At 49.9% G+C, this 53623-nt stretch carries 42 protein-coding genes, 1 tRNA gene and 1 pseudogene; 21 read left to right on the forward strand and 23 right to left on the reverse strand.

Features of this window, described 5'->3' with window-relative positions; all coding sequences use genetic code 11:
- Positions 1-86: 86 nt before the first annotated feature.
- The 6 genes from H6A34_RS04095 (at position 87) to H6A34_RS04120 (ending at position 6046) form a co-directional block, all read left to right on the forward strand.
- Positions 87-485, forward strand: a complete 399-nt coding sequence (locus tag H6A34_RS04095; RefSeq protein WP_205103640.1) for a hypothetical protein — start codon at positions 87-89, stop codon at positions 483-485.
- A 61-nt stretch (positions 486-546) separates the two neighbouring features.
- Entirely contained in the window at positions 547-1794 is a 1248-nt protein-coding gene (gene dacB, locus H6A34_RS04100; RefSeq protein WP_205103641.1) for a D-alanyl-D-alanine carboxypeptidase/D-alanyl-D-alanine endopeptidase, read from the forward strand.
- Positions 1795-2106: 312 nt separating this feature from the next.
- Positions 2107-2706 carry a DUF6621 family protein gene (locus tag H6A34_RS04105; RefSeq protein ID WP_205103642.1) on the forward strand — a complete coding sequence of 200 codons (600 nt, stop codon included), beginning with the start codon at positions 2107-2109 and terminating at the stop codon, positions 2704-2706.
- A 156-nt stretch (positions 2707-2862) separates the two neighbouring features.
- Positions 2863-4101: a saccharopine dehydrogenase family protein gene (locus tag H6A34_RS04110; protein ID WP_205103643.1), complete on the forward strand. Its 1239-nt coding sequence runs from the start codon at positions 2863-2865 to the stop codon at positions 4099-4101.
- Between the two features lie 150 nt (positions 4102-4251).
- Positions 4252-5286, forward strand: coding sequence for a recombinase RecA (gene recA / locus H6A34_RS04115; protein WP_021948777.1), 1035 nt, complete (start codon positions 4252-4254; stop codon positions 5284-5286).
- Between the two features lie 106 nt (positions 5287-5392).
- A complete protein-coding gene (locus H6A34_RS04120; RefSeq protein ID WP_205103644.1) occupies positions 5393-6046 on the forward strand; it encodes a SprT-like domain-containing protein in 654 nt (217 codons plus the stop codon).
- Between the two features lie 27 nt (positions 6047-6073).
- Here the strand turns inward: H6A34_RS04120 and H6A34_RS04125 are convergent, their stop codons facing one another.
- From H6A34_RS04125 to H6A34_RS04135, 3 genes are all read right to left on the reverse strand, one after another.
- Positions 6074-6325, reverse strand: coding sequence for a helix-turn-helix domain-containing protein (locus tag H6A34_RS04125; protein ID WP_239480751.1), 252 nt, complete (start codon positions 6323-6325; stop codon positions 6074-6076).
- 235 nt (positions 6326-6560) lie between these two features.
- A complete protein-coding gene (alaS, locus tag H6A34_RS04130; RefSeq protein WP_205103645.1) occupies positions 6561-9182 on the reverse strand; it encodes an alanine--tRNA ligase in 2622 nt (873 codons plus the stop codon).
- A gap of 305 nt (positions 9183-9487) precedes the next feature.
- A complete protein-coding gene (locus H6A34_RS04135) occupies positions 9488-10051 on the reverse strand; it encodes a Crp/Fnr family transcriptional regulator (RefSeq protein ID WP_205103647.1) in 564 nt (187 codons plus the stop codon).
- A gap of 211 nt (positions 10052-10262) precedes the next feature.
- Between H6A34_RS04135 and H6A34_RS04140 the strand changes: the two genes are divergently transcribed.
- From H6A34_RS04140 to H6A34_RS04155, 4 genes are all read left to right on the forward strand, one after another.
- Complete coding sequence (locus H6A34_RS04140; RefSeq protein WP_205103648.1) at positions 10263-10586, forward strand: DMT family transporter; 324 nt, start codon at positions 10263-10265, stop codon at positions 10584-10586.
- Between the two features lie 368 nt (positions 10587-10954).
- On the forward strand, positions 10955-11164 hold the full coding sequence (locus tag H6A34_RS04145) for a helix-turn-helix transcriptional regulator (RefSeq protein WP_021948783.1): 210 nt from the start codon (positions 10955-10957) through the stop codon (positions 11162-11164).
- A gap of 79 nt (positions 11165-11243) precedes the next feature.
- Complete coding sequence (locus H6A34_RS04150; RefSeq protein WP_205103649.1) at positions 11244-11570, forward strand: HipA N-terminal domain-containing protein; 327 nt, start codon at positions 11244-11246, stop codon at positions 11568-11570.
- 126 nt (positions 11571-11696) lie between these two features.
- Positions 11697-12635, forward strand: coding sequence for a HipA domain-containing protein (locus H6A34_RS04155; protein ID WP_205103650.1), 939 nt, complete (start codon positions 11697-11699; stop codon positions 12633-12635).
- 102 nt (positions 12636-12737) lie between these two features.
- Here H6A34_RS04155 and H6A34_RS04160 read toward each other — a convergent pair whose 3' ends face one another.
- From H6A34_RS04160 to H6A34_RS04215, 12 genes and pseudogenes are all read right to left on the reverse strand, one after another.
- A complete protein-coding gene (locus H6A34_RS04160) occupies positions 12738-13085 on the reverse strand; it encodes a MerR family transcriptional regulator (RefSeq protein ID WP_021947503.1) in 348 nt (115 codons plus the stop codon).
- A gap of 12 nt (positions 13086-13097) precedes the next feature.
- Entirely contained in the window at positions 13098-13439 is a 342-nt protein-coding gene (locus tag H6A34_RS04165) for a type II toxin-antitoxin system RelE/ParE family toxin (protein WP_205103651.1), read from the reverse strand.
- On the reverse strand, positions 13429-13662 hold the full coding sequence (locus H6A34_RS04170; RefSeq protein WP_205103652.1) for a surface protein: 234 nt from the start codon (positions 13660-13662) through the stop codon (positions 13429-13431). The genes H6A34_RS04165 and H6A34_RS04170 overlap by 11 nt, the downstream gene beginning before the upstream one ends.
- Positions 13663-14005: 343 nt before the next feature.
- A complete protein-coding gene (locus tag H6A34_RS04175) occupies positions 14006-15727 on the reverse strand; it encodes an ABC transporter ATP-binding protein (RefSeq protein WP_239480755.1) in 1722 nt (573 codons plus the stop codon).
- A 138-nt stretch (positions 15728-15865) separates the two neighbouring features.
- Positions 15866-17614: pseudogene (locus tag H6A34_RS04180) on the reverse strand (ABC transporter ATP-binding protein); the annotation flags it as partial.
- A gap of 299 nt (positions 17615-17913) precedes the next feature.
- Entirely contained in the window at positions 17914-18525 is a 612-nt protein-coding gene (locus H6A34_RS04185) for a TetR/AcrR family transcriptional regulator (protein WP_205103653.1), read from the reverse strand.
- 443 nt (positions 18526-18968) lie between these two features.
- The gene (locus H6A34_RS04190) at positions 18969-19922 is read right to left on the reverse strand and encodes a pectinesterase family protein (protein ID WP_239480756.1); all 954 of its coding nucleotides are present in this window, start codon (positions 19920-19922) and stop codon (positions 18969-18971) included.
- Positions 19923-19972: 50 nt separating this feature from the next.
- The gene (locus tag H6A34_RS04195; protein WP_205103656.1) at positions 19973-22243 is read right to left on the reverse strand and encodes a RelA/SpoT family protein; all 2271 of its coding nucleotides are present in this window, start codon (positions 22241-22243) and stop codon (positions 19973-19975) included.
- Between the two features lie 61 nt (positions 22244-22304).
- On the reverse strand, positions 22305-23621 hold the full coding sequence (locus H6A34_RS04200; RefSeq protein WP_239480752.1) for a lytic transglycosylase domain-containing protein: 1317 nt from the start codon (positions 23619-23621) through the stop codon (positions 22305-22307).
- 47 nt (positions 23622-23668) lie between these two features.
- Positions 23669-24376: a DUF5683 domain-containing protein gene (locus tag H6A34_RS04205; protein ID WP_205103687.1), complete on the reverse strand. Its 708-nt coding sequence runs from the start codon at positions 24374-24376 to the stop codon at positions 23669-23671.
- Positions 24377-24455: 79 nt separating this feature from the next.
- Positions 24456-25355: a ParB/RepB/Spo0J family partition protein gene (locus tag H6A34_RS04210; RefSeq protein ID WP_021947494.1), complete on the reverse strand. Its 900-nt coding sequence runs from the start codon at positions 25353-25355 to the stop codon at positions 24456-24458.
- 139 nt (positions 25356-25494) lie between these two features.
- Positions 25495-26259: a ParA family protein gene (locus tag H6A34_RS04215; RefSeq protein WP_021947493.1), complete on the reverse strand. Its 765-nt coding sequence runs from the start codon at positions 26257-26259 to the stop codon at positions 25495-25497.
- A gap of 129 nt (positions 26260-26388) precedes the next feature.
- Here H6A34_RS04215 and surE point away from each other — a divergent pair, with 129 nt between their 5' ends.
- The 3 genes from surE to H6A34_RS04230 all read left to right on the forward strand — a co-directional run bounded on the left by surE (position 26389) and on the right by H6A34_RS04230 (position 29000).
- Complete coding sequence (gene surE, locus H6A34_RS04220) at positions 26389-27153, forward strand: 5'/3'-nucleotidase SurE (protein ID WP_205103657.1); 765 nt, start codon at positions 26389-26391, stop codon at positions 27151-27153.
- Between the two features lie 102 nt (positions 27154-27255).
- Positions 27256-28425, forward strand: coding sequence for a lipid-A-disaccharide synthase (gene lpxB, locus H6A34_RS04225; protein WP_205103659.1), 1170 nt, complete (start codon positions 27256-27258; stop codon positions 28423-28425).
- The gene (locus H6A34_RS04230; protein WP_021947490.1) at positions 28422-29000 is read left to right on the forward strand and encodes a flavodoxin family protein; all 579 of its coding nucleotides are present in this window, start codon (positions 28422-28424) and stop codon (positions 28998-29000) included. The genes lpxB and H6A34_RS04230 overlap by 4 nt, the downstream gene beginning before the upstream one ends.
- A 665-nt stretch (positions 29001-29665) precedes the next feature.
- On the opposite strand, the gene H6A34_RS04235 is transcribed toward H6A34_RS04230, so the two are convergent.
- The 4 genes from H6A34_RS04235 to rsfS form a co-directional block, all read right to left on the reverse strand.
- Positions 29666-30193: a hypothetical protein gene (locus tag H6A34_RS04235; protein WP_205103661.1), complete on the reverse strand. Its 528-nt coding sequence runs from the start codon at positions 30191-30193 to the stop codon at positions 29666-29668.
- 35 nt (positions 30194-30228) lie between these two features.
- A complete protein-coding gene (locus H6A34_RS04240) occupies positions 30229-31080 on the reverse strand; it encodes a phosphatidate cytidylyltransferase (protein WP_021947488.1) in 852 nt (283 codons plus the stop codon).
- Between the two features lie 165 nt (positions 31081-31245).
- Positions 31246-33288, reverse strand: a complete 2043-nt coding sequence (gene ftsH / locus H6A34_RS04245) for an ATP-dependent zinc metalloprotease FtsH (protein ID WP_239480753.1) — start codon at positions 33286-33288, stop codon at positions 31246-31248.
- A 61-nt stretch (positions 33289-33349) separates the two neighbouring features.
- Positions 33350-33709, reverse strand: coding sequence for a ribosome silencing factor (rsfS, locus tag H6A34_RS04250; RefSeq protein WP_021947486.1), 360 nt, complete (start codon positions 33707-33709; stop codon positions 33350-33352).
- 246 nt (positions 33710-33955) lie between these two features.
- Here rsfS and H6A34_RS04255 point away from each other — a divergent pair.
- From H6A34_RS04255 to H6A34_RS04275, 5 genes are all read left to right on the forward strand, one after another.
- A tRNA-Gln gene (locus tag H6A34_RS04255) sits at positions 33956-34026 on the forward strand.
- Positions 34027-34638: 612 nt separating this feature from the next.
- Positions 34639-37896, forward strand: coding sequence for a SusC/RagA family TonB-linked outer membrane protein (locus H6A34_RS04260; RefSeq protein ID WP_420870807.1), 3258 nt, complete (start codon positions 34639-34641; stop codon positions 37894-37896).
- 25 nt (positions 37897-37921) lie between these two features.
- The gene (locus H6A34_RS04265; protein WP_205103664.1) at positions 37922-39964 is read left to right on the forward strand and encodes a RagB/SusD family nutrient uptake outer membrane protein; all 2043 of its coding nucleotides are present in this window, start codon (positions 37922-37924) and stop codon (positions 39962-39964) included.
- A 102-nt stretch (positions 39965-40066) separates the two neighbouring features.
- Complete coding sequence (locus tag H6A34_RS04270) at positions 40067-41566, forward strand: family 43 glycosylhydrolase (protein WP_205103666.1); 1500 nt, start codon at positions 40067-40069, stop codon at positions 41564-41566.
- A gap of 218 nt (positions 41567-41784) precedes the next feature.
- The gene (locus H6A34_RS04275; protein WP_205103667.1) at positions 41785-43389 is read left to right on the forward strand and encodes a DUF5060 domain-containing protein; all 1605 of its coding nucleotides are present in this window, start codon (positions 41785-41787) and stop codon (positions 43387-43389) included.
- Between the two features lie 148 nt (positions 43390-43537).
- Here the strand turns inward: H6A34_RS04275 and H6A34_RS04280 are convergent, their stop codons facing one another.
- The 4 genes from H6A34_RS04280 to H6A34_RS04295 all read right to left on the reverse strand — a co-directional run bounded on the left by H6A34_RS04280 (position 43538) and on the right by H6A34_RS04295 (position 48818).
- Positions 43538-44821 carry a nucleoside hydrolase-like domain-containing protein gene (locus H6A34_RS04280; RefSeq protein ID WP_205103669.1) on the reverse strand — a complete coding sequence of 428 codons (1284 nt, stop codon included), beginning with the start codon at positions 44819-44821 and terminating at the stop codon, positions 43538-43540.
- A gap of 121 nt (positions 44822-44942) precedes the next feature.
- Positions 44943-45620, reverse strand: coding sequence for a tetratricopeptide repeat protein (locus tag H6A34_RS04285; protein WP_205103672.1), 678 nt, complete (start codon positions 45618-45620; stop codon positions 44943-44945).
- A 104-nt stretch (positions 45621-45724) separates the two neighbouring features.
- Positions 45725-47617 carry a DUF349 domain-containing protein gene (locus H6A34_RS04290; RefSeq protein WP_205103692.1) on the reverse strand — a complete coding sequence of 631 codons (1893 nt, stop codon included), beginning with the start codon at positions 47615-47617 and terminating at the stop codon, positions 45725-45727.
- 274 nt (positions 47618-47891) lie between these two features.
- Positions 47892-48818 (reverse strand): magnesium transporter CorA family protein, encoded by a 927-nt coding sequence (locus H6A34_RS04295; RefSeq protein WP_021947882.1) that lies wholly within the window; start codon positions 48816-48818, stop codon positions 47892-47894.
- 486 nt (positions 48819-49304) lie between these two features.
- On the opposite strand from H6A34_RS04295, the gene H6A34_RS04300 reads away from it, so the two are divergent.
- The 3 genes from H6A34_RS04300 to H6A34_RS04310 all read left to right on the forward strand — a co-directional run bounded on the left by H6A34_RS04300 (position 49305) and on the right by H6A34_RS04310 (position 52579).
- The gene (locus H6A34_RS04300) at positions 49305-50720 is read left to right on the forward strand and encodes a site-specific integrase (protein ID WP_205103674.1); all 1416 of its coding nucleotides are present in this window, start codon (positions 49305-49307) and stop codon (positions 50718-50720) included.
- A gap of 315 nt (positions 50721-51035) precedes the next feature.
- Positions 51036-51341 carry a helix-turn-helix domain-containing protein gene (locus H6A34_RS04305; protein WP_205103676.1) on the forward strand — a complete coding sequence of 102 codons (306 nt, stop codon included), beginning with the start codon at positions 51036-51038 and terminating at the stop codon, positions 51339-51341.
- Entirely contained in the window at positions 51338-52579 is a 1242-nt protein-coding gene (locus H6A34_RS04310) for a ParB N-terminal domain-containing protein (protein ID WP_205103678.1), read from the forward strand. The genes H6A34_RS04305 and H6A34_RS04310 overlap by 4 nt, the downstream gene beginning before the upstream one ends.
- Positions 52580-53623 lie beyond the last annotated feature (1044 nt).

A 53623-nucleotide genomic window follows, 5' to 3' on the forward strand; every position in this document is an offset into this window, starting at 1 on the left:
GAGGTTTAAAGAAACCTTTTATACATCAAAAAAGGCCATAAGCGTGTTCTCTATCGGAAATTCTTTGTACTTTTGCACGCAAAATCATGGACAAAATATTCCGTCACCGTGCTTCTTGGTTGAATTATGCCGGTATCATCGTGGTAGCGGGTGGTGCCGTATGGGCGTTTTGCTGTTGGTCGGCGCTTGGCATTATGGCAGGTATCGTACTTGTGGCTGCGTGCGTGCTGATGGTTGACAGGACGGTAAATACGCGGTATGTCGTTACTGAAGACGGCTGGCTTGTTGTCTGCCGGGGGCGCTTCTCACGGCCGTTGAGGCTGCGCATTGGCGACATAACGGGCATTGAGAGGCTGCGTGCGGGATTGTTTCCCGTGGATTATGTATTGGTAAGATACGGTTTAGACCATGTGGTATCCGTGCAGCCGGCCGGTATCGCAGCGTTTATGGCCGAGTTGGAAAGCAGGTTGAAGGAATGCGTTTAGCCTTTAGATTGAAATGAGAAAATACTGGAATATTTGTTTGCAGGCCATTGCCCTTGTGTCAATGGCTGTTTTTTTGATGTCGTCGGCGGCCGTGCCAACGGGCTTGCATTATGTCTCCGGGACGGTAGCGGGCGTCACGGAGGATAGCGTCGCGACCGATTCGGCCGTGCAAGACACTGTGATCGCCGAGCCGAACCTGCTCTGGCCGATTGACGTGCAGTCGCGGCTTGACGTGCTGTTGCGCAGCGATATGCTGCGTACTTCTACCGTTGGACTGATGGTTTACGACCTTACGGCCGACTCGGTTATATTCAAATATAACGAGAAACAGCTCATGCGACCGGCCAGCACGCTGAAGATGATGGTGGCCGTGGCGGCTCTCGACCGTCTTGGCGACGGTTATGAGTACGAGACTGGGCTGTACATGACGGGCGAGGTGACGGATAGCGTGCTCGACGGCGACCTGTATTGCAAGGGCGGTTTCGACCCCGTGTTCGGTCAACGTGACCTTTCCGCCTTTGTCGACAGTGTGCGGAGCCTCGGCGTTGACACTATTCGCGGCAACCTGTATGCCGACCTCTCGATGAAAGACGCCGACCGCCTGGGCGAGGGCTGGTGCTGGGATGACGACAATCCCGTGCTTACTCCGTTGCTGATTAACGGCAAGGACGGTTTCGTGGAGGAGTTTAAGAGTCGTCTTCACCGTGCCGGAATAACGGTTGAAGGTGAGGTGAAGGAGGCCCGTACGCCGTCTGACGCCATACGGAAGTGCACCGTCAAGCGTGCCGTCAAGGACATTTTGCCGCGCATGATGAAGAAAAGCGACAACCTTTATTCGGAGTCATTGTTCTATCATCTGGCAGCGTCGAGGGTACATTCTGCCACGGTAACCGCCAAGGACGGCCGCCGGATGATGAACCGTTTGATAGAGAAGCTCGGTTATGATGCGTCGGATTATTACATTGCCGACGGCAGCGGGCTGTCGCTTTACAACTATGTGTCGCCCGAACTGGAGGTTGCTTTCCTTAAATACGCCTACCGCCACGACCGCATATACGTACCCCTGTACGCCTCAATGCCGATAGCTGGCATGGACGGAACGCTTGACGACCGCATGCGCCGCGGCTATGCGCGCGGCAACGTGCATGCCAAGACGGGTACAGTGACCGGCGTCAGCGGCCTGGCCGGATATTGTACGGCGGCCAACGGGCATGTACTCTGCTTCTCGATTATCAACATGGGCATACGCCATGCGTCGTCAGGACGCAGGTTTCAGGACAGCGTTTGCGAGGCGCTTTGCCGCCCGTAATGATACCCCTTGCGCCCGCCCGTTCTGCGGGTCGTGGCTGCATGTTTTGCGAAAGACGGCCTTTTGAAACGTAAAAGGCCGTCTTTCGTCTTCTAAAAGGCCATCTTCTGCACGCTAAAAGATGGCCTTTTATAATACGTTGATTATCATGATATTATGCAAGAGGTGGTAGCCGCCATGCCGAAGGGCCGTTTGGCATGGTGTGCGATAGGCTGCCGTAGGTAGGTTACGCACGCCTTTTAAACCTTAATTATTATTGTATTTTGTACTTTTTATTCGTTTATTCCGAAGAATTTGTGTAAGTTTGCATACATGAATAATGGTTTAACGGGCGCCGTGAAATGGTGCGACAATGTGATAATAGCCGACGGCGACTATATAGACAAGGTAGCTTTTGACCTTATCGTGAACTTCGAGCGCATGATTGAGCGGCGCATACCGCAGGCCGACATGGCGCGGTGGATTGACTGCGTGGCCCTTGACGGAGGATTACGCGAGGGCGACAACGTTACGCAAGTGATACTTATACACGACAGGAAGAACGGCCGACTGGAGAACTTCAAGCCGTCAATATACGCTGAAGAGCTTGACGGAAAGGCTTTCAGGGATAACCTCGGCGAGTTCGTTATCTCGGCATTGTCGCCCGAGGACATGGCCACAAAGGAGGATTTCTTTACCGAAACGGTCGAGATTGTGTGCAACCATAAGGACGTAAAGCGCGTCATGATAGTGCCCGATGCTGAGCGGATGTACGATGATGTGCGCCATGCCTTGCGCCGTGTGGACGAAGACAAGCGCGTGACCGTGTTCGCCATGCAGCCCATGCAGGGCGGCAACTTCCGCCAGGAGATACTTGGCTACTCGCTGATGAACGCTCTCGGAATACGGGCTGAAGAATTAGATAAAAAGTAAAGGAAAGGTGAAAGCGTGAAGAAGTGAAAAGGTGAAGAAGAGGCTTTGTGCCCAACGGTCTGTTGACAACCGTCCCAGCTGTCCCCGTTCCCCCAGTCCTCCCGGCCTTCCAAACCTCCAAAATAAAAGCAAACAACAAATAATAAAATAACTACAATGGGAAGAGTATTAATGATTGGCGCCGGTGGCGTCGCTACAGTGGCAGCGTTCAAAATCGCCAAGAACGCTGACGTTTTTACTGAGTTTATGATTGCAAGCAGGCGCAAGGAGAAGTGCGACCTCATCGTCGAGGCCATCCACAAGGCCGGAATCGACATGGACATCAAGACTGCGCAGGTTGATGCCGACGACGTGGAGCAGCTCAAGGCCCTCTTCAACGACTACAAGCCGGAGATGGTTATCAACCTTGCGTTGCCTTACCAAGACCTCACCATCATGGACGCATGCCTGGCTTGCGGATGCAACTATCTTGACACTGCCAACTATGAGCCCAAGGACGAGGCACATTTCGAGTACTCATGGCAGTGGGCTTACAAGGAGCGCTTCGAGCAGGCTGGCCTGACCGCCATCCTCGGTTGCGGCTTCGACCCCGGCGTGAGCGGCATATATACGGCATACGCGGCTAAACATCACTTCGACGAAATACAGTATCTCGACATCGTGGACTGCAACGCCGGCAACCACCACAAGGCTTTCGCCACCAATTTCAACCCCGAAATAAACATACGCGAGATAACGCAGAAGGGCCTTTACTACAAGGACGGACAATGGCTTGAGACCGAACCTCTCGAGGTTCACAAGGCCTTGACTTACCCGAACATCGGCCCGCGCGAGAGCTATCTTATGCACCACGAAGAGCTGGAGAGCCTCGTGAAGAACTATCCGACAATCAAGCAGGCACGCTTCTGGATGACTTTCGGCCAGCAATACCTGACATATCTTGACGTCATCCAGAACATCGGCATGTCAAGAATAGACGAAATAGAGTATGAGGCACAGCTGGCTGACGGTTCGGGCAAGACGGTAAAGGTCAAAATAGTGCCCCTCCAGTTCCTCAAGGCCGTGCTGCCCAACCCGCAGGACCTTGGCAGCAACTACGACGGCGAGACGAGCATAGGCTGCCGCATACGCGGACTGAAGGACGGAAAAGAGCGCACCTATTATATATATAACAACTGCAAGCACCAGGAAGCGTACAATGAGACCGGCATGCAGGGCGTAAGCTACACTACGGGAGTGCCCGCGATGATTGGCGCCATGATGTTCTTCAAGGGCCTGTGGCGCAAGCCCGGCGTGTGGAACGTCGAGGAGTTCGACCCGGATCCGTTCATGGAGCAGCTCAATAAGCAAGGTCTGCCTTGGCATGAGGTATTCGACGGTGACCTGGAATTGTAAGATTTAAATAGTAAGTAATAAAGGAGAACGGAGGAAAGTAGTAAGTAGACATGTTTTGTTGGTCGGTGCCCGGCTGTATGCAACGTAGCATAAGTGCATTTCTAATTACTCCTTTACTCCTTACTCCTTCTCTCCTAAAACAAAGAAACAATGGCAAAAGATAAAGACAACGCGGCCGACGCAATGGCGCAGGAAGGTAAACTGAAAGCCCTTCAGGCCGCAATGGCAAAGATAGAGAAGGATTTTGGCAAAGGCTCAATCATGAAATTGGGCGACGAGAACATTGAGAATGTTGAGGTAATACCCACTGGCAGTATCGGACTTAATGCCGCACTGGGCGTAGGCGGATATCCTCGTGGCAGGATAATAGAAATCTACGGCCCCGAAAGTAGCGGTAAGACAACGCTCGCGATACATGCCATCGCTGAGGCGCAAAAGGCCGGAGGCATTGCCGCCTTTATAGATGCGGAGCATGCTTTTGACCGTTTCTACGCAGCTAAGTTAGGTGTTGACATCGACAACCTGCTCATCTCGCAGCCCGATAACGGCGAACAGGCTCTTGAAATAGCCGACCAGCTTATCCGTTCGTCGGCTATCGACATCCTCGTTGTTGACTCTGTGGCCGCCCTTACGCCGAAGAAGGAGATAGAAGGCGACATGGGCGACAACAACGTCGGCCTGCAGGCACGCCTTATGAGCCAGGCTTTGCGCAAACTGACGTCAACCATCAGCAAGACCAACACTACTTGCATATTCATCAACCAGTTACGTGAGAAGATAGGAGTGATGTTCGGTAATCCTGAAACGACAACCGGAGGAAACGCCCTTAAGTTCTATGCCAGTGTGCGACTTGACATCCGCCGCATTACAAGTATAAAGGACGGCGACCAGGTTATAGGCAACCAAGTGCGTGTTAAGGTTGTAAAGAACAAGGTTGCGCCACCCTTCCGCAAGGCAGAGTTTGAAATAACGTTTGGCGAGGGAATATCCAAGGTCGGTGAACTTGTTGACCTCGGCGTTGAATATGACATCATACAGAAGAGCGGCTCGTGGTATTCTTACCAGGGAAGCCGCCTTGCGCAGGGACGTGATGCCACCAAGATATTGCTCAAGGATAATCCGGAGCTGTGTGAGGAGATAGAAGCTCAGATTATGCAGGCTATCTCTGACAATAACAATATTTAGGAATCATGTAACCAACGGCCTGAAACCGTGGGGATATAAGGCTATTCCCTCACTGTTTCAGGCCGTTGCGCTTGTTTTGGCGGTTCGTAAACAGGGCTTGTGGTAAATGCGTATAAGCGTAAAAGAACTTGAAGAATGGTTCTCCGAATTCAACGTTAAGTATTTCGGTGGCATACTGCCCATGCCGGCATTGTCGGTAGGCATGTCGAGAACTCGCCTCGGTTCGATGTCGTGGAAACGTACAAAAAAGATGTTCAGGACAAGAACCGAGTATACCATACGTATAAGTAACTATTACGACATGGACTCTAAAGCGTTCAAGAGCGTGCTCCTTCATGAGATGATACACCTGCTGATTGAGTACAAGCGTTTGAAAGACACCGCTCCGCACGGGGTTATTTTCCGTCAGAACATGGACCGTATCAACGCTGACGGATGGAATATTACAGTCTCGGCGCGTATGAACGGCACGCCACTCAACGCCGTCAGGACAAACAACAAGGCACGGATTATACTTGCGGCCGTGACTCTTGGGGGACGGCATATAGTCTCGGTGGTAAGTCCGAGATACGTTATTTCCATTGACAGGATACTGAAGAGGTCAACGGATATTAAGTCTTTTTCATGGCATATATCGACCGACAGTTACTTTGCCGGCTTTCCGGTTGTGCGTACTCCCCGTGGACGTGTAATTCCGCAAGATACATACGAACGTCTGGTTAGGGGTATGAAAAGCCTTGATTTGCCACAAGCGGAATGACGCCATGCGGTGAGTTACCCGTAGGTCTCATTCATTTCTACAGCTTAGTTTTTCGCTGTAGGCTTTGAAAAAATCAAAATCGAGAATCCTAGATATCTTGAACAGTTCTTCTGTGTCGATTGAGGGCTTGGCAAATATTTTGTAGACATTAGTCCTGCTGCAGCCTAATTGCTCAGCGAACCATACTACCGTATGTCTGCGTTCTTTCAGTTTGCTCCTTATTATGGTGCCGATAGTTACCGGACCAAGGTTGTTTTTCATCATTCTAAGTCCTCTCATACAATCGCTTACTTTACAATTTGGACATTCTTGAATTGCAAAGATAACTTTATTTGCTGACAGGAGCAAACCCTTAAATCCCCACTTTGGCATACTCTGCGCCTAGGAGTGTTTATTAGGTGAATATTTGTGCTTATTCGGTTGTTATTTTTCAACGAACGGGCAGACAAGGGATTTTGAGACCGTTAGGCCGTTTCTCCTTGTCTGCCCGTTCGTTAATGGTTTGCTTGTTTTATTAAAGTTGGGCGAGTTCGATAACCTTGTCCACAGCGGCCGACAGTCCGTCGGGATTCTTTCCGCCTGCAGTGGCGAAGTGTGGCTGGCCTCCGCCGCCGCCCTGGATTAGCTTCGCAGCCTCGCGTACCATCTGTCCGGCGTTAAGGCCGTGGTCGGCTATGAGGTCTTTGCTTATCATCACGCTGAGCGTCGGGCGTCCTTCATATACGCTGCCTACGACACAGAGCAGATGGCCCGGCTCTGCCGCAGCAACCTTGAATACCAAGTCTTTAGCCATGTCGGGTTTCATCGGGATTACGGCAGACACAACTTTTACGCCGTTTACCATTCTGGCTTGTGCCAGTAGCTTGTCTTTTGTCTGTTCTACGGCTTCTGCTTGGAAACTCTCGATACTCTTCTTCATCGAGTCGTGTTCCTCGATATATTTTTCAATGACGCCTTTCAGGTCTTTTGCGTTGTTGAACAACGCACGGATAGCCTTCAGAGCGTCCTCTATGTTGTACAGAAGTTCCTCGCATTCCTTGCCCGTTTTTGCCTCGATACGGCGTATTCCGGCGGCCACGCTGCTTTCGGATATAATCTTTATCATGCCGATGCGGCCGGTTGAACGTGCGTGGATACCGCCGCAGAACTCAACACTGGGGCCGAACTTAACCACGCGAACCTTGTCGCCGTACTTCTCTCCGAACAGCGCAATGGCTCCCATCTTCTTCGCTTCGTCAAGAGGCATGTCGCGGTGTTCGTCCAACGGGATGTCCTGACGTATCATATCGTTTACTATCCGCTCAACTTGGCGTATCTCTTCGTCGGTCACTTTCTGGAAGTGGGAGAAGTCGAAGCGCAGTGTGTCGGGCGAAACGTACGAGCCTTTCTGCTCTATATGGTCGCCCAGCACCTGCTTCAGGGCGTAGTCGAGCAGGTGGGTTGCCGTATGGTTGGCGGCGCTTGCCTCGCGCTTGTCAGTGTCGACACAGGCCATGAAGTCAGCTTCGGGCTGCTTGGGCAGCGCCTTTACTATGTGTATTGACTGTCCGTTCTCACGCTTTGTGTCGATTATCTCAACCGTTTCGTTCTCGCTTACCAGCACACCGCAGTCGCCTACCTGACCGCCCATTTCTCCGTAGAACGGCGTATTGTCGAGCACCAGCTCGTAGAAGGTGTTTTTCTTCTGCGTCACCTTGCGGTAGCGGAGAATGTGGCACTCGTATTCGGTATAGTCGTAGCCCACGAACTGCTGTTCGCCCTGGCGCAACTCGGTCCAGTCGCTGTTCTCAACGGCGGCTGCGTTGCGTGCGCGCTGCTTCTGCTTCTGCATTTCCTCGTCAAACTGTTTCTCGTCAACGGTCAGTCCGTTCTCACGGCAGATAAGTTCGGTAAGGTCGAGCGGGAAGCCGTAAGTGTCGAACAGGCGGAACGCCTTGGCGCCGTCAAGCTCGGTCTTGCCCTCTTTCTTAACCTCGTCCATTGCGTCGTTGAGCATGTTGATACCGTTAGACAGCGTGCGAAGGAACGAGTCTTCCTCCTCTTTTATCACCCTCATGATAAGCTCGCGCTGTGCCGTTAGCTCGGGATAAGCCTCGCCCATCTCGGCGATAAGCGTGGGCACGAGGCGGAAGAGGAATGTCTCTTTCTGTCCGAGGAAGGTGTAAGCGTACCTGACGGCACGGCGCAGGATACGGCGGATAACGTAACCAGCCTTGGCGTTGCCCGGCAGCTGGCCGTCGGCTATAGAGAAAGCAACGGCGCGCAGGTGGTCGGCAACGACGCGCATTGCCACGTCTGTTTTCTCATCTTTGCCGTATTCAAGGCCCGAGAGGCGTGATATTTCCTTTATGATGGGCTGGAATATGTCGGTGTCATAGTTAGAGTGCTTGCCTTGCAGGGCACGAACGAGGCGCTCAAAGCCCATTCCCGTGTCGATAACGTTCATCGACAGCTTCTCGAGAGAGCCGTCCGCCTTGCGGTTGAACTGCATGAACACGAGGTTCCAGATTTCAATCACCTGCGGGTCGTCCTTGTTCACCAGCTCGCGTCCGGGTACTTTGGCCTTCTCTTCGGGCGTACGTGAGTCGAGATGGATTTCCGAACAAGGGCCGCAGGGGCCCGTGTCGCCCATCTCCCAGAAGTTGTCGTGCTTGTTTCCGTTGATGATATGGTCGGTCGGCACGTGCTTTGCCCAGTACCGGGCAGCCTCGTCGTCACGCTCGAGGTTCTCCTCCGGCGAGCCCTCGAACACCGTAACGTACAGGTCTTTCGGATCAAGGTGGAGCACGTCTACGAGGTATTCCCACGCCATGTCAATCGCTCCTTCCTTAAAGTAGTCGCCAAAGCTCCAGTTGCCCAACATCTCGAACATCGTGTGGTGGTACGTGTCGTGGCCTACCTCCTCAAGGTCGTTGTGCTTTCCGCTCACTCGCAGGCACTTCTGCGAGTCTGCGCGGCGGCGCGGTTCAGGGTCGCGCGTACCTAAAATAATATCCTTCCACTGGTTCATACCTGCGTTGGTGAACATCAGTGTGGGGTCGTCTTTGATAACCATCGGTGCCGACGGCTCTATCTTGTGTCCTTTCGATTCAAAGAATTTCTTGAAAGATTCACGGATTTCGTTAGCTGTCATCATATTATATTTCATTTACTTTCGGACGGCAAAATTATAAAAAATCCGACAAAAAGCCAAATTATTTGCCGTTATGAATGATAAATTCATAATTCATTGATAATGAGCACGTTCGCAAGCCACGGCCAACGGCTTTGCAAAAGGCCGTCTTTTAGCGCCCAAGAGACGGCCTTTTACACGCTGAAAGGTGGCCTTTCGCAAAGCAAAAGGCGGTCTTTTGGAAAAAGGCCGTTATGCTGTAGCAATGTTATACACTATAAATGTGGCAGAAGAAGGCGGCTGCAGCTTATGCGCACCGAGGCTGTCGGTCACTTGATTTTCGCCCTGATGCGGCTTAGGCTCACCTGCGTTATGCCGAGGTAAGAGGCTATGCTGCCCAGCGGCAGGCGCTGCAGGTACTCGGGATTGTCGGTCATCAGGCGGCTGTAGCGTTCTGACGCGTCGGTGAGCAGGAATGATATGAGGCGTCGCTCGGTGACTATGAACTCGGTTTCGGCGTACCGTCGGCCCCAGTTTGCTATGTGGATGTCGTCGAGGTAAAGGTGTTGCAGGTCGTCGTGGCGCAACTTATATAGTACCGACGGCTCCATCAGTTCGATTGTTTCATAGCCCGGCTGGTTGTTCACGTAGCCGTTCATCGAAGCGAGAGTGTCTCCCTCTTCGCCTATCCAGAAGGTTATTTCGTTTCCGTCTACCGTGGTATAGGCGCGTGCTATGCCGCGCTTGATGAAAAAAATGTCCTTCTCCACCTTTCCCATGCGCAGCACATGGTGGCCTTTGGGCAATTCTATTTCCTCCATAAGGGCCTTAAGCCGCTCCATTGAGGCGGGCGGTAGGGGATAGGTACGTGATATAATCTGCTCGATGTCCATGTCTTTATGGTTTCGGATGCAAATTTATTAAAAAGAAACGAAGCGCCAATACACTTTTTATCAAATGTAAAACGTTTTGTCGATTATGGGCGTTATCTTTGCATAAGATAAGCTGCACTCGGGAAACTGTGAGCAAGCTCACTTTCCTCTCGTTTGCGTTATCTTTGCACCCGTTTACTGTAATAATATCACATAAAAGCGAACAAACGATATGAATTGGGTTATTTTGATTATCGCGGGCCTGTTTGAGACGGGCTTCGCCTTCTGTCTTGGGAAGATGAAAGATACCGTCGGCACGGAGCATTGGCTGTGGTGCGCCGGATTCTTGATAAGTCTTACGCTTAGCATGGTGCTTTTGGCAAAGGCTGTACACACTATTCCTATCGGCACGGCATATCCCGTGTGGACAGGCATTGGCGCCGTCGGCACGGTGGTAGTAGGCATTCTGGTGTTCAAGGAGCCGGCTACGTTCTGGCGCCTGTTCTTCATCGCCACGCTAATAGCGTCGGTTGTGGGACTTAAAATGGCGCATTAAGATACGTTGGAAACGGCAGTCGGCATGCCGTTATTTGCCCTTATGATGGTGTAAGGGTAACATATTGATTATCAATAAGTTATAAATAGAGTTGCGAAAGACGGCCTTTTGCGTTGTAAAAGGCCGTCTTTTGGCTCCTGAAAGGCCACCTTTTACCTTGCAAAAGGTGGCCTTTTGTAATTAAGCCGATATGCTTTGGTAAAGCGTTTAGAGTGTACCCTTTCGGGTATAAAGTAAATTTAATTTAATAAAATTATACCCTAAAAGGTATAATTGACGTGAATTTTTATTATATTTGTACCCGAAAGGGTGTAATCTTGGCGTACTATAACGTTGTGGTTCGCTCTTGTTAACATAATAATTAAGGTATGGATGATTTGGCAATAGCAGACTTTGTGAAAGAGATGCGCAAGAAGTTCGGCCTTACGCAGGTGGATTTGGCCGACAAGTCGGGCGTTGGCCTGCGCTTTGTCCGTGAGCTGGAGCAGGGCAAGCAGACGTTGCGCATGGACAAGATCAACCAGGTATTGCGCCTGTTCGGCCGCCAGGTGGGAGCCGTTTCCATAGCAGACGAGTGACAAGATACAAGCATGCAAGCGGCGAGACAAATATCCTCGTCTGCTTGTCTCTCATCCATTGACAACTAACAAATTAGATATGAAACGTGCATTGGTATATCTTTACGACCAGTTGGCCGGCCGTTTGACAGAAGACGAGAGCGGCTATACCTTCGAGTACGACGCCGGTTATCTCGCTTCCGGCAGTGCCGAGGCTGTCAGCCTGACGCTTCCTCTCAGACAGGAGGCGTATCACGACACGGTGATGTTTCCCTTCTTCGACGGTCTGATACCCGAAGGCTGGCTGCTTGACATAGCCGAAAAGAGCTGGAAAATCAACCAGCGCGACCGCATGTCGCTGCTTCTTGCCTGCTGTAAGGACTGCATCGGGGCGGTAAGCGTGGTGCCGGAGGAAGTTAAGAATTAAGAGTTAAGAATTAAGAAAATATGACTTGTAAGCTGCAAAGCTATTTTCTTAATTCTTAACTCTTAATTCTTAATTCACGAAGTGCGTTTTTCTTAATTCTTAACTCTTAATTCTTAATTCAAAAAGATGAGGTGTTTGTTTTGCTATAAGGACTTGAAGGAGGGCCAGATCGACTATCATCCGGCTTGCGCCCGCAAGTTTTTCGGAACGAAAGAGGCTCCCAAGCTGCCGTACATTCGCGCCCAACTGGGTGACCTGGCACGCAAGGTGGTGCGCGCGCAGACCACTCTTACCGGCGTGCAGGCAAAGCTTTCGCTCGACATAAACCGTGGAGGCAGGAACGAACCCGACCGCTTTACCATCGTAGGACTGTGGGGACGGTTTATCCTAAAACCGCAAACCAATTCGTACCGAGCCCTGCCTGAGCTTGAAGACCTTACCATGCACCTGGCCGAAGCGGCAAAAATCAGCGTCGTACCGCACAGCCTCATACGCTTCAGCGACGGCGAGTTGTGCTACATCACAAGGCGTATCGACCGCCTTGACGACGGCAACAAAGTGCCCATGGAGGACATGTGCCAGCTTACAGAGCGCCTTACCGAATATAAATATAAAGGCTCTTACGAGCAGATAGCCAAGGCAATACGCCGTTATTCGTCGGCTCCGCAGCTTGATGTGGTCAACTTTTGGGAGGTGGTTGTGTTCTCGTGGCTCACGGGTAACGCCGACATGCACCTCAAGAACTTCTCGTTGTACAACCCGATGCACGGCGGATACACCCTGACTCCTGCCTACGACATGCTCGCCACGACGCTCGTCATGCCCGAAGACCCCGAAGAACTGGCGCTGACTCTTAACGGCAAGAAGCGTAAACTGCGCAAGGCTGACTTCATAAAGTCCATAACCGCGTCGGGCGTTGACGAGAAGGTGATTGACAACATGGCGCGCCGGTTCGGACGTGTGTTGCCCAAGTGGTTTGAGCTTATCGACTGCTCGTTTCTTCCGGAAGACTTGTGCAGGGCGTACAAGAACCTCATCCTGCGGCGTATGATTATGCTGAAGTGAACGAAAAAGCCCGGTACTGTCATGTACCGGGCTGTATGTTTAATGACGATTACGGTTTTTCCGCTGCTTCTGCTGGCGCCGTAAGCGGTGCCAGCGGGTACTTTATTCAAGATAGTCAAGCTGTTTCTTCAGTTCTTTCAGTTCTTCACGCACCTTGATAAGGCTCTCAATCAGTCGTGCGTTGTTGTCAACGTCCTGTTTGTTTTCACGCAACATCTTGCGTGCCGCTGACAGTTTGAAGCCCCTGACCTTTACCAGGTTGTACACGGCTTTTACGTTCTCGATGTCAGCCTCGGTGTATTGGCGCACGTTGTTGCCAGTCGTTTTCGGCTTGAGCAGGGGTATCTCTTTTTCCCAAAAGCGCAGCATGCTTTCCGAAACGCCTAGCATTCCGGCCACCTCTTTTATCGAGTAATACAGTTTCAGGTTCTTTTCCGTGTTAAGTGCCATGGCGGTTTGTTTTTATTTCAGTCCGTTCTTGCGCAGCAATTCGTCTATTTCATTGTGCGTTATTGATTCCCTTTCGCTTTTGTCATAGATGTAGAGAAGGTTGATTTCGCTCTCGTCCACAGTCACGACCACGGTGAACGTGATGACCCTTGCGCCTCCGCTCTTGCCCTTACCCTTGGAAGTTATGCGCATGCGAACCTTGCGCAGGCCCCCTCCGAGGTCTGTTCCGAGCTGCGGATTGGCGTTGAGGTCGTTGAGTAATGTTTGCAAATCGGCCTTTAAGGAACGGTAACGTTTGCTAAGACGCTTTACTTCTTTATCGAAGCTTTCGTCCAATATAATCTTATAATTCATGGATAAGTTCCTCTAAAGTCTTTGCTTTCTTACCTGTCTTTTTTCTTTCAATCATCTCCTTCAGTCCACGGTCAATGCCAGCGAGAACTTCCTTTTTGCTGATAGTGTCGCTCTCTTCCTCGTGCAATCCTTCAATCAACTTGTCCGACAACCACTTCCTGTTGCTCTTCGGCAGTGACTGGAGGTAAAGCAGGAGATTCTCCATTGCAGATGATGTTCTCATGTCTTGTTCCTCCTTATAACGATGGTTACGTGTTTGCAAAGATACGACTTTTTATCCAATAAGTCAAGAAAAATCGTTAAGTAACGGTCAATATATTTTTGAGTCTCAACGTATTAGGCTTTGTCTGCATTCTTGGCGTGAAACGGTTAATCACGCAATGCAATGCTGGTAGCATGGGCATGAATGCCGCCTTGTGGCCGGCTGTTTTGCGAAAGGCCGTCTTTTAGCTTGTAAAAGACGGCCTTTTATCGTTTAAAACGTGGCCTTTCGGAACGCAAAAGGCGGCATATTGGAAAAGCGCGGGTGGCGGTTTGCCTTTTCACTTTACCGCCCTGCATTCCTTTCAGGCCTTTTCCCCTTGAAGCGAAAGCATGCGGGCGAAGTATCCGCCGCGGGCTTTCAGTTCGCCGGGTGTGCCCTGTTCGGATATTTCCCCTCCGCTTAACACGAGTATCTTGTCGGCATTTGCTACGGTACGCATGCGGTGTGCGATGATAAGAACGGTCTTGTTCCTGACCAGTTCGGATATTCCTGCCTGTATGAGCGTCTCGTTCTCGACGTCGAGCGATGCCGTGGCTTCGTCAAGAAGTACTACTGGCGCGTCTTTAAGCAGCGCACGAGCTATGGAGATACGTTGCCGTTCGCCGCCTGAAAGGGTTTGTCCGTTTTCGCCGATGACAGTCCGGTAGCCGTCGGGCAGCTTGTTTACGAACTCGTCGCAGCATGCGAGGCGGGCTACTCTGAGTACCTCCTCATCCGTTGCGTCGCGCCGTCCGATACGTATGTTGTCCATTACGGAGGCATTGAAAAGCACTACGTCCTGGAATACGACGGAGAAGTTGCGCAGCAATGCCTCGGGGTCTACGGTGGATATGTCCACTCCGCCCAGAGTGATGCGTCCCGAATTGACGTCCCAGAAGCGGGCTGCCAGCTTGGCGGCGGTGCTCTTTCCTCCGCCCGACGGGCCTATCAGCGCCGTAATCTCACCCTGACGGGCCGTGAACGAGACATCGTTGAGCACTTGTTTGCCCTCCTCGTAAGCGAAACTTACATGCTCGAAGCGTATGTCGAAACCGCCGTCAATGCTGACGTCGGCACCTTCCTGCACGGGCATTCGCTCCATCTCGTTCATGCGTGAAATGCGTACGTCGAGGTAAGTAAGCGCCGCCAGGTTGTTGAGTACCTCGTTTATAGGGCCGTAAACACGTGACCCTATGACCAGGAACACAAGAAACGTGAACATATCGACCGTCCCTGCCGCCATCATCCATGTCCCGACGGTTGTCACCGTGGCAAGTCCGAGCTTCAATATGCTTTGCGCTCCGTTGACGAGTATGCCCAATACTAACTCGTTGCGGGTCATAACGCGCTCGTAATGGTCAATGGACTGGTCGAGCCTGAGCGTGTAGCGGGCGTCCTGTCCGTACGACTTTATTTCCTGAACGGTGTCGAGTCCTTCCTGTATCACTTCCGTTACGGCGCGCTTGTTCATGTAGTTTACCTTATTGCTGCGCCTCATCCCTTTTCTTGACAACAGCAATATGCCCAACGCTACGGGCACGACCCAAAACAGGGCGACGGCCAGCGGCCAGCAGTATATGCACATGCCGACGGCTATGAGCGTAATGCTGATGAGCGAGGCGAACAGTTGCGGCACGGAGTGTGAGAACGTATGCTCAAGGTCGGTGCAGTCGTCCATTATTGTTGAGGTTAGGTCTGACAGGTTCTTTTCGCCGAAAAAAGCAAGCGGAAGCCTGCGCAGCTTCTCTGCAAGGTTTATCCTGCGGTTGGCACTCTCGTCGTAAACGGAGGTGTATGTGCTGCGGTACTGGAACACGCCGACTACGTACATAACGGCCAAGAAGGCCACTGCCAGCACGCAGAAGTATGATAGTCCGTGTGCGGGAGACGCTCCGCCGTTGAGTAAAGGACGCAACCAGTCGGCAAGGAAAAGGAATACGAATATGGCAGGCAGCATAAGCACGATGTTGAAAATGGCCGTCCACGCCACGCCCTTCTTGAAGTCGCGGTAGCCCTTTGGAGACAAGGCGAGCTTATCCGCCAGGCCATAAGCGGTGGAACCGGGCCTGTTACGGTCTCGTTTGTACGTGCCGTTGTTATTTGTTTGTTTGCTGAACGTGGTTTCATTAGTGGTTGTCCTTTCGCTGACGGTTGGCTTAATGGCGTTCTGCTTAAAGGACTTTATCTCCCAGTTTACCGACTGGCAGTATTCGTTCCACCTGTTATAATATATCCCTTTTAGGCCGAGCAGGGTGTCGTGCGTGCCCCGTTCGGCTATGCGTCCGCCGTCGATTACGAGTATCTCGTCGGCGTCGGCCACGCTGGTAAGGCGGTGGGCTATGGTTAGTACGGTCTTTCCGCGCGTCAGCTCGCGCAGTGCGCGCTGCATGAGGTGTTCGTTCTCGGGGTCGGCAAAGGCCGTGGCCTCGTCAAGAACGATGATTGGCGCGTCTTTAAGGAATGCCCTCGCCAGTGCTATGCGCTGCCGTTCGCCGCCCGATAGGTATGTCCCTTCCGTGCCGATTACGGTGTTCAGGCCGTTAGGCAGGCGGTCGATGATTTCACGGCACTGCGCCATGTCGGCGGCACGGTTGACCTCTTCAAGCGTGGCTTCAGGTTTGCCGTAGCGTATGTTCTCGAGGATGGTGGTCTTTATAAGCCGTGGTTCCTGAAATACGAATGACACGGTACGCATCAATACGTCGTGGCTGATGTCGCGAACGTCGGTTCCGCCTATCCTCACGGAACCGCCGCTGACGTCGTAGAAGCGTGGAACGAGGCGCGCTATCGTCGTCTTTCCACTGCCCGAAGCGCCCACAAGGGCTATTCTCTGGCCCTGTTTTACACTGAACGATATGCCGTGAAGAACGTCTTTATCTGTGCCAGGATAGGCGAATACCACGTTGTCGAAGGTTATATCGTGTCCTCTCGGGGTCTGCGGACGGTCGCTTTCCTTCAGCGTAGGGTAGGATGTCAGCTCGTCAAGGCGGCGTACAGCCTCGCCGGCCTGCCCCAAGGCCTGGCCTATGTACATGCTTTTCATGACGCACTCCGAGAACACCGGCGTAACGAGCACGAACAGTATGAGGTTGATAATTACGTAGGCCAGGCCTTCGCCTGCCCCTGTCATGATGATTGCTACGGGCACGAGAATGAAGGCAAAGCTGTTGATGATGACCGTGTAGAGGGTCATCGGCCGTTCCCACAGGCGTGTGTAGCGTGTGGCGGTATGGCTGTACTGCATTATGGTGCGGTAGAAATTCTTGAACGAGAACACAGTCTGCTGGAATACCTTTACTACGGGAATGCCGCGGACGTACTCTACCGCCTCGGTGTTCATGCGCTCGAGTAATGTCATATACTCCTTCATGAACTCGCGTCCGCGCGTGTTCATCGTGTATGCCATTATGCCCATGGCAATGAATACGGGGATGAGGCAGGCCAGCCCCAGCCGCCAGTCGAAGGCCGCGATGAGCACGACGGCAGCTACGGGGACGAGCGCGGTGCCGGCAAGGTCGGGCAGTTGATGGGCCAGAAACGAGTGTGTAATGCCGGCATTGTCGTCTATTATCTTGCGTATCCTGCCGCTCGTGTTGGCGTCGAAGAATCCCAACGGCATGGCTATCACACGCCGCATGGCGCTCTTGCGGATATTGCTCTCGACGCGGAACGCGGCAAGGTGCGAGCACATCAGTGCCCCGAAGTACAGCGCCACGCTGCCTGCCGCAGTACCTGCCGCCCACCAGGCGTAACTTATTACCGACGACTGCGATGCCGAATCGTCGCCGCTCAACAGCTCTCTCGCTATCAGCCAGATAAACACGAATGGTAAAAGCCCGGCCAGTCCGCTCAAGGCCGACAACACGATGGCCACGGGCAGCAGCGCCCTGCGCCGCCCCATGTAGCCCCAAAGTTTCTTAAATGTAGTCATACTTCTTGTTGTTTATTTAAATTAATGTTAGCATCAATCCACGTACATGCCGTAGTGCGTTGTCTCAAATGCGGCCTTTCGCATTTTAAAAGGCCGTATTTGAGACGATGAAACACGGCTTTTTGGAGCGTAATAGACGGCCTTTTATAACGTGCTGTATGCCAGCGCGTTATAAAAGGCTATCTCGTGCCCTGTCCGTCTTCGTTTGTCGCGTTCCCTCAAGCGTCTGTCGGCGTTGGGTATTGCCTGCGTGGCAAAAGCGAACGAACGGCAGTATTGTTCAAAAAAAAGGAGAGAGCTTATATTTTCATAAGCTCTCTCCAACCTGAAATCTCTATGGTTATGTATTCGCCCACCACCTTGGGCACGTCGTCCGGCCCGATGTCGTGTGTTATTATCTCCTCGAACATGCTGAAAATCCATATCGTGTGCATCCTGATAGACGTCTCGGTGATGTCGGTGACAAGTTCCGGGTGGCGGCGTTTCATCTCGGCGAAATATTCCTTCACCGTCTTCGTTGCGTGGCGGGTGAACTCGCCGCGGTATCCCATGAGCGACGAGCCGCCCGAACGCAACAGCAGTATGGCCAGTCGGCGTCGGTGGCAGTTGATGAAACGTGTGTACTCGTCGACCACCTTCTCGAAATAACCGTCATCGCACATGGCCGTAACGTCCGTTCCGTCCTGTCCGTGGTGGGCCTCGAGCATTGCCTCGAAGTCGCGCAGGGCCGGGCCTACGACGCCGCGGAACAGTTCGTCCTTGCTCCTGAAATAATTGTATATGTTGCTCAGCCCGACGCCCGAGCGTGCCGCTACCTCGCGCATTGACACACCACGAAAGCCCTTCTCGTAGAACAGCTCCTCGGCAGCCTCAATCAGGCTGCGCCTTATATAGTCCTTTGTCGTCTGCATCTTGCTGCGTTGTTTTCTCGGACAAAGGTATTAAAACGCGCCATAACGGGCAATACCCAATAATTGTGATTTTATGGATTCACGGCCGCCCAGCCTTGGGAGAGCCGTGGTTTACGATGCAAAATATGGATGCCCGCATATTGACGAGTTCCATTGTCGTCAATATCAACCGACAAGGCCGATGACTGTTTGCCTTGTCGGTTTAACGGTTTTGCGTGTTCGTTAGTCGAAAAAACAGCTTATTGCGCCGCGATTTGCACCATTTTACTGTGCAATATGCCGTATATTGCAATATCGGCGCAAGCCTGTGACAATTTTGTCCATATTCGATAAAGATGTGATAAATCATACTTTTATCGAATGAATGGGCTAAAAAAGAATTAAGAAAATATGCTGCTGATAATAAGCAACAGAGCATATTTTCTTAATTCTTAACTCTTAATTTATTCAATAGTCCAACTTGTATCGGTCTTGAATACGTTTTCAAGTGTTACCTGTGCGGCCTCTTTTTTCGTCAGCTGTTTGCTCCATGCCGCGCGTTCGGATGTTTTTGCGCCGTCGCCAGTGTTGTTGTATTCCATGTAGCGGGCGGTTTGTTCGTTGGATGTCTTGCCCCAGTTGTGCCATCCTGAGGGGACGATGTGGCTGCCGAGTTCGCAGTTCATGAACAGGGTGTAGCCGTAAGGACGCCATGGGCGACCGAGATATACCTTGTTTACACCGTCGGCAGCGGTCAGTTTACAGTGGTTGAACACGTAGCCGAAGGGCACGTCCTGCGGTGTTGATGCTGCCGTTACGTATGAGTTTTGCTTACTGTGGATGGTGCAGTTTTCAAACCATGCCGTTGACGGGCCGAAGATGAAGTCCGTTGTGCCCTCAATGTAGCAGTTCTTGAAGTAAAGGCGTGTACCGCCTACGCCTGTGTAGACCGTGTCTTGATTGCCCAGCAGACGGCAGTTAATGAACACGAGGCGGTCGCCCTCGGTATGTAGTGCCACGGCTTGTCCCAGTCTGGCAGCATTGTTCTCTATTGTTATGTTCTTGAACGTAATGTCGTTGCCTTCCACCTTTACCGTGTATGTGCGGAAAGTTCCCATTCCCTTATTTGTTTCAGGCAGGCGGATGTTTGCGTGGTCATCGTACGTAATTATGGTTTTCTCCTTGCTTTCCCCGCAAATCTCGATATTTGTGAGCCATGAAGGAATGATGAGCTTCTCTTTGTATATGCCGTTCTTGACGTATATTACCTTGTGGTATTCCATGAACGCGCGGCATACTTCAACGGCCTCGCCGACTGTTCTGAACTGTCCGGTGCCGTCTCTTGCCACGAATATGGTGTCTGGGTTGTCGTAAGGGTTGGCTGCCTTGGCCGTAAAGGCAAAGATGGCAGCAAACATGATGAAGAGTGCTTTTTTCATAATGGTAGGTAGTTTTGGTTCTGGATGATTTATACGATTTGTGTAATTTCCTGTATTCCGTTGATTTTTTTCAGTTTATCTATGATGTTTCTTACGTCGTCACGGTCGTGGATTCGCAGTTCGAGTGAGCCGTCAAAAATGCCTTCGTCGCACGATATGGTGATTTTATGGATATTGACGTTCAGTTCTTCCGATAGGACTTGTGTCACCTCGTTGAGTATTCCGATACGGTCGATACCCTTGATTTCTATCGTTGCGTCAAAGAAAAGTTGGCGGTGCATGTCCCACTTTGCGTCAAGTATTCTGTTGCCATAGCTTGATTTTAGTTTTGCGGCGACAGGACAAGAGCGCTTGTGTATCTCTATGCGGTTTTTACCGTCGATGAAACCTAAAGCGTCGTCTCCAGGGATGGGATGGCAACAGGTGGGGAAAATGAACTGGCCAATGTTTTCGTCAGTGATGTAGATGGGTTTCTTGCGGTTGAAGCCTTCCTTTACGATGAAGTAGTTGGGTTGTTTCTCTTCAGCGTTCTTTTTCTTCTCTTTTCCTACGAAAGGCACGAACTTGCGTAAGGTGCCGGCAATGTTCTGTTTCTTTTTGCCGTTGATTTCATCTATATCCTTGTCGCCGAGTATTATGTTCTTGTTGCCAAGAGCGCGGAACAGCGCTTCTGGATTCTTTACCTCATGGTAATCGCAGAGTTTGTCGATTATAGAAGAATTGACTTCGAGCGAATGTTTGCCCAAGAATTCGTTTAGGATTTCTTCGCCTTTCTTTTGTATCTCGCGTGCGTCGCGTCTCAGTATGGCCTGTATCTTCGCCTTTGCTTTAGCTGTTGAAGCAAAGTTGATCCATGATGGCTGTACATGCTGAGAGTTGGATGTGAGAATTTCAACCTGGTCACCGCTCTGTAACTTGTGGCTTAATGGCACGAGTTTGTGGTTAACCTTAGCGCCTATACAGTGGCTTCCAAGGAAAGTATGGATTTGAAAGGCGAAGTCTAAGGCGGTACATCCTGCCGGCATTGTCTTGATTTCGCCTTTAGGCGTGAATACGAATATTTCCGAAGCGAAAAGATTTAGCTTGATAGCGTCAAGAAAGTCCATCGCGTCGGGTTGCGGGTCGTCAAGTATTTCCTTTATTGTGCGCAACCAGTTGTTCAGTTCGCCGTCGTCTTCAACAATTTCCTCGCCCTCCTTGTATTTCCAGTGTGCGGCAAATCCTTGTTCTGCTATTTCGTCCATGCGGTCTGAACGGATTTGCACTTCAATCCATCGCCCTTGCTTGCTCATGAGTGTTACGTGCAGTGCTTGGTAGCCATTTGCTTTCGGATGGTTTACCCAATCACGTAAGCGGTCGGGGTGTGATTTGTATATCTGGCTTATCGCGACATATATGTTGAAGCATTCGTTTACTTCTTCTTCACGTTTTTTTGGCTTAAAGATGATTCGTACGGCGAGAATGTCATATATCTGGTCGAAAGTGACGTGCTTGTTCTGCATCTTGTTCCAAATGGAATACGGACTCTTTACGCGCGCCTTGATTTGATATTCAAGTCCCATCTTGTCGAGTGCTTCGCGTATAGGAGTCGTAAAGTCGGCAAACAGGCTGTCGCGTGATGCCTGCGTATCTGCCAGCTGGTCTTCAATGGCTTTATATTCCTCTGGATGTTCAAATTTAAAGCTGAGGTTCTCGAGCTCTGTCTTGATTTTGTTCAGTCCGAGCCTGTTTGCGAGTGGCGCGTAGATGTATAGCGTTTCGCCGGCTATTTTATATTGCTTATTTGCTGGTTGGCTGGCGAGCGTGCGCATATTATGCAGGCGGTCGCAAATTTTAATCAGGATTACGCGTATGTCGTCGCTCATGGTCAAGAGCAGTTTCTTGAAGTTTTCGGCTTGTGCCGATGCCTGCTCTCCGAATATTCCACCGGATATTTTTGTCAGTCCGTCAACTATTTGGGCTATTTTGTGCCCGAAGATGTTTTCAATGTCTTCAACAGTATAATCGGTGTCTTCAACCACGTCGTGCAGCAGTGCTGCGCTTATGCTGGTCGAGCCAAGCCCCATTTCCGAGCATGCAATTTGTGCAACGGCAATGGGGTGCATGATATATGGTTCGCCAGACAGGCGGCGCACTCCTTTGTGGGCTTGTTTGGCAAAGTTGAAAGCCTTTGTTATAAGGTCTACTTTCTTGCGGTGGCGTGTCGTAAGATAGCTGTCCAACAAGTGTTGAAACGCCTCGTTTACCATTTTGTCTTCGGCAGTCTCTTTGGACTTGTCGATATTGTTCTGCTCGTCCATAACCGTGTTCCTTTGATATTAATTATAATAAGGTGATGGGGATATGATGGCTATAAGCATGTCATCTTACCCTGATTTTCTTTCCGGCGCGGATGTTGTTGCCTTTTATTCCGTTAAGCTGACGTAACTTCCTGACCGTAGTATGATGTCTTTCCGCTATTTCGGACAGTGTATCACCTTGTCTTATGGTTACTCGTCTTGCCCTTGAGCGTCTTGATCTTTTCTTTCTTGCCGAACTTCTTTTCTTAGTCGAGCTTTTTTTTGTATAGCTTGTACTGTTGTCCACTTCGACAAGCGATCTGCGCGCAAGCAAAGTCTCCGTCTTGTAATTATATATGGAGTCTTCATTGGCAATGAACATGTTTGTTGATGAAGCCGGCAGGCGTATTATAGACGGTTTGTTACCTCCGTTCACTATATCGCGCCTGTATTGGGGATTAAGTGTGCGCAGCTCGTCTATGTCAATTCCGCATACTGCCGCAATTTGCTGGAAGTGAACGTCTTTGTTGACTACTATTGTGTCTGTTTTAACCGGCAGCGTAGTTCGCATTGGGCAGATATTATGTTCGCAATAATAGTTCATCACGTAGTTTGCCGCAATGAATGCAGGTACGTATCCGCGTGTTTCCCTTGGCAGGTACGGATATATTTTCCAATAGTCGGCTTGTCCGTTTGCACGGTGTATCGCCTTGTTTATGTTTTCTGGTCCGCAATTATATGCAGCTATTACCAAGTTCCAGTCGCCGAATATTTTGTACAGGTCTTTTAGGTATTGCGCTGCTGCATATGATGACTTGATCGGGTCGCGGCGTTCGTCTACAAGTGAGTTTACCTCAAGTCCGTATTGTTTTCCGGTAGCAACCATGAACTGCCATAGCCCGGCCGCTCCTACACGTGATGTAGCTTGTGGGTTGAGGGCGGATTCTATTACCGGTAGGTATTTCAGTTCGAGGGGTAGTCCGTAAGCCTCAAGTGCTTCTTCGAATATTGGTGTATAGAAGTTTGCCGCACCTAACATATAACTTACAGAGTGGCGCAGACGTCCGGTGTATCTGTCTATGAACTTCTGTACAATCTCGTTATACGGCATTTCCATTACGTTCGGAAGCCGTTTCAGTCTCTCGATGTATATCTCTTTGGGATAGGTTATATTCTCGTCCTTAAAATTGCAGTCATTGTCGGCATGCAGATATGTCTTTGAATAATATAGGTTCAGAAGGCTGTCCACTTCATAGTTCATGGCCTCCGGAACGTCTATGACCTCTTCTTTTCCGTCATTGTCGGTCACAGTGATTTCCTCTACCTCGCTTTGCGCCTGCATCACGCAGTTTCCGCCGAGAATCATTGCGGCAATGACGATAAACGTTTTTTTCTTCATAGGGTATTAAAAATGCAAATATCTATAGTTATAAAATTTGGGATGTGTCAGAAATTGATTGAACATTGTATACCGACAGACGAAGACTTAAGCGGGTTAAGCGATGAGCCGTTATTGATAATTGCCGGTTCCACTTTGAAACTGAGGTCTTGTGAAATGTCGAATTCGGATAGTGATGCGTCAACGTAAGCGTCAATTACCGACAGGGCATAAACAGCTATGAGGCAGAATACGCTCAAGTCTCGGTATCTACGGTAGTAATCCTTTCGCCGTCTGAACAAGTCCTGGTAGCGTTCGGTATTTTCAGGCGTTATTGTATTGCCCAAATGCAGAAATTCGTTGTAGCTCTGCGTATTCGGGTCATTGTCCATTATGTCCATATAGGCCTGGGAATAATCTTGATACATCTGGTTGTTCCATCTTATTGCGTATAAGCATCCGAGGAAACCTCCGTACACAATGGGCAGTTTCCAGTATTTACGGTTGTATATCTGACCCGCGCCAGGAATTACTATTGCCAGCCACATTGCCCGTTTTGCGCTCGGCCGCCATGTTGACCAGTCACGTTTTTCTTTCTTTTTCTTGCCCGTAGAGTCCGGAAATACTGTCCGGTTAAGATTTGCAGAGTCTACGGCCGTAATGATTTTAGCGATAGAGTCGTTGACATTTGCCGAGAGGCTGTCGGTTTTTATTGTGGTACTGTCGTTGTCGTTGATAAACGGAAGCGCGCATGTAGTATGTCCTTTACACGGCATAAAGGCTCCCGCCACGAGCCATACGGCCATGACCATTGCCAATTTTTGTATGATGAGTCTGCTTTTTGTAGCCACAAGTTTATTGCTGCTCTTTCAGTTTGTCGAACATGTTGATTATCTGTTCCAGCTCCGTTTCGTTAGCGAACGGGATACTTATTTTGCCTTTCCCGTTAGCGGATACCGACATCTGTACCGGTGTCTTGAAGAAATCGGAGAGCCGCTGTCTCATAGTGGAGAATTCTTCGGGCATTTGTTGTTTTGACGTAATTTTCTTTTTACCGCTTACGATGTCCTCCCCGTTTTTCAGCTTTTGTACCATTTCTTCAACCTTACGTACAGAGTAGCCGTTTTTCTGTATTTCCTTAAACAGCTTTACTTGTAGTGAAGGGCTGTCTACGGCCAGAAGGGCACGGGCGTGTCCCATATCTATTTCTTTGTTCTGCAAGGCCATCTGTACTTGTGCCGGCAGCTTAAGCAGCCTCAGGTAGTTTGCTATTGCGGTACGGCTTTTGCCGACACGCTCGGCTACCTTTTCTTGTGTCATGCCGGTACTTGACAGCAAGTGCTCGTATGCAAGTGCTATTTCTATTGCGTTGAGGTCTTCGCGCTGAATATTCTCGACGAGCGCCATTTCCATAATGTTCTCGTCGTTTATGGTGCGGATGTATGCCGGTATGGCTTTTAGTCCCGCCATTTGTGACGCTCTCCAGCGGCGTTCTCCGGCGATTATCTGGAATCTGTTGACCTCTATCTGCCGTAGCGTGATGGGTTGTATTATACCTATTTCGCGTATGCTGTTGGCAAGTTCCTGCAGGGCTACGGGGTCAAATTCCCTTCGTGGTTGGTTGGGGTTTGCCTCGATTTGTTCTAACGGTATTTCATTAATTGTCGAACTGCCTTGCGGACGGACCTCGTCGGTTGAAATCAGCGCGTCAAGTCCGCGTCCTAAAGCGTTTCCGTATCTTTTCTTTACTGCCATGTATTTGCTGTTATGTATTTGCCTGGTTATTTGCGGTTTGTGGCTTGTCGAATGCCGTATGCCTTTGTCGCACTAAATTGCAGTTATAGCTTCATATGACGTGAAAGCCTTGTAACCAAATATCCGTATGGCTATAATTTTAGTTGTTCTTGTTTATTATTTCCTTAGCCAGCGCCAAATGGTTCTTGCTTCCTGTCGAGTCGGCATCATACAATATCACAGGCAGACCATGGCTGGGTGATTCGCTTAGTTTTACGTTACGTTGTATTACCGTCTTGAACACAAGTTCCTGGAAGTGGCGTTTTACCTCGTCGTATATCTGGTTTGCCAGTTTCAGGCGGCTGTCGTACATCGTAAGGAGAAATCCCTCAATCTCAAGTTTCGGGTTGAGCTTGCTTTTTATAATCTTGATGGTGTTGAGTAGTTTGCTTATACCTTCGAGGGCGAAATATTCACATTGCACGGGAATGATTACCGAGTTGGCCGCCGTGAGCGCGTTGACCGTTATTAGGCCGAGTGACGGCGAGCAGTCGATAAGGATATAGTCATAATCATTCTTGATTGGCGCGAGCAGATTTTTTATTACCTGTTCGCGGTGCTCGAGGTTAAGCATTTCTATTTCTGCTCCAACCAGGTCGATATGGCTGGGTATTATGTCAAGTCCGTCAATATCTGTTGTATATACGGCGTCGTGCACATCTGCCCCGTCGATTATACATTCGTAGAGAGTACAGTCTATGTCTTTCGTGTTGACTCCGAGACCGCTCGATGCGTTTGCCTGCGGGTCGGCATCGATTACCAGAACCTTCTTTTCAAGTGTTGCGAGTGACGCCGCCAGATTTATTGTCGTTGTGGTCTTGCCGACGCCTCCCTTTTGGTTTGCTAATGCGATAATTTTTCCCATTTTATTTTGATTGACAATTTCGTGTCGCTAAAATTATTTTGCAAAAATACATATTTTATGCGAGAAATAGTTGATTTAAACCTTTTTTCGTACTTTTGTAAGCGAAAGAAAATTATTTTTAATGAAAAGATGAAACCGTTAATACTTATTTCCAATGACGACGGCTATCATGCTAAAGGCATTAATTCGTTAATTGACATGGTGTCAGATTTCGGTGAAATTCTTGTTTGCGCACCCGAGTCGGCACGGTCAGGGTTCTCCACTGCTTTTTCGGCAACAACTCCATTACGGCTGAAGCTGCGCCGTAAGCGTGAGGGCATGAACATGTGGTCGTGCAACGGCACGCCCGTAGACTGTGTCAAACTGGCCCTTAGCGAGCTGTGTCCACGCCGCCCCGACATCGTGATAGGGGGTATCAACCATGGTGACAACGCTTCAGTCAACTCGCATTATTCAGGCACTATGGGTGTCGTGCGCGAAGGGTGTATGAAATATATTCCGTCTGTGGCATTCTCTTTGTGCGACCATAGGGATGAGGCTGATTTCGAACCATTGCGAAAGTATGTAAGAACCATTCTTTCAGGTGTTTTGCGTGACGGACTTCCAAAGGGTGTATGTCTTAATGTAAACTTCCCGCTGGCGAGTGAATTTAAAGGTATAAAAGCGTGTCGAATGGCTCACGGAACGTGGGGTAGCGAGGTTGTTCGTGCAAGACATCCCCGGGGATATGATTATTTCTGGCTTGTAGGAAAGTACACTAATGATGAGCCCGAGGCTGAAGATACCGACAACTGGGCGTTGACACACGGTTATGTGGCCATAACGCCTACTACCATAGATGTCACCGACTATGAAATGATAGACAAGATTAAGGGCATATTGCGTAAGTCATGATATCGGCAGCATGGCCGTACAGGGGCAAGCGATAGCGCTTTTTTAGGATGTAGTCCATTGTGGATTATGCGTTTATGAATTTATGGAGCAGGATTTATCAAGATGAAATATTATATTATCGTGGGCGAGGCCAGCGGCGATTTGCATGCGTCAAGGCTAATGCGCTCGCTTAAGAGTGTTGACGCTGAGGCTGATTTCCGCTTTTTCGGCGGCGACTTGATGTTAGCCGTTGGCGGCACGCGTGTCAAGCATTACCGTGAACTGGCGTATATGGGATTCGTGCCTGTGCTACTGCATCTTCGGACAATATTCAGTAACATGGCGTTCTGTAAGCGTGACATTGTGGCCTGGCGGCCTGACGTTGTCATTCTCGTAGACTATCCCGGTTTCAATCTCGGCATTGCCAAGTACGTGAGAGCGCATACGGACATTCCCGTCTATTATTATATTTCGCCCAAGATATGGGCCTGGAAGGAATACAGGATAAAGAATATCAAGCGTGATGTTGACGAGATGTTCTCCATCCTGCCGTTCGAGATTTCTTTTTATGAGGGAAAACATAATTATCCTATACATTATGTTGGCAATCCCACGGCTGATGAAGTGGCCGATTTTCTTGCTGGCTATTCTGATACTTTTGACGGTTTCTGCAAGGCAAACTCGCTTCCTGCCGACCGTCCCGTGATAGCGCTGCTGGCCGGCAGCCGCCGCCAGGAAATAAAGGACAACCTGCCCGCCATGCTCGAGGCTGCCTCGCGTTATGCTGATAAGTACCAGCTGGTTGTGGCAGGCGCGCCCTCAATTCCGCATGACTATTACGACAAGTTCACCGAGGGGTATGAAGTTAGTGTGGTTTACGACCAGACTTACCCCTTGCTTGCCCATTCACGAGCGGCACTTGTTACCAGCGGCACGGCAACTTTGGAGACAGCGCTGTTCGGCGTGCCGCAGATTGTGTGTTACGAGACGCCGATTCCTAAGGTCATAGCCTTTCTGCGCAGACATCTCATAAAGGTTCGTTTCATTTCGCTTGTCAACCTCATAGCTGGTCGTGAAGTCGTACCTGAGTTGGTTGCCGATACGTTTACAGTCGACAACATAGTCAATGAGCTTGGCCGTCTGTTGCCCGACGGGGTGGCGCGCGCCCGTATGCTTGACGGCTATGCCGAGGTAAAGAGGCTTATAGGCAGGAAAGGGGCGCCTGACAATGCGGCAGAGGCGATGTTGAGGCTGCTCCGGAGTGAATGTGGCAATCATCAGGAAAGTCTATGAATATACTCATAATCAACGCCAGTCCGAGGCGTGACGGTTGCGTGTCGCAAATGCTCGGCCTTGTAAGGAAAGAGGGTGAGGCCCGTGGCGCCGAGGTCACAGTTGTGCGTGTGGCCGATTTGCAGGTGAGGTCATGTATCGGTTGCATGCAGTGCCGGAGCCGCCAGGAGTGCGTTTTGCCATATGACGACGCCCGGAAAGTGCTCGCCATGATAAACGAGGCTGACGCTGTGATAGTAGGGACGCCGTGTTATTGGGGTAATATTCCTGGCAGTCTGAAAGTCCTTTTCGACAGGATTGTTTACGGCATGATGGGAGAGAGCCGTCGTGGAATGCCTTTGCCATTGCACAAAGGCAAGCGGGCAGCTTTTATTGCCACATGTTCAACGCCTTGGCCGTTTAACATTCTGTTCCGTCAGAGCCGTGGGGCGGTGAAAGCCCTGCGTGAGATATTTAAGTGGAGCGGATTTAAGATTGTCGCTACGGTTGAGAAAGGCGGCACTAAAAGCAGACCTTCATTAACCGGCGGTGACTGCCATGCCTGCCGCAAAATAGTGGAACGCCTCATGAAATAGCCGTGTCTCGTTTTGTGAAATACGGCTTTTTATATTGCAAGATGCCACATTTTAGCGTGCGTTTTGCCGTCTTTCGCATGGCGGTTGACGATGTTTTGACGTTGTTACGTAAAGTTGTCGCATGATGGGATGGCGCCATGAAATATAATAAATTTTTCAAAATTCAGTGTCATCCGTCATGCTTCGCATGCTAATGGTTGATTTTCAATGGTTTACGAACTGACAGGGGATTTCGTTAGGTGCCATCAAAGTGTCACATGTGTCGTGCAAGACGACGTACGGCTGACGCTTGACGTATATCTATGTCAGCCCGTAAAACCGCTTATTGTCAATAAGATATGCGTATGGCTGACGGCTGACAGTGGTTTACTGAATTTATTTCTGTTTTTATATTAACGTGAGTTCAGTATAATGATGATGTGACAATAATCCTACTTCAAGCGGTCGATGGGTATCTGTCATTCCGCGCTTCGACAGCTTGAACTATAAAACACTGTAAGTTCTTTGTTCAAAAGAAGTATTATTCTTATACCGAACTCACGTTATATTAAGAATAAAGAGTGAATCAGGCTAAAGTTCACATCAATCTTGAATTTATAAGTTTTATATGGAGGCTAAATAAGTTATGGCTAATAGCCTGGCAATGCTCTAATGACCGATTTGGGTTAAATTCCGCAATAGAACTGGCCTGTGATTGTGCCTTCACTGAACGGCAGGGAGAATCTGCCGTATGCCCAACCGTTGTCCAAGTCGTATGACGTTATCTCAAATGTGCCGTTGTCTACTAATTCTCCTCCTATTGTGGCGTAAGCTATTCCGTTGTCCTGGCAATATACCTTGTAGTCTAAATCTGATTCAAACATGCTTCGCCCGGCCGTAGAGGTTAGATGCTCGCCTTTAAGTAAGTCTTTGGGTATGAATATTTTAATGAAATACTCTGCCGGAGCATCCCTGTCTGGCCCGAGATCTGTCTCGAACCAGCCACCGGTCGTTTCCGGGTTGTATTCAATGTATGGCGTAGCTGTGGGAGCGAAGGGGTTGAACGTCTGTTCTATTCGCGTCTGGTCGATATACGTTTTGCCGTTAAGCTCGGCCGTGCATTTAGACTTCAGGTATAGTTCTCCCTCGTGTTTCTCGCATGAGGTGAGGCTGAAAGCGATGGCAAAAGCTGTAATGCAGTGCTTTATTTTCATTGCAGTTTATGTCTGGAAGTTATGTCCGGTGATAATCAGAACAGCGTCAGCGAGAAGAGGTAGATTACTGCGGCAGGCATTGCCATGAGTGACGAGTCGAAGCGGTCGAGCATTCCGCCGTGGCCAGGCAGTATATTGCCGCTGTCCTTGATTCCGAGAGTGCGCTTGAAGAGCGACTCAACAAGGTCGCCCCACGTGCCGAACACCACGACTACGAGGCCGAGTCCCATCCATTGCAGGGTGGTGAGGGTGGCTTCGGGGGTGTGGCTATTGTCGTACCAGCCGACCAGATAAGCTACGGCAAGCACGATGATGGCGCCGCCTATGGAGCCTTCCCAGCTCTTGCCCGGTGATATCCTCGGGAACAGCTTGTGGCGGCCGAAGAGCGAACCTGAGCAATAGGCGCCCGTGTCGTTGGCCCAAAGGAAGATGAACACGCACAGGGGCACGATGTAGTTGTAGACTATGCCGCCGTCGGGTGTGGCGTTGAACGCCAGCACGTTTATCGTAGAGAAGGGCAGGGCGATGTACATCTGGCCGAGCATGGTGTGCGCCCAGTTGTTGATGGCATTGTCGGCCTTTGTATAAAGTTCGCTTATGAAAAGATAAACGATGGTGAGCAGATAGGGGATGAACACGGCCCCAGTGGGCACTACGCCGCTGCAGAATCCGCCTACGGCAAGGAAGAAATATACGCCGGCTATGGTGCTGATGAAGCGGTTGACGCTGACGCCCTTGACGGTGTTAACCAGTCCGCAGTATTCCCACAGGCTCAATCCGGTGACGAGGGCGAAGAGAAATTCCATCGCTACGGGCCGCAGGAAGCATACAACTACCGCTACGACGAAGAAAATGCCGGTGATTGTTCTTACTATAAGGTTTTTCATACTTTTGTTAGTTAGGTTTTCGGATATTAAAGAAGCTGTTGCCGCCACGCTTCGGGATATGAAACAGAAGTTAAGGAAGCCATGGCCGTTATCCCTTAGGATTGTCCGTCAGTGCGTGCGGCCATAACTTCCTTAACTTCTATAACGTCTTCAGATATCTTGTGTTCATGCTTTCTGGATGTCTTCCTCGCCCGTCTTTGTGCCTGTCAGGCCGTCTGCCACGGTGCTTGGTGTAGGTTCTGCGCCATTGTCGGCAGGCTCAGCGTTGTCGTCGCTGCCGTCGTGCGCGCCCTTGTTCTCCTCTTCCATTATTTCCTCAGAACGGCTTACCCACGGGCGCTTGCCGAAGATAGTCTCCACGTCTTCGGCGAAGATTACCTCGCGCTCGAGCAGGAGCTCGGCCAGGCGGTTGTGCCCTTCCTTGTGTTCAAGCAGCAGCGCCTTGGCGCGGTCGTACTGTTCGTTGATCATCGAGAGCACTTCGTCGTCCATTATCTTGGCCGTTGTCTCGGAGTAGGGCTTCTGGAAGTTGTACTCGTTGTTGTTGTAGTAGCAGATGTTGGGCAGTTTTTCGCTCATGCCTGCATACGCTATCATGCCGTAGGCGCTCTTTGTCACGCGTTCAAGGTCGTTCATCGCGCCTGTGGAAATGTGTCCCGTGAACAGCTCTTCGGCAGCCCTTCCGCCGAGTGTTGCGCACATTTCGTCGAGCATCTCCTCCTTCGTGGTGATCTGGCGCTCCTCCGGCATGTACCACGCGGCGCCCAGCGCCCGTCCGCGGGGAACGATTGACACCTTCACCAGCGGGTTGGCGTGCTCGAGGAACCATGATATTGTGGCATGACCGGCCTCGTGCAGGGCTATCGTGCGGCGTTCTCCCTCGGTCATAACCTTGGTCTTCTTCTCCAGTCCGCCTATGATTCGGTCAACTGCGTCGAGGAAATCCTGCTTGCCTACGTGCGTCTTGTTGTGGCGTGCGGCTATCAGCGCCGCCTCGTTGCATACGTTAGCAATGTCAGCTCCGGAGAATCCCGGTGTCTGGCGTGCCAGCATGTCAATGTCTACCGACTCGTCAATCTTCACCGGCTTGAGGTGTACCTTGAATATCTCCTTGCGCTCGTTAAGGTCAGGCAGGTCAACGTTTATCTGCCTGTCGAAGCGTCCGGCGCGCAAGAGGGCCGAGTCGAGCATGTCGACGCGGTTGGTTGCCGCCAGAATGATGACGCCGCTGTTCGTTCCGAAACCGTCCATTTCGGTAAGCAGGGCGTTAAGGGTGTTCTCGCGTTCGTCGTTTCCGCCCATCGCGGGATTCTTGCTGCGGGCGCGGCCCACGGCGTCAATCTCGTCGATGAAGATGATACACGGAGCTTTCTCCTTTGCCTGTCGGAACAGGTCACGCACACGGCTTGCGCCCACGCCGACGAACATTTCGACGAAATCGGAGCCGCTCATCGAGAAGAACGGCACTCCCGCTTCGCCTGCCACGGCTTTTGCCAACAGCGTTTTACCTGTTCCCGGGGGGCCTACGAGCAGCGCTCCCTTGGGTATCTTGCCTCCTAAATCGGTGTATTTCTTCGGATTCTTGAGAAAGTCTACTATCTCCTGCACTTCCTGTTTTGCGCCGGCCTGGCCTGCTACGTCCTTGAAAGTGACGTTCACGTCAGCTCCCTTTTCGTACATCTTGGCCTTACTCTTGCCCACGTTGAACACTCCGCTCGAGCCGCTTCCGCCTCCTCCCATGCGCCGCATCAGGTATAGCCATAGGAAGATGAACAGCAGTATCGGGCCGAAACTGAGCAGTATGTTGAACAGGTCGTTGCCCCTCTTGTTCTCGTAATTGAGCTCTCCCTTGAACTTTCCGGCCTGTTTTTCGGTTTCGACAAACGTTTCCACCTTGTCTACGCTGCCGAATTCGGTGGTGACGTAAGGCTTTTTGCCCGTGCGGTCAGAGCCTTGGTTGAACACGTCGCGTATGTTCTTCGGGTTGACGTACATCTTTAGAGTGCTTTCGTCCTTGTTGATTACAATCTTTGAGGCGTAGCCTTTCCGGACGTAAGCCTTGAACTCGTCGTAAGATACCTTCCTGCTTGTGCTTCCGCCTACGGTGTCGCCACCGAGAAGATACATTCCGATGAGTCCGAAAAGCACAAGCATGTAAATCCAGTTCATGCTGAATTTTGGCATCTTGTTGTTCTTATCTTTTTCCATTTCAGTTCTTTTATATATATAATAGGTGTACCCTTCATGCGTGTTGTACGCATCCTGTGGGTCAGTCTATATCCGGAATCCTTGTCAGTTTGGCGTCTTCCCAAAGGTTTTCCAGTTTGTAATAGTCTCTTGTTTCAGGCAGGAAGATGTGTACCATTACGTCCGTATAGTCCATTGCCACCCATTGCGCGTTGGTGAGTCCCACTACGTGTACCGGCTTTTCGCCCGCTCCGACTCTTGCTGTCTCCTCTACCGAGTCGGTGATTGCTTCAACTTGCGATGGAGAGTTGCCTTGGCAGATTATGAAGTAGTGGCAAATCGAACCTTCAATGCCGCTCAAGTCGGCGATGGTGATGTTTGTTCCTTTTTTCTCTTGAATGCCTTTCGTGATGTTCTCTACTAATTTTTTTACTTGTTCCATTAAGAATTTGAAGTGTTGTTAATGCAAAAAACGGTTTGGCGGTCAGGCTCTTCCAAAGGCTTGCCTTTATTCTTTCCTGCCGCGACATTTCCCTTGCAAAGGTACACCGATTTATCGTAAAACAATGATAAAGGGCGATTATTTTGAGTTTTTTTAGAAAAAAAACGGGCAAAATGTTGCCAGTTAAAAAAAAATGCGTACCTTTGCAAACGCAATTCGGCACTAATGCCTTTGCAAAAGATACTTTGGGATATGGTGTAATGGTAACACTACAGATTCTGGTCCTGTCATTCCTGGTTCGAATCCGGGTATCCCAACAACATTAAGACATCCTTTTCAGGATGTCTTTTTTCGTTTCCTGAGGTTTGTTTCTGCGTTGTTCGCATGGTGCTTTGCGACTGTTTTGATGGCGTGCGGCCATGTGTTGTCTGTCCGTCGTTCGTTTCCTGTTTTTATTCTGTCGGAAGTGTGTTATGCGAAAGGTCATCTTTCGCGTTGTAAAACGCGGCCTTTCGTTATGCAAAACGTGACCTTTCGCAATGTAATTGACGGCCTTTTGGAACATGCCCGTTTTTTACTTTTTTTATACAATGCGGCAAAATTGAAAATAAGCAAAAATTAACGGGAAAACTGCCATTTTAATGTTATGTATCAAAAAACACAGTTAATTTAGCCAAAAATATAGTCGGGGGGGGTAAATTTTTGCTACTTTTGCCACGAGTCTTTACCTATTTGAGAATATAAACTTTATTAATCTAATTTAAATTAACCTTTAATAGAATATGAAAAGAACGATTCAATGTAGCACAGTCATGCACAAGCTGTACGCAGGTAAAAGCGTGCGCGTGCTGTTTGTCTCGGGCTTGTCGGCATTAATGCTTGCCGGTATAATGCCTCCCTCCGCAAGGGCTGAGCTTCCTGGAAAGTCAATGTCGGTAGCCCAGGCTGCCAAGAAAGTTACGGGTACCGTTCTTGACGAGCAGGGACAGCCAATGATTGGTGTCACTGTACGTCTGCGCGACGGCAAGGCTGGCGCCACGACCGACCTCGACGGTAAGTTTTCAATCGAGGTTCCGCAAAACTCGGTTCTCGTGTTTTCTTACATCGGTTACCAGGAGTACACGCTGACCGTGGGCAACCAGAATAATTATATCATTAATATGGAGAGCGAGAACGCCGCTCTTGACGAGGTTGTGGTCATCGGTTACCAGACTATCAAGCGTAAGGACCTTACCGGTTCTGTGGCTTCTGTCAGGGGTGAGGACGTTGCCACAATGCCTGTTGCCAACGTAGCCCAGGCTTTGCAGGGTAAGCTTCCCGGCGTCAATGTCACTACGCAGGACGGACGTCCCGACGCAACGGTGTCAATCCGTGTGCGCGGTGGAGGTTCAATATCGCAGAGTAACGACCCGCTCATCCTCGTAGACGGTATCACGGTGAAGTCGCTTGACGACATACCTTCAGATCAGGTCGAGAGCATAGACGTATTGAAAGACGCCTCGTCTACAGCCATCTACGGTGCGCGCGGAGCTAACGGCGTTATCCTCGTCACCACGAAGGGTGCCAAGGAGGGCAAGGTGTCTGTCTCTTATAATGGTTACGTGAAGTTTAACACGCCTACGAAATACCTTGACACGCTCGATCCTTACGACTATCTGTCGTTCGTGTGGGGCAACGCTGCCGCCTTGGGTGATGCGTACAGGGTTTCGTTTGAGAAGCTGTACGGCCTCGGAGATAATGCCGGCAGCAATACTGGCGGCATAGAGAGTTACCGCAATGTGTCCAACCAGGACATCCAGAAGGATGTTTACAATAGCTCGGTGTCGCACAACCATGACCTTACCATCACCGGCGGCAACGACAAGACACGCATGCTGTTCTCGGCTAACTATATGGACGAGGAGGGTATGAAAATCAACTCGTATGCACGCCGTGCAAGTTTCAACTTCAAGATAAACCAGAAAATCACCAAGAATCTTGACGTAAGCTTCGACGCACGCTACTCAGACAGGCGCACTATGGGTGACGAGAAGACCACGAACGGTTCCGGTTCTATCCTGTCATCGTCATACCGCTTCCGCCCGATAGCGACCAGTGATATTCTTGGCGACCTCGACGCAATGCGTGAAGGTAACATGGAGATGTACGGACGCCAGTCAACGTGGGACAGATACAGTCCTGCCGCACGTATCGGCGACTATGAACCTCTGTACATCAAGCAGAGACTGCGCGGTACGGCGTCGCTCAATTGGCGCATCATCGACGGTCTTACGTATCACACAGACCTGTCTTACAACAGGACTTGGGAAGAGGATAAAATCTGGGGCGGAGCCATATACAACAACTATATGAACGACGCGACCGGTGAAAAACTCTATGCAGGTAGCGTAGAATGGGCAAAGCGCGGCAGTTGGGGCCTGCGTTGGACCAACACGATGAGCTATGATTTCAACTTCCTGCCCGAAGAACACCGTCTCAACTTACTTCTCGGTCATGAGGTTACGGACTCTGGCGGCGACGAAATCGAGATTGATGCCAACCACTTCCCGGCCAACTTTACGAAGGACAACGCCTTCGCCATGATCAACCAGTACGACAAGACGGCCGGCACAAGCAACTTCTTCTCAGGAGTGGACATGCCCGAGCGCATTCTCTCTTTCTTCGGCCGTGTTAACTATACGCTGCTCGACCGCTATCTGTTCACCTTTACGTTCCGTGCCGACGGTTCTTCAAAGTTCTCGCCCGAGCACCGTTGGGGATACTTCCCGGCAGCGGCAATCGGATGGCGCATATCCGAGGAACCCTTCATGGAGAGCACACGTGACTGGCTCGACAACCTTAAGCTGCGCTTCTCTTACGGTAGCGTAGGTAATGACGGTATCGACGCAAACCTCTGGTCGCAGATGTGGACATCCGAAACGGACATGAGATGGCAGTATGCACTGAACAACCAGTATTCTTCATCTTATGATTATTCTGCAACGGAAATGGCCAACCGCGACCTGAAGTGGGAGACTACAATCACACGTAATATAGGTGTTGACTTCAGTTTCTTCAACAGCCGTCTGTGGGGTTCTGTTGATTTGTACTGGAATACCACCAAAGACTTGCTCATGCTTACGTCTATACCGGGTATCACGGGCTTCACCGCTACGTATGACAACATCGGACAGACCAGCAACAAGGGTATTGAAATCTCGCTTTCCGGTGAAATCTATAAGGACAAGGACTGGAACATAACGGCGGGAATGAACATCAACTTCAATAAGGGTAACGTTGATGAACTGGCCGACAACGTAACCGGTCTCTACTCTTCGTCATGGTGCGGCAGCAGCAGTTTCCCCGGAAACGACTACATTCTCAAGGAAGGCAGCCCCGTGGGTATCGTAAGGGGATACATATATGACGGTTTCTATACTACCGACGACTTCAATTACGTTAACGGGCAGTACATCCTCAAGGAGGGTGTTGCCGACCTCGGCTCGTTCATCAATCCTGTTCATGGCGTAGATCGTCCCGAGGGACAGAACGCATATCCCGGTCTTCCAAAATACAGGGACATGAATGACGACAAGGTGATAGACGAACTTGACGTATGCGAAATTGGCGATATGAACCCTGTACACACCGGAGGTTTCAACATTAACGCTACGTGGAAGAACTTTGACCTCGGCCTTTACTTCAACTGGAGCTATGGCAACGACGTTTATAACGTAAACAAGATTGCTTCAATGTACTGCGCAAAGGAAAGCGGTGCATACGAGAACAAGCTTGCTTTCATGAAAGATGCATACAAGATTTATGATATAGTGGACGGCCAGTTGGTACACCTTACCACTCCGGAGCAGCTCAATGCCGCCAATGTTAATGCCAAGTATCCGTTGCCTTACAGTGAGAACGGTGTGACTTCTACCCTCGCGATAGAGGACGGATCTTACCTGCGACTCAACACTCTGACGCTCGGCTACTCGCTTCCGCAGAATCTCCTGCGCAAGGTCGGCATTTCCAAGCTGCGCATTTATGGTACGGTATACAACGTGTTCACCATCACCGGTTACTCAGGTCTTGACCCGGAAGTCAGCGCAAATACATCGAACAATAACGCAACATATCCTACCGTGGGCCTCGACTGGGGTACATATCCGCGTGCGCGCTCGTTCGTTGTCGGACTTAACCTTACTTTCTAAACCTACAAAATAAAAGAATCACATTATGAATAAGATAGTAAAATTCTTTACTTTGTTGACGTTGTGCTGCCCGATTGTAGCCTGTGGGGATTACCTCGATACGTCAACACCCGAGAATGCGGATGACGGCTTCGTTACTTCGACCGCGTCCGAGACTTTCAAAATATTGTCTTGGTGTTACGCTAACTATCGCCAGAACTGTGTGATGGGCGTATATCGCTGGAATGACCCTATCGGCTCAGACGCCGAGTATTACCCTGAAGTTGCTTCGCTGAACAACGCAAACGCCCGCCTTCAGCCAGAGTTGCTGAGTATCGGTACGGCAAACAGCGCGTTCAATGGCTATTATACGATTGTGGCACGTTTAAATAAACTGCTTGAGATCATTGGAACGAAGGAGGAATACATACAGGCCAAGGAGGCTGGCGAGGTAAACGAGTGGACACAGTTGTACGGCGAGGCCCTTTCGATGAAGGCTTTTTGCTACTTTGAACTTGTAAAACATTACGGCGACGTGCCTTATGGTTACGAGAATACAACCGCTTCGGAGTATAGCCTTAACTCGCGTTTCGACATATTGGACAAGGTCATCGAAATGTTCGGTGAGGCCGCTCCATTGATGTACAGGCTTGGAGAGGGAGGCATTACTGCCGAGCGCATGTCTCGCGGATTTGCCGAGGCTATGGCCGGAATGGCAGCCCTTTATTCAGGAGGATGGCAGACCGTGCGTACTGATGTGCAGGGATTGTACGGCGACGTGCAGTTGGAGACCAAGGGTGTTGACGAGTACAGCAGTATTTACGCACGCCGCACGGATTATCTCGACTATTACAGGACTGCCGAAACATACTTCGACCAGGCAATGGCTGACAAGGGAACGGCTACCCTCGTCACGACAGACGAGCGTGGATATGCCAACAACCCCTTCCAGCGCCACTTCCAGTACCAGCACGACTTGCAGCTTAGTCCCGAGTCAATCTTCGAGATCGGCAACATGCAGGGAGGCCAGAGCGGCCAGACAACGTCGAGCGAGTATCCGTACGCTTTTGGCCGTGCGTCAAACGGAGCCTCACAGATGGGAGCGCCGTGTAAGGTGTTCGGTGCCGTGCGTATAATGCCGACATTCTATTATGGAGAGTTTGAAGACGGTGACATGCGCCGTGACATAACAGCAGCCGTTACGGGTAGTAACGGCGACGGTAACGAGGCCATACTTCGATTCGCTCCAGGTAACAAGCTGGATGGCGGTATGACCACGAATAAGTGGGACCCCAACCGCATGAATCCGCCGTATGTCGCAGACCAACGACAGTCAGGCATGAACTGGCCTATCATGAGACTGGCCGACCTTATGCTCATGCGTGCAGAGGTTAAGGCCGTGCTCGGTAATGACGTGGCTGCCCGTAGCGACCTTAACGACGTTCGCCGCCGTGCCTTCGGAGACACTAACCATGACATACAATCGTCCGGCGACCAGCTCCTTGCCGACATTCTGCAGGAGCGCAAGCTGGAGTTTGCCGGTGAAGGCCAGCGCCGCTGGGACCTGATACGCAACGGCCTGTTTGTTGAAAAGGCAGTCGAGGTACGCGCAGAGATGTCGCAGATGGTGGCTGACCTGCAGTCAAAGGGCTATCATGAGTTTGCCAACGGCAACCAGATTCCGATGTACATATGGGTGAAGAGCGTACACCGCGACAATCCGCTGACATATGATGCGGACCCGACAGACCCGGCTTTGTATCCCGGATGGCGCGGACAGTACGACTATTCTACCACCGACGCAGCCAGCGCGGTTAAGGGTACTGACCATAACCTGGCGATAGAGGGACTCTTCGAGTACATCGACCCCGAGAGCGAAAGGGCTAAGCAGCTCGAGGCTGACGGCTATGTCAAGACGGATTGGGGTAAGGGCATTGTTGACAACGCTGACCATTACTGCAACAGTAACTTGCTGCCGGGTGTGAAGGCAGGCAACGTTCCTCCGAGATATTACTTCCCGATACCGTTCGAGGTGTTGAGCCATTCTAACGGAAAGGTGACCAACGGCTACGGACTGGCACAGGAGTAATTGTTTGAATATGGGTTAAACTTTAATGCGGAAAAGGCTGTATGCGGGGCAGTGTGCCTGCGCAGCCTTTTCCGTTTTATTTTTATCAATTTGCTTAACGTCATGAAAAATATTCTTGCATTATTTATATCGTCGGCCATTATAGCGTCATGTCCTCTGTGGAAGGCTTCGGCCGGAGAACCGATAGACGAGAGCTTGACCACGGTGCGCATTCTCGAAGGCGACAATTCCGACCCCTCCATTGTGCGTCATGGTTCGGAATATTACCTTGTTCATTCCTCGTTTGTCTACACTCCGGGGCTTGTTGTCTACAAGTCGGCCAACCTTGTTGACTGGACCCCGTGCTCTGTTGCGCTCAATGAGTTTACGGGAGACGTGTGGGCACCAGACATCACCGTCGTTGACGGCCGTTTCTACATTTATTTTCCGACTCTCGGCGACCACGGCAAGACCAGTATGGTAACCTGGGCCGACGACCCTTCGGGGCCGTGGAGCAAACCCGTTGACCTGCATGTAGGAGGTATCGACCCTGAGCATGTGGTTGACGCGGACGGGCGCCGATATCTGTTGATGAGCTCTGGCGACATGTATCCGTTGTCGGCCGACGGCTGTTCTATCGTTGGCGAGCCCGTGAACGTGTACCGTGGATGGGAGATACCTGATGAATACGACATCGAGAGCATATCCATGGAAGGCCTTAACATCAAGAAAGTAGGGGAGTATTACTACCTGTTTGCCGCCGAGGGCGGTACGGCAGGCCCTCCTACAAGCCACATGGTGGTTGAGGCGCGTAGCAAGAGCGTGCTTGGGCCGTGGGAGAACGCGCCGTTCAACCCGCTGCTGCGCACGCAGTCGCGTGACGAAACATGGTGGAGCAAGGGACACGGCTCGGTGGTTGACACCGAGGACGGCCGCCTGTTCATGATTTTCCACGCATACGAGAACGGTTACCAGACGTTGGGCCGACAGACGCTTCTGCGTGAATTGGAACTGAAAGACGGATGGTTGCGGCTGAAAGAGGGCGCCATATCGTTGCCCGCGCCTGCAAGACAGAAGGTTGCCACGGCGTCGGATTTCGTATGGCAGACGTGCCGTGAGCATAATATAAGCGAGCGTTTCTACATCGGGCAGGATACGTTGAGGCTCGTGCCTAAGGGCGTTTCGCCCGCCGAAGGCTCTCCGCTGCTCGCCCGAACGAGCGCTCACAGGTATGAGGTTGAGGCATGCCTCAGGCTGAAAGGCGGCAAGTCGTCGGCCGGATTTGTTGACTATTACGACGAGCGTTATCATTTCGGGTTCGGTTTCGACCGTGACGGCCTTCTCCGATACCGCCGTGGACAGGTCAGCCGGGCTGCGTCTAAATGTCCGGAGGCTAACCGTGAGGGCTGTACGTGGCTGCGCATGCGTAACGACGCCAACGTGCTGACGGCATGGTACAGCGCCGACGGCAGGACATGGCATAAGTTCCCATGGGGTTTCGACGTATCCGGAGTACACCATAATACGGTGTACGGATTCCTTTTCCTGCGCCCAGGAATATACGCCGGAGGTGAAGGCGAGGTGGAGGTGACGGACTTCAAGTTGACCAACCTTGACTTGTGACATTCGATTGACGGCAAAACGCATTGCAAAAGGCCGTCTTTTGCAAGATAAAAGAAGGTCTTTTAGAAGCCAAAAGATGGCCTTTTGCAACCCCGTTGATTATCAATGATTTACGAAGGGACGGTGAAATGCCTCGGTGGCGGTCGATTCCCGCCTTGCAGAATACGTCCTGACGGCTTGTATTAATACAGCAACAAATCTAAAATCAATATCAAGACATGAGAAAACTTTTCGTTATATTACTGCTTGCGGCATGCTGGCTGACGGCCGGCGCACAGGCTGAGGTCGAGCGTTGGGGGCGCTTTGAGGCCTCGTTTAAAGCCGATGTAAAGGGAAATCCGTTTGACGTTGCCCTTACGGCGACATTCTCGGGGCCCGACACTACGTTCACCGTGCGAGGCTTTTACGACGGTGACGGTATTTACAAGGTGCGCTTCATGCCTGTAAAACAAGGACGGTGGACTTACAAAACAAGTTCTGCGGTGGCCGCGCTCGACGGGCGTGAAGGCTCGTTTACATGCGTGGCGCCTGGCAAGGACAACCACGGCCCCGTGACAACGGACGGAACTTACGACTTCAAGTATGCCGACGGCAAGCGCTATTACCCCGTTGGCACAACGTCGTACGACTGGATGCACGCCGGCGGCGACTATCCCGCTCGCACGATAAGGTCGCTCGACAAGGCGGGATTCAACAAGGTAAGAATGTTGCTCGTTGTGCAGAACTTCGACTTCGGGTACCCCGAGCCTGCGTTGTATCCCTTTGAATTGAAAAAGAAAAGCCGCGGCGAGGACGGCAAGACGCATTTCGAGTGGGACTACACGCGCTTTAATCCCGAATACTTCGACCATGTTGAGCGTTGCATAGACAGCCTTGCGGCCATCGGCGTGGAGGCAGACCTCGTGCTGTTCCACCCTTATGACGACGGGCGTTGGGACTTCGACAAGATGCCTATGGACGTCAACCTGCGTTACGCCGCTTACGTTACGGCACGCCTTGGAGCCTTCCGCAACGTGTGGTGGTCGTTGGCCAATGAGTATGATTTCATGCGCCACCTCACCATTGCCGACTGGGACAGCATTACACGCACCGTAGACGAGGGCGACCCGTACGGCCATCTGCTCTCGATACACAGCCACACGGCCAAGTATTACAAGTACTGGGAGCCCGTTTACACGCATGCCAGCGTGCAGGACCAGGCCCCCGTCGAGGATTTTGGCCGTGCCGCAATCGTAAGGAACATCTATAAGAAACCTGTGATATTCGATGAAGTGCTCTATGAGGGCAACATGCGCAACCGCTGGGGCAGTCTGAGCGGAGAGGAAATGCTGCATCGCATGTGGCAGGGACTCGTTGCCGGCACGTACGTAACGCACGGAGAGTGTTACCAGGACAGCCCGACCGACTACGTACGTGACTTTCTGGCCGTGGGCGGAGAGTTCCAGGGCGAGGCTTGGAAGCGCATAAAGTTCATGCGCTCCGTGCTCGACGCCATGCCCGGCCCAATGCAGCTCAGCGACAGCAGTTGGGACCCGTACACGTCGTCGGCAGGGGAGAATTATTACATCGTGTATCTCGGAAAGCGAATCTCGCATGAATGGACGTTCGACCTGCCCGTGAAGAACGGCCCGTATCCCCGCCTGAAGGAAGGACAGAAGTTTAAGGTCGAGATACTGGATACGTGGAACATGACCGTAACGCAATATCCCGACACGTTCGAGACGACCGCTCCCGTGGGCGACAGAGTGTACGACAAGCACCACGGCAAGGTGCGTCTGCCCTGTCTGCCGTATCTCTTGCTCAGGATAACGAAAGCGGAATAAAATAAAAGTGAAAAGATAAAAGTAAAAAAATACAATTGCTTTGTTGAGTGAACAATGAAAAATTAAAAGTGAAAAATCCAGCGGCTTACATAAACAATAATGCCGTTGGATTTTTCACTTTTAATTTTTCATTGTTAATTCTTATTTTTCACTCACTGAGCCATTCCCATCTTTCGGCCCAGTCGTCAAGTACTTCGTTTCTCCATTTAGATACAGTCTTGACGCCTTGCCACGGCCCGTCGAAGAGCTCTGGGGCCTGTTTGTCTGAATACCAGTGGTCTCCGAGTTTGTAACCGAGCTTCGTCGGCTTGCCCGGCCATGCTCCGCTTACTACGAAAGTGCCGCTAAGGCCGTTTAGTTCCTTGATGTTCGACTGTGTTGTGAATGTCAATACGGCGGGTGCTTTGGGCGAATATCTTACGGCATATGTGCCGTCGCCGAGGTACACTCCGTCCCAGTCTTGCTTGTCAACACGCATGGTGAAGTACTTTTTGCCCTTTTCCGAAGCGTCAAGCACCGGTCCCTTGAACATCAGTTCCATAACGGAATATACGGCAACGGTATCCTTTACGGTGGGGATATGGTTGAAGACGGTTCGCGGGCTTTCGTATATGTTCTCGAAACTTCCGCCCCAGCATTCCTTGAAAGGATTGTTCGGGTCGCCGTCCATCATGTAAAGCAGCGACGGAGTGTCGCCCATCTTTACTATTCCTTTGTAATAATTCTTGAAGTCCTTGCCAAGTTGTCCCGCTCCCTTTATTGCCGCGTCGTAATAGCCGGTGTTGTATTTGTCGTGGACATTGTTGTCGCTAATGAATCCTCTGTATGCCGCGTTGTTCTCTATAAACCAAAGGTCGGGAAAGTTCTCGGCGATATATGCATAGCTGTTTACTCCCCATTTCTTGTTCGGGCCGCCTATCCAGTACACGCGTATATTGTCCTTGATGTCGGGAGCGTCGTGCAGTGCCTGGGCCACATCTTCCAATGTGCCCCATACCAGTATCCATAACGGCCTGTCGCTACTGCGGCGTGCGCATTCTACAATGCATTCCGAGCCTTCCGTCTTGTCATCGTACCCTTTGTAAGAGGCAAGTCCGTGCCGGCCTTGTTTGCACAGCTTGCGTAATTCTTGTGGTGTCAGCAGGTCTTTGTCGTGCTTTTTCAGCTTCTCGTAGTCGGCTTCGTATATGTCGATCATGCGTAGGATTTCTTCCTTCGAGCCGGGTCCGTATGACGCGGAGGATATTATTCCCTCGATGTCAAACTGACTGTTGTACATCAGGAAATGTGTCATCGACTGATTGTCGTCGGGGTCCGTGCCGCCTATGTCAGTGCTGACGATTATCCGTGGCTTGATGTTGTTCACGTCTCTTGCCGTCACTCCAAGGCATGTGGTTACAATGCAGGCGGCTAAAATAAACAAAGACTTCATAAGGTTATGTGTTTTTTGTTGTTAGGTAAAGATATTGGTATGTGTTATTTCATTGCTTTATTGAACACGGTTCGGCGCAGGATGTTGCGTATCGGTGTTTATGTGGTCAGGATAAACGCCGTCATTCCTTGCATTTGTCGTACCATTCAAGGAGCAGGCCGCGCGGCACTCCGCTGCTCACTGCTTTATCCAAGGCCTCTTTTGCCTCACGCCTGCGGTTGCGCATCAGCAGTATTTCCACTTTCGATATGGTGCATTCGCGGTTTGCGGGGTCACGTTTCAGTGCCTCGTCAAAGTCGAAAAGTGCGATGTCATATTGTTCCATGTCCTTTTCGAGTTCTGCTCTTGCCGCGTAGACAATGCTGCTGTCCGGATGCATTTCAACCAAGTTGTTTAGCTGGTCGAGAGCATCTCTTTGGCGTTCCAGCTTGACATAAGTATAGGCCAGGCCTAATCTGGCTTCAAGATTGTCGGGAGCCATGCTTACAAGCCGTTCGTAATCGTTTTTAGCAAGGTCGTAACGGCGCAGGCTGTTATTGGCGTATGCACGGTAGAATAATGCTGACAGGTTGCTGTTGTCATTGTCAAGCACTTTCCTGCATGCGTCTATTGCGTCGTCCCAGTTGAGCAGTTGCAGGTTTACTGCTGCCTTGCAGAGCAGCAGGTCAGTTGAACTTGGGTTGTTGGCAAGCTGCTTGTTTATTACATCAAGCGAGTCGCGCCACTCTTTCATGGTCTGCGAATATGTGCAGATGGTGCCGCTCAATATGGCGAATGCCAGTAAAATAACCTGTTTCAAGTCGTAAAATGATTATTGTATTTATAAAAATTAAGAGTTAAGAAACATGCGCCTTACGGCGTTTTTGTCCATGTTGTCTTAACCCTTAATGTATTAGTGTATCGTTACTCGTTGTTTTCGGCGTCTATTGCCTTTATTTTTTCTCGTACAAGGTTCATGTCGTCTTTTAGCTTTTGTACCTTGCGGTTCATCTCGTCGATAAGGCTGTTGCCCTTCTTGCTTGACGCGCTGAGGAAGCCGATGTTGTTTTCGTAGGTCTGGATTTCCTGCTTCAGTGATTCATATCGGCGCATCAGGCGTGCCCGTTCGTTGTCAAGTGCATCTGAACCTTTCTCTGCCACGTTCTTCAGATTATTCCTGAACTTGTCCAGACGACGGCGTGCCGTGGTAACATTTAGCTCCTTATATAGTCTGTCAAGAATGTCGTGATACTCTTTGTAGACGTTGTCCTTCTCCTTGAACGGTACGTGGCCTACGGCGTTATATTGGTCGATAAGCTCACGTGCCTGCTCTTGTACGTTGCCTTCAGGGTTGTCGGCCAAGGTCTCGAGCTGTTTGATGATGTCACGTTTCTTTTCAAGGTTGGCGCGTTCTTCGTTACGTGTGCCTGCGTTTGCGTTGTTGCGTGCATCGAAGAAGTGGTTGCATGCTGTAAGAAAATCGTTCCATAACTTGTCGCCTTGCTTCTTTGGTACCATTCCTATGGTTTTCCATTCTTTCTGCAGGGCTATAAGCTTATCGCTTGTTGATTTCCAGTCGGTGCTGTCTTGCAGTGCCTGCGCCTGTTCAACGAGGGCTTTCTTCTTTTCTATATTCTCCGAGAACTGTTGCTTCATGTTCTTGAAGAACTCGGCCTTCTTGCCGAAGAAGTCGTCGCATGCGGCGCGGAAGCGCTCGAATATCTTGACGTTCATCTTCTGGGGGGCAAAGCCTATCGTTTTCCATTCTGCCTGTATGGCGATTATTTCCTTTGTCTTCTTGTCCCAGTCGCCGGCGTTCTTTATTTCATCCTTAGCTATGTTTTCTACTTTCTCGCAGAGTTCGGTTTTCTTTGTGAGGTTGTCTTCCTCCTTGGCACGCAGCTCCTCGAAGTGTTGCTGGTGGCGCTTGTTTATTACGGTAGAGGCTGCCTTGAAGCGTGCCCACATATCCTCGCGCAACTCTTTGGCAACAGGTCCTGTCTCACGGTATTCCTGATGCAGTTTCTGCAGTTGGTGGAAAGCGCTTATAACGTCGCTTTCGTCAGCCAGCTTCTCGGCCGCTTCGCATAGGCGTGTCTTTATTTCAAGGTTTTTCTTGAAGTCGTATTCGCGGGCTTCGTTGTTTAGTTTCAACAGGTCGTAATACTGTTCTACGTAAAGTTGGTAGTTACGCCACAGCTCGTTGGCCTTTTCTGCCGGAACGAGTTTTATTTCTTTCCATTCCTGCTGCAGTTTCTTGAAGTCCTGATATGATTTGTTCGCCTCGTCAGGCGACGTGAGCATGGCTTTTATTTTCTCGATGATGTCGAGCTTTCTTGTCAGGTTCTCTTGTTTCTCCTTCTCCTGTTCAAGGAATATCTTTGCGCGTTTTTCCTTGATGACGCTCATCTCTGCCTTGAATTCCTCTTCGTCTTCATCGGGTACGACCTTGTATTCAGCGGGGTCTCCTCCGCCGTCAATATAGGCTTTCATGTCTGCTTCACGCTCGGCGAAGTGTAGTTTGTAGAAGATGGTCTTGAGGTAGTCCACTTCGTCTTTCTTCGGATTGTCGTCTTCGTGGGCTATTTCCTTAAGCCTTGCTATTACTTCTTTCTTGTTTTTATACACTTTCTTTTGTTCCGGGGCGTCAGTTCCGGCAGGTTGGTCTTCCGTTGTTGCCTCTGCGGCCGTAGCGATGTCTTCTGCCATGTCCGTCGGGGTTGTGTTGATGTTTTCCACGGTGCCGTTGTCACCTGGCGTGACGTTCAGCTGTTCTTCTGTACGCTCTTGACCGAGAGTCATTTCTTGAGAGTCCATCATATAACCTTTTTATTAGTTCATGAATCGGTTTTCGTTTTTACGTTTGCCATGTCCGGCCTCTGCTGTTGCCGGTCTGCGTGCTGTCGTAAGGGGCTCGGTTAAGCGCCGTCAGCGGGCTTTCACCTTATTATATATTAGCCTTTAGCACACGCATTGCCGGTGTTTACGCACTGGCGGCATGGCGGTTTGTTAACTATCCTAATAGGTGTGCAAACTTAATTAAAAATATTGTAAACGCCTAAACTATTTTGAAAAAAATGGACTTTTCTGTCTAAATGAGCCGTTTATGGCGAAAAATCCACCACGAGATACCAGAAATCAGCGCGGATACTACTATTGCGATAAGGAAACCGAACTTATTGCTTTCCATTCCGTTGATGAGGTTCATTCCGAAGATACTGGCTATCAGGGTGGGGAACATGAGGATGATTGATACGGACGTTAGCGTACGCATTACGGTGTTCATGTTGTTGTTGATAATGCTTGAGTACGTATCCATCGTTGATTCGAGAATGTCCGAGTAAATGTTGGTAGTCTCGCGCGCCTGGCTCATCTCGATGTTTACGTCTTCGATAAGGTCGGCGTCGAGCTCGTCCACCTGTAGCTTGAACTTCAGTTTGGCAAGAAGGTTCTCGTTGCCGCGTATAGACGTGATGAAGTAAGTCAGCGAGTCCTGCAGGCGCGACAGGCCTATGAGCGACTCGTTGTTCACCTCGCGGTCAAGGTTGCGCTTGGCTTTTTCAATAAGACTGTTGATTTGCTTGAGGCGCTTCAGATACCATACGGCCGACGAGAGGAACAGGCGGAATATCATGTCAACGTAGTCCGTGAAGCCTTCGCCGCGTTTCTGCTGGTAGCTTACGAAGTCTATCATCATGTTAGTCTCGTGGAAGCACACCGTTATCGTGACGTCACGCTTATGGATAATGCCGAGCGGAACTGTCGTGTACGGCGTGCGCGAACGTATCTCCTTGACGAACGGGATACGCAGGATGATTAACATCCAGCCGTCGTCATACTCGTAACGCGCGCGCTCGTCGTTATCGCTGATGTCTGAAAGGAAATAGTCGGGAATCTTGAATTCTTCTTCCAGCATTCGCTGGTCGTCTTCGGTTGGACATGTCACTTGTATCCAGCAGTTAGGCTCCCACTGGCCGATCTGCTTTAAGCCCTTGTTGGTATTCCAGTATGTTCTCATTTGCAATCCTCCAAAAAATGTTACGTCAAGTGGGGAGGACCGTCTGTACAAGCATACCTCCTCACCTTACAAGTTCATCTTTTTTTCCGCGTGATAATCGTCCATATAAGTTTTTAATTTCTGTTTTGCGCCTGCAAAGATAGTGCAAAATTTCGGTTAAGCGAAGCGAAAGGACAATTTTTTCACTCTCGTGGATGTGAGAATTTTGTTACGGCGTGGTTAGCTGCATCCTCGTGGCTTGAAGGTGCGGCAGTCATATTTGCATGCAGGTCGGTTCTACACGGTTTTCCGGTCATGCCATTACCGGTTTTTGCCATGTCCGCCATGGCTCAGGCAGCCGCCGCGGCCGTCGTTGATACTCGCCCCGAAAGCTGCTTTGCCACAATGATTTGCGCGGAACATGTAAGTGCCTGGTGTCAGTGCTTTTCCAATATGCCGCCTCTTGCCTTCCGATATGCCGCCTTTTGGAGTCTAAAAGGTGCCCTTTTGTCTTGTAAAAGACCGTCTTTCAATCTTCGTGCCAAGAGCGGCGTATATATAGACCCAAAATATTTTGAGTACGAGATTGATTGGGGCAAGACTGTCGAATCAGGTGTCAAGATGCCAAAGAAAACAATAAGCTCAACAACAAAAGGCAACGCATTAAAGAACGGTTATGTGTTGCGACAGAACGGGGATATTGTTATTAACGAACAACGCATCATCAGCAACAGTGAACGTGAGGATATAAAAGCGAAGCAAAAGACCATAAACGACCTTAAGAATTTCATATTCAAGTGTTATGAGTCGGCTGAAAAGACCGACTTGAAGGATGATTGGCTGAAAATGGTTGTCGACAAGTTCTTTCATCCAGAGAATTACATGACCCCCGAAGAGATAGAACGGAACAAGACTTTCTTTGAACTGTTTGACGAGTTCCTCAAGGCCAAGGAGTTCAGTGATGACAGGGAAAGAGGCATGCAGGTGTTGAAACGTGACATATGGAGGTTCATTAAGTTCCAGCAGACCATGGGTAAGCGCAAGGATTTTACTTTCAATGTAAACGAGGTGACCAAGGACGACATAGAAGATTTCCGCGACTACCTGAAAAATGAAAAGGCGCTCTCAGAAAGATACCCGAAACAGTATGCCAAGATGATAAAGGAACAGCCCAACGGTATAAGAAGGGGACGTTTGGATATAGAGGTACGTGGCAACAATACTATAATAACCATGATGAAAAAACTAAGGAGTTTCTTCTCATGGTGTTACGATGAGGGCAAGACCAAGAATAGACCCTTCGACGGTGTTAAGATAGGTGTAGAGAGATACGGTACGCCTTATTATTTATCATCGGATGAGCGCGACAAGATTGCGGAAACAGACATGCCGACCGAGCATTTGAAAATACAGCGAGACATATTCGTGTTCCATTGCTTCGTAGGTTGCAGGGTCAGCGACCTCATGAAACTGACTATGGGCAACATAACCGACGGAGTGCTGGTATATACGCCGCATAAAACGAAAGATGAAGGGGACGCCACACAAGCAAGGGTTCCACTACGTACATTGGCCGCGGAGTTGATTAAGAAATACAAAAGTGTTGATAAACAGGGACGTTTGTTCCCTTTCATTTCACAAGTTAAGTACAACGAAGCCATAAAGGAGATATTTACCATTGCAGGGATAATCCGTAAAGTGGAAGTACGTAATCCAAAGACCGGAGAGATGGAGCTTTGTCCGATTAACAAGATAGCAAGCAGCCATATTGCACGCAGGACCTTTGTCGCTAATGCATATAAATATGTGTCAGACCCGAACATTGTAGGCAAGATGTCCGGTCACGTTGAAGGCAGCAAGGCTTTTGCAAGATACCGCAACATTGACGACGATATACTTAAAAACGTCATTGACAAGATGTAATGCCTCAATAGCCCCAATTTAATACACCAAGATTTTATTACAGCCGTATTCCGAAAAGGAGTGCGGCTTTTTTGTTTGTCTATTGTACAAAACTCCAATAAACTAAGATTTATAACGGTTACATAACGTTATATAACCATTCGCCAGAAATCAAGCGTTTACATATATTTTTACATCAAGTCCGTCTTACCTTTGCATCGTCCCTTGCGACCAGCGGTGTCTCTGTTTCATCGTTGGCTACCTGGGAAATGGTATCACCAAGGATAATCCTTAAACAGAGGTGAGAGCCGAAGTTTATTATTAAAAAGTAAAGAAATGAAAATAAATGATTTGATTTCCGATGGCAGTAATAATATAAGTATTACGGTCGGAATAAGTGACTTGAAAGAGTTCGGCCTGTCATTAATAGAAGAAGGTCGGGCGATGGGAAGGGCTGAGAGGGTTCAGGAAACCTATCTTACCCCGGATGAAGTAGCTAAAATGTTAGGAGCTTCAAAGAGCACGTTGTGGAGGTGGAACAAATCAGGCTATCTCCGTAATATCAAGTGTGGACGAAAGTCCTTTTATAAAAAGTCGGACGTTGAGAATCTAATTTTCAACAATAATGAAAATAAAAAATGAAGACAAAAGTAGAAAGAAAGACCGCTTACGCAGCGGCAGGGAGTATTGAAAACAGCCTTATGGCACAGGGTAGCGTCACGCCTGTTGGTAACTGTGGCGCACAGACAGGTATGCTGCGTCAGGATGCATCAGAAACAAAGCCCCTTGGAGGCATCAATATTGTTCAAAGCGAGGAGCTAAGGCAAAAGTTGATGGTCGCATTAAGCAACGGGGTGTCAGTGGACTACATGGAGCTTTACCAAGCTGGGCTAAAATTGGTGTATATTGACGACAACCGCAAAATATCGAAGTCCCACGTTAAGAACCTGAAAGAGTCCTTTAAGCGTGTGCACACGATGTTCGACGACATATCCGTGCTTCAGGCTATCGACTTGCTGGAGGATGGGATCGCATTGCACGACAGGGATGGAAACAAGCTGACATTGCAGACCGAAGGCATTGAATACTGCTATGCAATCATTGATGGTCAGCACAGGAACGAGGCCCTGGAACTGTACTATTCCGACGCAAGCACGAAGGCTGTTCCCGTGAAGGCTGGGGTCAAGCAAATTGCCATACCTGAAGGGACAGACGTAAGATCCGTACTGGCTGAACGCAACCTGATTGTAAAGAGATGGACCTGCAACGACACCAAGCGCTTCGTCGAATCCATGAGTGACGGTGATGATACAGTAATAAGCAGGGTGAACAAGTGTGTTGCAGAGGATGGTATGTCAACCCGTGGGGCATGGAAAATATACAAGCTTACTGACGGCTACAAGAAAGCAAAACTTGAGAAGGCAGTGCTGGAGGGAAGCCTGACCGACGAGTTGAGGGGTACACAAGCGGAAATAGAGCGTGGAGACAAAATCCGCAGGGCCATACAGGTGGGTTGCAGGCATGAACCTAAGATGAAGCATAACAGTGCCATCATTGACATGATGATTTCTGCCTACAATTCCGTTGTAGACGAGAGTAAGGCCAGCACTATGCATCTGCTCTTGCTGTTCATAACGTCAATTCCCGAAGTGAAGATGAAGGCCGCCATGGATGAGGATACGGTGGACAAAAAGACCGAATGCCTGAAGAAGGAATGGATGCTGTTCTTACAGGCTGTGGAAACAGATGGTAAGGAGCAGGATTTCACCGGTCTGGCACAAAAGGCAAGCGACGAATACGACGCAATGGTTGCAGCGGAGGTTGCAACATCTTCACGGACACGGAAAACACGCAAGAAAAGCAAGGCTGCTGTGGAATAGTACAGGACCGTAGCTGAAAAACAAGGCATGGCATACTTACATTGATTTGTAAGGCAGGATTGAGGGCGACTTTTTCTTGCTAAGCCATTGCCTTGTCCTTACGGGAACTGTTTGTTTAATGTAATTTATTGATAATCAGAGAAATGACGAAATGATAAACATTCAAGACCCACAGGTCAAACAAGTTGCTCCAGGGCTGGTATATGCCATATTGTTCAACGCATACGACGATTTCACGGCCAATCAAAAATTTATAAGGATTTGTTGTTCGACGTAATCAAGAACGGCTGTGATTGGGATGATTGAACGTGGATGAAGACTGCAATGTTGGCCTCTCCCTGTCATTCTCCGGACAAGCATGATGGGGAGGGGTTTCAATTCACGGCCTTTTGCATTGCGATTTGCCGTCTTTTGAGTGGTGATTGATGGCCTTTTACAAACCAATTGACGGCCTTTTGCAGAACACTTTAAAACGACTAGTAAAATAACGGATAATTAACGACTATAACGAAGGTATATGGCATCGGTAAGGATAAAGTTTCGCCCATCAACCGTAGAGGGCAAGGAATGGTACACTGTATTTCCGGATTATACACAAGTATTCTGTTGACTACATCGTTTCGGAATACATCAAGCAACCAGATTGTCCTATACTCTTCAACTTCATACGCTCGATGTTTGATTAACGTGGCTGTTTTATAAGTATGAAGCGGTGATATTTTGTAAAATGCTTAATATCAATACCTTAGTTTATGAGTTGTTCGTTTTTAGTCAAACAATGCATGTTTTAGTCAAACATCAAGGATAAAATTTCATCAAAAAAGTCGGCCAGAAGTACTTTAAATCGGCTGTTTTTACTATCTTTGCAGCGGATTGGAGGTTTTATACTTATAAAGCGGTGATAAACTCCTCCATAGAAACAAGAACTAAATTAAGGAACCAACAAAGAATTTTGTGGTATGGAAACGAAAAAAATGAAGCCTGCAACGCTTTGTTCGTCACACCACATAACAACGGTAGGTAATCGCTGCTGAGTTTCGTCCG

Origin of the sequence: Marseilla massiliensis (genome assembly GCF_016899855.1) — a bacterium.
Lineage (GTDB): Bacteria > Bacteroidota > Bacteroidia > Bacteroidales > Bacteroidaceae > Prevotella.

What these genes read in the sequence shown, in the direction of transcription:
- H6A34_RS04145 (WP_021948783.1), top strand. Translation starts at nt 10,955, where the DNA reads ATGGATGATTTGGCAATAGCAGACTTTGTGAAAGAGATGCGCAAGAAG.
- H6A34_RS04135 (WP_205103647.1), bottom strand. Translation starts at nt 10,051, where the DNA reads ATGGACATCGAGCAGATTATATCACGTACCTATCCCCTACCGCCCGCC.
- H6A34_RS04095 (WP_205103640.1), top strand. Translation starts at nt 87, where the DNA reads ATGGACAAAATATTCCGTCACCGTGCTTCTTGGTTGAATTATGCCGGT.
- surE (WP_205103657.1), top strand. Translation starts at nt 26,389, where the DNA reads ATGAAACCGTTAATACTTATTTCCAATGACGACGGCTATCATGCTAAA.
- recA (WP_021948777.1), top strand. Translation starts at nt 4,252, where the DNA reads ATGGCAAAAGATAAAGACAACGCGGCCGACGCAATGGCGCAGGAAGGT.
- H6A34_RS04280 (WP_205103669.1), bottom strand. Translation starts at nt 44,821, where the DNA reads ATGAAGTCTTTGTTTATTTTAGCCGCCTGCATTGTAACCACATGCCTT.
- H6A34_RS04110 (WP_205103643.1), top strand. Translation starts at nt 2,863, where the DNA reads ATGGGAAGAGTATTAATGATTGGCGCCGGTGGCGTCGCTACAGTGGCA.
- H6A34_RS04275 (WP_205103667.1), top strand. Translation starts at nt 41,785, where the DNA reads ATGAGAAAACTTTTCGTTATATTACTGCTTGCGGCATGCTGGCTGACG.
- lpxB (WP_205103659.1), top strand. Translation starts at nt 27,256, where the DNA reads ATGAAATATTATATTATCGTGGGCGAGGCCAGCGGCGATTTGCATGCG.
- H6A34_RS04200 (WP_239480752.1), bottom strand. Translation starts at nt 23,621, where the DNA reads ATGAAGAAAAAAACGTTTATCGTCATTGCCGCAATGATTCTCGGCGGA.
- H6A34_RS04240 (WP_021947488.1), bottom strand. Translation starts at nt 31,080, where the DNA reads ATGAAAAACCTTATAGTAAGAACAATCACCGGCATTTTCTTCGTCGTA.
- H6A34_RS04170 (WP_205103652.1), bottom strand. Translation starts at nt 13,662, where the DNA reads ATGAGAACATCATCTGCAATGGAGAATCTCCTGCTTTACCTCCAGTCA.
- H6A34_RS04105 (WP_205103642.1), top strand. Translation starts at nt 2,107, where the DNA reads ATGAATAATGGTTTAACGGGCGCCGTGAAATGGTGCGACAATGTGATA.
- H6A34_RS04205 (WP_205103687.1), bottom strand. Translation starts at nt 24,376, where the DNA reads ATGCCGTGTAAAGGACATACTACATGCGCGCTTCCGTTTATCAACGAC.
- H6A34_RS04270 (WP_205103666.1), top strand. Translation starts at nt 40,067, where the DNA reads ATGAAAAATATTCTTGCATTATTTATATCGTCGGCCATTATAGCGTCA.
- dacB (WP_205103641.1), top strand. Translation starts at nt 547, where the DNA reads ATGGCTGTTTTTTTGATGTCGTCGGCGGCCGTGCCAACGGGCTTGCAT.
- H6A34_RS04150 (WP_205103649.1), top strand. Translation starts at nt 11,244, where the DNA reads ATGAAACGTGCATTGGTATATCTTTACGACCAGTTGGCCGGCCGTTTG.
- H6A34_RS04160 (WP_021947503.1), bottom strand. Translation starts at nt 13,085, where the DNA reads ATGGCACTTAACACGGAAAAGAACCTGAAACTGTATTACTCGATAAAA.
- H6A34_RS04230 (WP_021947490.1), top strand. Translation starts at nt 28,422, where the DNA reads ATGAATATACTCATAATCAACGCCAGTCCGAGGCGTGACGGTTGCGTG.
- H6A34_RS04235 (WP_205103661.1), bottom strand. Translation starts at nt 30,193, where the DNA reads ATGAAAATAAAGCACTGCATTACAGCTTTTGCCATCGCTTTCAGCCTC.
- H6A34_RS04260 (WP_420870807.1), top strand. Translation starts at nt 34,639, where the DNA reads ATGTCGGTAGCCCAGGCTGCCAAGAAAGTTACGGGTACCGTTCTTGAC.
- H6A34_RS04120 (WP_205103644.1), top strand. Translation starts at nt 5,393, where the DNA reads ATGCGTATAAGCGTAAAAGAACTTGAAGAATGGTTCTCCGAATTCAAC.
- H6A34_RS04265 (WP_205103664.1), top strand. Translation starts at nt 37,922, where the DNA reads ATGAATAAGATAGTAAAATTCTTTACTTTGTTGACGTTGTGCTGCCCG.
- H6A34_RS04185 (WP_205103653.1), bottom strand. Translation starts at nt 18,525, where the DNA reads ATGCAGACGACAAAGGACTATATAAGGCGCAGCCTGATTGAGGCTGCC.
- alaS (WP_205103645.1), bottom strand. Translation starts at nt 9,182, where the DNA reads ATGATGACAGCTAACGAAATCCGTGAATCTTTCAAGAAATTCTTTGAA.
- H6A34_RS04310 (WP_205103678.1), top strand. Translation starts at nt 51,338, where the DNA reads ATGAAGACAAAAGTAGAAAGAAAGACCGCTTACGCAGCGGCAGGGAGT.
- H6A34_RS04140 (WP_205103648.1), top strand. Translation starts at nt 10,263, where the DNA reads ATGAATTGGGTTATTTTGATTATCGCGGGCCTGTTTGAGACGGGCTTC.
- rsfS (WP_021947486.1), bottom strand. Translation starts at nt 33,709, where the DNA reads ATGGAACAAGTAAAAAAATTAGTAGAGAACATCACGAAAGGCATTCAA.
- H6A34_RS04125 (WP_239480751.1), bottom strand. Translation starts at nt 6,325, where the DNA reads ATGAGAGGACTTAGAATGATGAAAAACAACCTTGGTCCGGTAACTATC.
- H6A34_RS04195 (WP_205103656.1), bottom strand. Translation starts at nt 22,243, where the DNA reads ATGGACGAGCAGAACAATATCGACAAGTCCAAAGAGACTGCCGAAGAC.
- H6A34_RS04165 (WP_205103651.1), bottom strand. Translation starts at nt 13,439, where the DNA reads ATGAATTATAAGATTATATTGGACGAAAGCTTCGATAAAGAAGTAAAG.
- H6A34_RS04155 (WP_205103650.1), top strand. Translation starts at nt 11,697, where the DNA reads ATGAGGTGTTTGTTTTGCTATAAGGACTTGAAGGAGGGCCAGATCGAC.
- ftsH (WP_239480753.1), bottom strand. Translation starts at nt 33,288, where the DNA reads ATGGAAAAAGATAAGAACAACAAGATGCCAAAATTCAGCATGAACTGG.
- H6A34_RS04215 (WP_021947493.1), bottom strand. Translation starts at nt 26,259, where the DNA reads ATGGGAAAAATTATCGCATTAGCAAACCAAAAGGGAGGCGTCGGCAAG.
- H6A34_RS04210 (WP_021947494.1), bottom strand. Translation starts at nt 25,355, where the DNA reads ATGGCAGTAAAGAAAAGATACGGAAACGCTTTAGGACGCGGACTTGAC.
- H6A34_RS04295 (WP_021947882.1), bottom strand. Translation starts at nt 48,818, where the DNA reads ATGAGAACATACTGGAATACCAACAAGGGCTTAAAGCAGATCGGCCAG.
- H6A34_RS04290 (WP_205103692.1), bottom strand. Translation starts at nt 47,617, where the DNA reads ATGGACTCTCAAGAAATGACTCTCGGTCAAGAGCGTACAGAAGAACAG.
- H6A34_RS04305 (WP_205103676.1), top strand. Translation starts at nt 51,036, where the DNA reads ATGAAAATAAATGATTTGATTTCCGATGGCAGTAATAATATAAGTATT.
- H6A34_RS04190 (WP_239480756.1), bottom strand. Translation starts at nt 19,922, where the DNA reads ATGTTTGCTGCCATCTTTGCCTTTACGGCCAAGGCAGCCAACCCTTAC.